This is a genomic window from Levilactobacillus tujiorum (assembly GCF_012641185.1).
Lineage (GTDB): Bacteria > Bacillota > Bacilli > Lactobacillales > Lactobacillaceae > Levilactobacillus > Levilactobacillus tujiorum.
Genome location: NZ_JAAXLK010000022.1, coordinates 1 through 46,082 on the forward strand (window position 1 = coordinate 1; position 46,082 = coordinate 46,082).

Annotated in this window: 35 protein-coding genes and 1 pseudogene; 5 read left to right on the top strand and 31 right to left on the bottom strand. The window is 45.1% G+C overall.

Annotated features, from left to right (window positions below; genetic code table 11):
- A pseudogene (locus tag HF569_RS10235) lies at window positions 1–92 on the top strand (IS5-like element ISLpl3 family transposase); the annotation flags it as partial.
- 83 nt (window positions 93–175) lie between these two features.
- On the opposite strand, the gene HF569_RS10240 reads toward HF569_RS10235, so the two are convergent.
- The 12 genes from HF569_RS10240 to HF569_RS10295 all read right to left on the bottom strand — a co-directional run bounded on the left by HF569_RS10240 (window position 176) and on the right by HF569_RS10295 (window position 17,364).
- Window positions 176–2,305 (bottom strand): L-type lectin family protein, encoded by a 2,130-nt coding sequence (locus tag HF569_RS10240; protein WP_168902344.1) that lies wholly within the window; start codon window positions 2,303–2,305, stop codon window positions 176–178.
- Window positions 2,306–2,584: 279 nt separating this feature from the next.
- Complete coding sequence (gene rlmD, locus HF569_RS10245; RefSeq protein WP_168902345.1) at window positions 2,585–3,952, bottom strand: 23S rRNA (uracil(1939)-C(5))-methyltransferase RlmD; 1,368 nt, start codon at window positions 3,950–3,952, stop codon at window positions 2,585–2,587.
- Between the two features lie 64 nt (window positions 3,953–4,016).
- Window positions 4,017–5,030, bottom strand: coding sequence for a diacylglycerol kinase (locus tag HF569_RS10250; RefSeq protein ID WP_168848789.1), 1,014 nt, complete (start codon window positions 5,028–5,030; stop codon window positions 4,017–4,019).
- Between the two features lie 17 nt (window positions 5,031–5,047).
- On the bottom strand, window positions 5,048–6,469 hold the full coding sequence (gatB, locus tag HF569_RS10255) for an Asp-tRNA(Asn)/Glu-tRNA(Gln) amidotransferase subunit GatB (RefSeq protein ID WP_168902346.1): 1,422 nt from the start codon (window positions 6,467–6,469) through the stop codon (window positions 5,048–5,050).
- Window positions 6,469–7,938, bottom strand: a complete 1,470-nt coding sequence (gatA, locus tag HF569_RS10260; RefSeq protein WP_168902347.1) for an Asp-tRNA(Asn)/Glu-tRNA(Gln) amidotransferase subunit GatA — start codon at window positions 7,936–7,938, stop codon at window positions 6,469–6,471. The genes gatB and gatA overlap by 1 nt, the downstream gene beginning before the upstream one ends.
- Window positions 7,939–7,941: 3 nt before the next feature.
- Window positions 7,942–8,250: an Asp-tRNA(Asn)/Glu-tRNA(Gln) amidotransferase subunit GatC gene (gatC, locus tag HF569_RS10265; RefSeq protein ID WP_168848786.1), complete on the bottom strand. Its 309-nt coding sequence runs from the start codon at window positions 8,248–8,250 to the stop codon at window positions 7,942–7,944.
- 374 nt (window positions 8,251–8,624) lie between these two features.
- On the bottom strand, window positions 8,625–9,794 hold the full coding sequence (locus tag HF569_RS10270; RefSeq protein ID WP_168902374.1) for a CamS family sex pheromone protein: 1,170 nt from the start codon (window positions 9,792–9,794) through the stop codon (window positions 8,625–8,627).
- Window positions 9,794–11,827 (bottom strand): NAD-dependent DNA ligase LigA, encoded by a 2,034-nt coding sequence (gene ligA, locus HF569_RS10275; RefSeq protein WP_168902348.1) that lies wholly within the window; start codon window positions 11,825–11,827, stop codon window positions 9,794–9,796. Before ligA ends, HF569_RS10270 begins: the two co-directional genes overlap by 1 nt.
- A gap of 23 nt (window positions 11,828–11,850) precedes the next feature.
- Complete coding sequence (pcrA, locus tag HF569_RS10280; protein ID WP_168848784.1) at window positions 11,851–14,103, bottom strand: DNA helicase PcrA; 2,253 nt, start codon at window positions 14,101–14,103, stop codon at window positions 11,851–11,853.
- A gap of 348 nt (window positions 14,104–14,451) precedes the next feature.
- Complete coding sequence (locus HF569_RS10285; protein ID WP_168902349.1) at window positions 14,452–15,621, bottom strand: ATP-grasp domain-containing protein; 1,170 nt, start codon at window positions 15,619–15,621, stop codon at window positions 14,452–14,454.
- A 102-nt stretch (window positions 15,622–15,723) separates the two neighbouring features.
- On the bottom strand, window positions 15,724–16,299 hold the full coding sequence (locus HF569_RS10290) for a xanthine phosphoribosyltransferase (RefSeq protein ID WP_168902350.1): 576 nt from the start codon (window positions 16,297–16,299) through the stop codon (window positions 15,724–15,726).
- A gap of 156 nt (window positions 16,300–16,455) precedes the next feature.
- Window positions 16,456–17,364, bottom strand: coding sequence for a 1,4-dihydroxy-2-naphthoate polyprenyltransferase (locus HF569_RS10295; protein WP_168902351.1), 909 nt, complete (start codon window positions 17,362–17,364; stop codon window positions 16,456–16,458).
- 105 nt (window positions 17,365–17,469) lie between these two features.
- On the opposite strand from HF569_RS10295, the gene HF569_RS10300 reads away from it, so the two are divergent.
- Entirely contained in the window at window positions 17,470–18,447 is a 978-nt protein-coding gene (locus tag HF569_RS10300; protein WP_168902352.1) for a polyprenyl synthetase family protein, read from the top strand.
- Between the two features lie 510 nt (window positions 18,448–18,957).
- Here HF569_RS10300 and cydC read toward each other — a convergent pair.
- From cydC to HF569_RS10320, 4 genes are all read right to left on the bottom strand, one after another.
- The gene (cydC, locus tag HF569_RS10305) at window positions 18,958–20,694 is read right to left on the bottom strand and encodes a thiol reductant ABC exporter subunit CydC (RefSeq protein ID WP_168902353.1); all 1,737 of its coding nucleotides are present in this window, start codon (window positions 20,692–20,694) and stop codon (window positions 18,958–18,960) included.
- Window positions 20,691–22,427, bottom strand: coding sequence for a thiol reductant ABC exporter subunit CydD (gene cydD / locus HF569_RS10310; RefSeq protein ID WP_168902354.1), 1,737 nt, complete (start codon window positions 22,425–22,427; stop codon window positions 20,691–20,693). The genes cydC and cydD overlap by 4 nt, the downstream gene beginning before the upstream one ends.
- Window positions 22,428–22,595: 168 nt before the next feature.
- Window positions 22,596–23,606: a cytochrome d ubiquinol oxidase subunit II gene (gene cydB, locus HF569_RS10315; RefSeq protein WP_168902355.1), complete on the bottom strand. Its 1,011-nt coding sequence runs from the start codon at window positions 23,604–23,606 to the stop codon at window positions 22,596–22,598.
- Window positions 23,599–25,053: a cytochrome ubiquinol oxidase subunit I gene (locus HF569_RS10320; protein ID WP_168848776.1), complete on the bottom strand. Its 1,455-nt coding sequence runs from the start codon at window positions 25,051–25,053 to the stop codon at window positions 23,599–23,601. The genes cydB and HF569_RS10320 overlap by 8 nt, the downstream gene beginning before the upstream one ends.
- A 285-nt stretch (window positions 25,054–25,338) precedes the next feature.
- Here HF569_RS10320 and HF569_RS10325 point away from each other — a divergent pair, with 285 nt between their 5' ends.
- Window positions 25,339–26,286: a phosphoglycerate dehydrogenase gene (locus tag HF569_RS10325; RefSeq protein WP_168902356.1), complete on the top strand. Its 948-nt coding sequence runs from the start codon at window positions 25,339–25,341 to the stop codon at window positions 26,284–26,286.
- 231 nt (window positions 26,287–26,517) lie between these two features.
- Window positions 26,518–27,897 (top strand): tyrosine-protein phosphatase, encoded by a 1,380-nt coding sequence (locus HF569_RS10330; protein WP_168902357.1) that lies wholly within the window; start codon window positions 26,518–26,520, stop codon window positions 27,895–27,897.
- A 102-nt stretch (window positions 27,898–27,999) separates the two neighbouring features.
- Here HF569_RS10330 and HF569_RS10335 read toward each other — a convergent pair whose 3' ends face one another.
- The 11 genes from HF569_RS10335 to HF569_RS10385 all read right to left on the bottom strand — a co-directional run bounded on the left by HF569_RS10335 (window position 28,000) and on the right by HF569_RS10385 (window position 38,758).
- The gene (locus HF569_RS10335) at window positions 28,000–29,544 is read right to left on the bottom strand and encodes a lipopolysaccharide biosynthesis protein (protein WP_168902358.1); all 1,545 of its coding nucleotides are present in this window, start codon (window positions 29,542–29,544) and stop codon (window positions 28,000–28,002) included.
- A gap of 102 nt (window positions 29,545–29,646) precedes the next feature.
- Window positions 29,647–30,651: a glycosyltransferase family 2 protein gene (locus HF569_RS10340; RefSeq protein WP_168902359.1), complete on the bottom strand. Its 1,005-nt coding sequence runs from the start codon at window positions 30,649–30,651 to the stop codon at window positions 29,647–29,649.
- Window positions 30,641–31,657 (bottom strand): glycosyltransferase family 4 protein, encoded by a 1,017-nt coding sequence (locus HF569_RS10345; protein WP_168902360.1) that lies wholly within the window; start codon window positions 31,655–31,657, stop codon window positions 30,641–30,643. Before HF569_RS10345 ends, HF569_RS10340 begins: the two co-directional genes overlap by 11 nt.
- A 1-nt stretch (window position 31,658) precedes the next feature.
- Window positions 31,659–32,687: a glycosyltransferase family 4 protein gene (locus tag HF569_RS10350; RefSeq protein WP_168902361.1), complete on the bottom strand. Its 1,029-nt coding sequence runs from the start codon at window positions 32,685–32,687 to the stop codon at window positions 31,659–31,661.
- Window positions 32,687–33,994, bottom strand: a complete 1,308-nt coding sequence (locus HF569_RS10355; RefSeq protein ID WP_168902362.1) for an O-antigen ligase family protein — start codon at window positions 33,992–33,994, stop codon at window positions 32,687–32,689. Before HF569_RS10355 ends, HF569_RS10350 begins: the two co-directional genes overlap by 1 nt.
- 27 nt (window positions 33,995–34,021) lie before the next feature.
- Window positions 34,022–34,783 carry a glycosyltransferase family 2 protein gene (locus tag HF569_RS10360; protein WP_168902363.1) on the bottom strand — a complete coding sequence of 254 codons (762 nt, stop codon included), beginning with the start codon at window positions 34,781–34,783 and terminating at the stop codon, window positions 34,022–34,024.
- Window positions 34,784–35,461 carry a sugar transferase gene (locus HF569_RS10365; protein WP_168902364.1) on the bottom strand — a complete coding sequence of 226 codons (678 nt, stop codon included), beginning with the start codon at window positions 35,459–35,461 and terminating at the stop codon, window positions 34,784–34,786.
- 5 nt (window positions 35,462–35,466) lie between these two features.
- A complete protein-coding gene (locus HF569_RS10370) occupies window positions 35,467–36,399 on the bottom strand; it encodes an NAD-dependent epimerase/dehydratase family protein (RefSeq protein WP_168902365.1) in 933 nt (310 codons plus the stop codon).
- A gap of 29 nt (window positions 36,400–36,428) precedes the next feature.
- Window positions 36,429–37,208, bottom strand: a complete 780-nt coding sequence (locus HF569_RS10375) for a tyrosine-protein phosphatase (protein ID WP_168902366.1) — start codon at window positions 37,206–37,208, stop codon at window positions 36,429–36,431.
- Window positions 37,208–37,951 carry a CpsD/CapB family tyrosine-protein kinase gene (locus HF569_RS10380; RefSeq protein ID WP_211089712.1) on the bottom strand — a complete coding sequence of 248 codons (744 nt, stop codon included), beginning with the start codon at window positions 37,949–37,951 and terminating at the stop codon, window positions 37,208–37,210. The genes HF569_RS10375 and HF569_RS10380 overlap by 1 nt, the downstream gene beginning before the upstream one ends.
- A gap of 9 nt (window positions 37,952–37,960) precedes the next feature.
- Entirely contained in the window at window positions 37,961–38,758 is a 798-nt protein-coding gene (locus tag HF569_RS10385) for a YveK family protein (protein ID WP_168902368.1), read from the bottom strand.
- A gap of 1,039 nt (window positions 38,759–39,797) precedes the next feature.
- On the opposite strand from HF569_RS10385, the gene HF569_RS10390 reads away from it, so the two are divergent.
- On the top strand, window positions 39,798–41,264 hold the full coding sequence (locus HF569_RS10390) for a glycoside hydrolase family protein (RefSeq protein WP_168902369.1): 1,467 nt from the start codon (window positions 39,798–39,800) through the stop codon (window positions 41,262–41,264).
- A 334-nt stretch (window positions 41,265–41,598) separates the two neighbouring features.
- Here HF569_RS10390 and HF569_RS10395 read toward each other — a convergent pair whose 3' ends face one another.
- Genes HF569_RS10395 through HF569_RS10410 form a run of 4 tightly spaced genes read right to left on the bottom strand, consistent with a single transcriptional unit; the run spans window position 41,599 to window position 46,032 of the window.
- Window positions 41,599–42,636 (bottom strand): LCP family protein, encoded by a 1,038-nt coding sequence (locus tag HF569_RS10395; protein WP_168902370.1) that lies wholly within the window; start codon window positions 42,634–42,636, stop codon window positions 41,599–41,601.
- Between the two features lie 39 nt (window positions 42,637–42,675).
- Entirely contained in the window at window positions 42,676–44,091 is a 1,416-nt protein-coding gene (locus tag HF569_RS10400; protein WP_168902371.1) for an oligosaccharide flippase family protein, read from the bottom strand.
- A 7-nt stretch (window positions 44,092–44,098) separates the two neighbouring features.
- Window positions 44,099–45,217, bottom strand: coding sequence for a UDP-galactopyranose mutase (gene glf / locus HF569_RS10405; RefSeq protein ID WP_168902372.1), 1,119 nt, complete (start codon window positions 45,215–45,217; stop codon window positions 44,099–44,101).
- Complete coding sequence (locus HF569_RS10410; RefSeq protein ID WP_168902373.1) at window positions 45,217–46,032, bottom strand: acyltransferase family protein; 816 nt, start codon at window positions 46,030–46,032, stop codon at window positions 45,217–45,219. The genes glf and HF569_RS10410 overlap by 1 nt, the downstream gene beginning before the upstream one ends.
- Window positions 46,033–46,082: the final 50 nt, after the last annotated feature.

A 46,082-nucleotide genomic window follows, 5' to 3' on the forward strand; every position in this document is an offset into this window, starting at 1 on the left:
ACTTTCGTAGGATTGCAACGCGTTATGATAAGCTCGCTCATGTTTATCTGGCTACGGTTTACATTGCCTCAATTTGCATCTTACTTAAGTAGTTTTCAGACGGACCCTAATAAGGTGTCAAAAAAAGACCGAAAAAATTCGGTCTCTTCGGATCTTTACGAATCTTGTGTCTTCTCTACTGGACTGAATTAGTCAGCGTCCAGTTAATTCCACTAGTATAGTTCTCCTTGGATTGCATCGCATCTGCATCTAAATCAAGCAACAGACCTTGCTTGGCGGACCAATCCCCCGTTACATCTGTCGTTGGACTACTGCTATCTGCCGCATGCGTCAGCACGGTGGCCGCGGTATTTGATAGCGTCGTAGTCTGATTGCCATTCACATAAACGAGATTTCCGGCGAGTTGATTGCCATTCTTATCCACCAATGGCGAGGCCGTAGCCGTTAAATACCACGGGTTTCCACCCGTCCGTGTATCTTCCACCACAATGGACAAGTCGCTTGACCCAGCACGCGAAACCAGCTGTTGTGCCCCTGTCAATTGCGCCTGATAATTAACATTTCCGGTAACGGTTTTGAACTTAAGTTCACCCAGCGTGATGATGACTTCGCCGACGTTCGACAGTGCCCCCGTCGTCTTGTCCTCGGCCGTGAGATCCAAAATATTGGCCCCGGACTGAAGCTTGTCGGCCGGTACCGCAACGCTGAATTTTCCTGCTGCATCGCTGGTGGATAGGTCCGTGTCATCCAGATCCGTACTGTCATTCAAGGTGCCGTGAATAACTAAATTACTATTATTCACGGCATTAGCTGTGTCAGTAACCGTCCCAGTGACATCTACCGGTTTAGTCCCATCAGCTGAAATGCTGCTCTGATCGGTCGCCAAGTGCAATGTGGAAGGGACAATGGTAAAGCTCGGTATTGTTGTCGCTTGCACAACAGCGTTCGACCCCTTGAATGAACTGAGGGTCGAACTGACGTAAGTTGACTTCGTGACATCGTTAACCGTGCCCTTAAGTGTAATCTTCGCAGTCGAATTCGACTGATCCAACCCCTTCGCCAAGGTGATTCCTTTGCCCTGATTGATATTATCAATGTCTACAGCACCCAAGGTCGTGGATTCATTGTCACCGTAATCAATGGTCCCTTTGGTGATCGTCACCCCCTTTGGAATCTTCAGATTGGCTTGGATATCCGACCACGTTTCACTTCCACTCTCGTAGTTGGCATTGTATGTCAAGGTCACCGGCGAATGCGCACTAATCTTGTCACCAGTCGTCACATCTTTACCGTTGGCCGCTAAACTAGCCGTGGCTGAGGCGTTAACCAAGCCCGGAATCTCTTCAAACGCCACCATATTGGCTTCACTGTTAGCCCCAGTGGAGCCAGTGAACCCCCAAACGGCTTGACCTGTGTTGGCAGGATCAATAATGGCAGGGTCAATATTTACAGATTGCGTCTTACCCGTCTGACTGGCCCCAGTTGTGGGATTCTTATCATTGAACGTATAACTCATCTTAGCCGAAGTTGACCCCGACTGCGGTGTATAAACTAACGTTAAATGATGCCACATCCCATCCGCAAGAAAGTTATTATTGGTTCCTTTAATAGCCCCCAAATGGTTAAGTAAAATATAGCCACTCTTCGCAGTATATGACCCTGACTGTGCCGGATAATTCGAGGCAATATGTGGTCCATACAGACCATATGCATCAAAGGAAGACGCATCGCTCCCTGTCGTTGATTGGTTCATGAATGTATCAAACTCCAAGGCCCAACTATTTTGAATAGCTGTTTTAGCAACCGCATCCGTTGTCATATTGTTCTGATTCGCCACACCCCAAACACCTAGCGTCTCCCCATACGGTTCATGCCCACCAAAGTTTGGCGTGGCCGTATACGGACTTTGCGCATTTTGCAAGACGAGTGCCATCCCATCACCAGGCGTACCTTGTCCCGTATTAACCCCCTTAGAACCAAAGTTAAGCCACATCGATGCGACTTGTTTCTCATTTAATCTAAATTTAAAACTGGGAAATGACCAAATAGATCCCACTTGGGGAGACCCCGTCGTCAGCTCCACAACCTGAGTGTCGGGTGAAGCCAGATTCGTCCCGTCCACGACGTGTGCTTGGTTATTACTCGACGTTCCTGGTTGGAAGTATTTGCTCAATTCCAACCCCTGCGGAACCGTGTTCAATCCATTCGTAAGATCAGTTCCATCCGTGGCATGAGCTGTTTGCACACCACCTAATCCCCAGACTAGTGCCAGAGCCCCTACCACTAACCATACTTTTCTACTCATCCGCAGTTCCCTCGATTCTCTTGTTGCATTTATATTGCCATTTAATTAACTTGGCGCATTCAATATTATACTACTAAACAGACACCAAGAGAACGGTTCATGGGAGAAAACATTGATTAATCATAAACTGCTGCTGCAAGGCCCTTAACACTCATACCCAGATAATATTAGGCGTAAATAATTATCCATTATAAGGATTGTGTGAGGATAAAAATTGAACCATAAAAAAAGCACATGATCATCCAAAACGGATCACCATGTGCTTAAACTTCACCCTAATTACTTCTTAACCAGTACCGTTACGCTTTCCACATGTGGTGTTTGTGGGAATTGGTCAACGGGTTGGATTGGACCATCAATGTCATAGCCTAATTCTTGGAACCGAGCAACGTCACGAACCAAGGTTGCCGGGTTACAGCTAACGTAGACAACCTTCTTAGGTGCCATCTTAGCGGTAGCGTCGATTAAGCTTTCTGCCAGTCCCTTACGTGGTGGATCAACGACCACAACATCGGGCTTCAATCCGGCTTCTTGCCACTTAGCCATCTGGGATTCCGCCTTATCAACGGTAAAGTTGACGTTAGCCAAATGATTCTTTTGGGCGTTCACCTTGGCATCTTCAATGGCTTCGGGAACAATATCCACACCATAAACTTGCTTAGCATGCTTGGCTAAAGCCAATGAAATCGTTCCGATACCGCAGTAGGCGTCAATGACGGTCTCTTCACCAGTCAGTCCCGCTTTATCAATGGCCATTTGATATAACTTTTCCGTTTGCTGTGGGTTGACTTGGTAGAAGGACCGTGCGGAAATGGCAAACGTCAGCCCCAACAGACTGTCTTCAATCGTGGGCTTGCCATACAACGTCCGGGTCACGTTTCCCATGATCACGTTCGTCTTCTTCGCGTTAACGTTCAAGACAATACTCGTCACCTCGGGCAACGCCTGATGAATTTGATCAACCAGCTGAGCTTGGCTTGGCAGCTTCTGCGTCCGACTGATCAAAACAATCATCATTTCATGACTGTAGTAGCCTCGCCGCACCATAATGTTCCGGATGACACCCTTATCGCTAATTTCGTTGTAAGCAGGGATCTCAAATTGCCGTAAAATATCGCGAACTTTAACGATGGCAGCATCGATGGCTGGGTCTTGAATATAGAAATCCGTCAGCGGAATCAGGTCATGGCTGTGTTGACGATAGAAGCCCGTCTCTAGTTGTCCCTTGATCATCCGTACTGGAACTTGTGCCTTATTCCGATACTGCGTGGGATTGTCCATGCCTAAAGTTGGGGCCACTTCAACATCTTGATGCGCTTTACTAAATAATTCTGCGATTTGATGTTGCTTGAACTTGAGTTGCGCTGGGTAAGCCAAGTGCTGTAATGGCGCAATTCCAGTCTGCCGATAAGTCTTATCAACATCCTTCACCCGGTCTGCAGATTCCTTTTGCCATTCAATCACCCGCGCAAAGCCATAGTGACTCTGGACCTTCGTCACCTGAATCGTTAATTCTTCGCCAGGTAAGGCGTTCTCGATGAACAAGGGGAAATCTTCAACCTTAGCCACCCCCAAACCTTGGTAGGTCAGGTCTGAGATGGTGACGTTGAGTCGTTCATTTTTTGCTACTGGTGCTTTAATTTTCATGTGTACTCCTTAATGAGAAAGGGATTTTGCCCCTGAAAAATCCGTGCAAAATCCCTTCAGTATCTTAATCTTCCGTTGATTGTTCGCTTTCCGGCAAATTTTCAACTTGTTTAACAAAGCGTTGCTCAGCTTCCAAGACCTCTGGCGACTCACTCGTCACCGCTGAATCTGGAATAGCGTCTAGGTTCGCATACATTTCGATGTGCTGTCCCAAATTACGGAACTTCATCGGTGCATCGCCACCATACTCGCCATCTAGATTAATCATCATTCGATCTTCGACTGGCTTAGCAATCACCTTGCTGGTCTTTTTATAAATGATATGTGGATCGTTGATATGCTTCCCACCGTTTAAAACCAGTCCCATCAAGCGGAGAATTTCCGGCATGCTGGCGGTCTTTACGATGATCATCGTAAACTTTCCATCATCTAAAGCTGCATCTGGGACAATCTGCTCGAAGCCCCCAATTGAGTTGGTCAGTGCCAATAAAAACATCGAGGCTTTACCGCGAAAATGGCCGCCGTCATAGGTCAAGTCCATATCAATTGGTTTGATCCGTGGCAGCAACTCGGCTCCCTTTAACAAGTATGCCAAGTAGCCAAAGATCGACTTCAAATTCGATGGGACGTCGTAAGTTAACTCCGTCAGCAGGCCCCCACCGGCAATGTTAATAAAGTAGGCATCGCCAGCCTGGCCAATATCCATCTTGATTGTCTGATCCTTCAATACCACTTTCGCTGCCGCCAACGGATCTTCGCGCGGGATGTGTAAAGCCCGGGCATAATCATTCGTGGTACCGGCAGGAATAATGGCCATTTTAGGACGATGTGGTAATCCAGCAATCCCGTTCACAACTTGATTGATCGTTCCATCGCCGCCAGCAGCGACAATGAGCTCGAACCCAGCCTTAGCGACCCGTGTGGCCTCGTTTTGGGCCGAATTGGGATCGGCCGTGGTTGCAAAAGCACTCGTTTCGTACCCTGCCTGTTCGAACACCGCTAGAATGTCAATCAGGTCTTTCTTCAGCGCCTCACGACCTGAAGTTGGATTATAAATGACCCGTGCCCGTTTACGCATGATGTGCCTCCATAGTTCTATTGCTGTAATGCGGTCATTAACAGCTTGTTAACAACTTGCGGGTTAGCTTGCCCGTGTGTTTGCTTCATAATTTGACCAACCAAGAACCCAACGGCCCGTTTCTTACCGTTGTTGAAGTCTTCGATGGATTGCGGATTAGCTTGCAAAACATCATCGATGATTGGTTGTAATTTAGCTGGATCTGAGAGTTGAACTAACCCATGCTTCTCAACAAAGGCCTTAGGTTCTTCCCCATTGGTGATCGCCTTGAAGACTTTCTTAGCCATCTTGCTAGAGATCGTGCCGTCAGTGATCAAATTGATCATGCCAGCCAGATTAGCTGGGGTCAACTGCGTTGCTTGTAAATCAACATGGTTGTCGTTCAAGTAGGCGTTAACGTCCCCTTGCAGGTAGTTAGCTGCCATCTTAGGATCAGCCTTTAAGGCTACCGTAGCATCAAAGAAATCAGACATTTCCTTGGTCTGCGTGATAACCATGGCATCATAATCCGTTAAGCCCAACTCGTTGACGTAACGTTCCCGCCGCTTCGTTGGCATTTCTGGCATAGCATCATTAAGTTCCTTGATCCAGTCATCACTGATGTTCAGTGCTGGTAAATCTGGTTCTGGGAAGTAACGGTAATCATCCGCACCGGCCTTAACCCGCATCAAGATGGTCTCACCCGTCTTTTCGTCGAACCGCCGCGTTTCTTGTTGAACCGCGCCACCAGACATCAAGACTTGCTGTTGCCGTTTTTCTTCATACTCCAACCCACGCTGAACGTAGTTGAAGGAGTTCAAGTTCTTTAACTCAGTCTTCGTCCCGAACTTTTCTTGACCCACTGGCCGGACAGAAATGTTAACGTCGACCCGCATGGACCCTTCTTCCATCTTCACATCAGAAATCCCGGTGAATTGAATTCGTTGACGTAAGGCTTCCAAATAAGCGTATGCTTCAGCAGGTGACGCAATATCTGGCTTCGAGACAATTTCAATCAACGGTGTCCCTTGCCGGTTTAAATCGACGTAGGAGTAATCACGTTCATGGGTGTTCTTCCCGGCATCTTCTTCGATATGCATTTCGGAAATCCCGATCTTTTTCTTCACACCATCAACGTCAATTTCAACCCAGCCATCATGCCCGATTGGCTTGTCAGATTGTGTAATCTGGTAAGCCTTAGGGTTATCGGGGTAGAAATAATTCTTCCGGTCAAAGTGCGTATGCTTTTCAACCGTGGCATGGAGTGCCAATGCGGCAATGATCCCGTCAGCAACGACACCCTTGTTCGTGGTTGGCAGCACCCCGGGGTACCCCCAATCAATCACATTGGTATTGGCGTTAGGGTCTGCCCCGTACGCAACGGGAGATGGGCTAAAGATCTTTGAATTGGTCTTTAACTCAATGTGGACTTCCAGTCCAATTGTGGTTTCAAAGTTCATTAGTTTTGACCTCCTAACGTAGGCACTTGTAAATGAAAGTCGGTATTCTGTTCAAAGACGTACCCTGCTTTGTATAAGGTACTTTCGTCAAACGGCCGGCCAATCAATTGCATACCGACTGGTAGGTTATGACTGAAACCAGCAGGTAATGAAAGTCCTGGTAACCCTGCCAAGTTCACAGGAATCGTCAAGATATCGTTCATGTACATCGTAATTGGGTCTTGCAATTCAGCGCCTAAATCAAAGGCTGGCGTTGGCGCAACGGGCCCCATAATAAAGTCATGATCCTTTAAGACAGCCTTAAAGTCATTGATAATCACAGTACGTACCTTGGCAGCCTTCAAGAAGTAGGCATCATAGAAGCCAGCGGAAAGTGAGAAGGTTCCCAACATGATCCGGCGTTTAACTTCATCACCAAATCCTTCAGAACGCGACTTCACGTAAACGTCTTCCAGATTCTTAACGTCCTGAGCACGGTAACCATAACGAATCCCATCAAAACGCTGTAAGTTAGATGACGCTTCTGAGGACGCGATAATGTAGTAAGCGGCAACCCCATATTTATTATGTGGTAATGACACTTCGTCGACTGTCGCACCCAGCTTGCGGTAAGTATCCGCAGCGGCTAAGATTGCAGCCTTAACATCTGCATCCACACCATCTGCCAGGAATTCCTTAGGCAACCCAATGCGTAAGCCTTTGACACTAGCCGCATCGTTCAGGTCACGGGCAAAGTCAGGCACAGCTTGATCAGAACTCGTTAAGTCATGATCGTCATGACCAGCAATGGCACTTAAAATGGTGGCATTGTCCTTTACGCCACGCGTCAATGGCCCAATCTGATCCAAGCTAGACCCAAATGCAATCAAGCCCCAACGGGAAACGCGGCCATAGGTTGGCTTCATCCCCACAACGCCGTTAAATGACGCTGGTTGACGAATCGAACCACCAGTATCGGTCCCTAAAGCAGCAACCACTTGTCCAGAAGCCACCGCTGCTGCGGAACCACCGGAAGACCCACCAGGAACCTTGGTTTGATCCCAGGCATTCTTCGTTTGCTTGAATGCGGAGGTCTCAGTGGACCCACCCATGGCAAACTCATCTAGGTTGGTCTTCCCAACCGTAACCATTTGTGCGTCAGCTAACTTCTGGGTCGCCGTTGCATCATAGACTGGTTTGAAATTGGCTAAAATCTTTGAAGCCGCCGTGGTCGTTAGGCCCTTCGTCACGATGTTATCCTTGATGGCTACGGGAATCCCAGCCAACGGTTGATCGTCCTTAATCCCGGCCGCATCAATCTTAGCGGCTTGCTCTAACGCGGCATCTTCATTCAACGCGAGAAAAGCGTCAATCTTAGGATCAGTGGCTTTAATGTTGTCAAAAGTTGCTTGCGTTAATTCTTGCGAACTCATCTTCTTAGCCACTAAATCAGCGTGGAGACTGGCGAGATCTTGTTTGAAATAATTCATCAGTTAGTTATCCTCGCTTTCATCAATGATGGCTGGCACCTTAATAAAGCCGCGAGCAGCATCCGGTGCATTTTTGAGTAGCGCTTGGCTCTGTCCCCAGTTATCGGCAACATCTTCACGCATGACGTTCAATTGATCAGAAACACTGCTAGTCGCTTCAACATTATCCGTATCAACTTCGCTAAGTGTTTCAAACAGACCAATAATGTCATCCAATTGAGGCGTGAACGCGTCCAATTGGGCTTCCGTAAATTCAAGTTTTGCCAAACTGGCAACGTGTTGAACTTGGTCTCGATTAATTCGATTAGCCATCAATATCCCTCTTTCTTATTTATCCACATTTACCGTTTATCCCCGTCATTCCGAAAGATAAACACACAATAACATTCTACCATATATCCACGAAGCACCAAAGATTCTATGCGGGAAATTAGGTATTTTGAGCTGTTTTTTATGCACACTTGGACCCATCTAATCGTCGACGTCCCCAATTAACCAGCTTCTGCGTTCGTCTTCATCTCATCCCGTCTGAAAATGACGGTCGAGACTGCTGAAAGCCCATAGTAACAGTTTGAATCTGGCTTGACAACTCATTTCACCCCAGCAATAACTGCCATTGGTTATAAAATTGTGGGTATCTCGCATTTACCAACGCCAGATACCCACAACTTACCGATTATTTATCTTTAATAACTGTTAAAGACGTGACTCGTAAACTTCTTTTCTCCAGTAGACCGTGACAGGAAGCTTTGGACCCCGTCCGTTGAAGAGACTGTAATATCAATAGGCACTCCAGAAGGCAAGTACTTCTGTGCCGCCGTCTGTAAGTACTGCGTAAAGTTAATAATTTCCGTTTGGCTATAGAACTGAACGGTGATGTTAACGTGCATCCCCTGCAAGTTCTTGCCATTGTAACGGGCCTGTGCAGTGACCCCACTTAAGTTAGGGAAGAAGTTCTCTACCTGTGACTTGAAGTTCTTAAACGAACTTTCATCGTTACTGTTAGGACCGCTGGATCCACTTTCAATTGGGAAGACGTAGTTTCGATCGGCCAACGCCGTCCAATCCTTAATGCTGGTTGTGCCGGCTTTATTGTTGGAGTAAGCCATGAACGTGCCACCGACTAAGCTATCATTAGATGCCTGCCGGTAAACCGCGATGACGATAGGAACGTTCTTCAAGGCTGACTTTTTGCGCAAGCGTTGCAGAACAGTATTCGCAGCCTTCTTGGCATAAGCCTCACCATCGGCCTTACTGATCTTAGTCTCATACGTTGCACCGTACTGGGTCTTTTTGTAGTAATCTACAGAATTAACGGCAATCCCAATGGTGACCCCACCCAATGATAACTTATTATCCTTTTGCGTCATGTAATCCTGTTCTTCTAAGGCTTGAATATAGACTGGATTACGCTTAGTTGGTGAAGTCGACCCATTGCTGGTGGGGTTTAACCCATCTGGATTGGACTTGGATTTACGATCCAACCAGTCTTGAACGGTCGACGTACTGAGGTACTGGCCTTCTTGGAAGACGTATTTCTTCGTTGAGAAGACTTTCTTAGAGACGCTCAACATCCCATTCTCAAAGCTCTTCAAATTATACATATTCCCAGAATCCTGACTATTCGTCACTCCCCGCGATTTACTGGTCTGATAGTGGCCACTCTTAATGACCCCTTCATAATCTCCATCCGTCGCCTGTCCCGTCAGTTGTGTTCCCCCAGTTTTACCATTTCCAGAACCGGAAGACATACTGGAACTACCTAAATTACCACACGCAGCCAAAAATAACGGAACCGCAGCCAACGCGATAAAAGTTCGTAACCGTTTCACGACTTGTTTCCTCCTAAAGGTCATCATTTATTCTCATTCATTGCCGCCATGAGCTGAGCCTCATCCCAGACGGGAACATTCAGGCTCTGTGCCTTGGTGAGTTTGCTACCGGCTGCTTCGCCAGCGATTAACAGGTCGGTCTTCTTAGACACTGACCCTGTCACCGTAGCCCCGTGTTGCTCCAACCAAGCCGTGGCCTCTGGTCGCGTCAGCTGTTGTAACTTGCCCGTTAAGACAATCCGCTGACCGGCAAACTGGCCCTCGGTATCGACCGGAGTGGCCGCACCGCTGGTATAGGTTAAATTAACGCCCAGCTCATCCAGTTCCTGAATCAAATCCAGGACCTGATCACTACTAAAGTAGGTGACCACACTATCGGCAATAATACCACCAATCGTGTCAATTGCCGCAATTGACTCACTGTCGGCCGCCATCAAGCGATCAATGGACCCAAACTCGGCAGCAATGGACCGCGCTGCCTTAGCACCCACGTGACGGATGCCTAAGCCAAATAGCAAACGTTCTAATGAATTATTGCGACTATTATCGATTGCTGTCAAGAGGTTTTGGGCTGACTTCTCCCCAAATTTATCTAAAGTTAATAATTGGTCCGCGGTTAAACGATATAGACTGGCCACATTGGTCACTAACTGACGATCAAATAATTGTGCAACAATCTGCGGCCCTAATCCAGCAATATTCATCGCGTTTCGCGAAGCAAAGTGATTCATTCCCTCAGCAAGTTGCGCTGGACAATTAGGATTAATGCACCGCAATGCCACTTCTTCGTCCAGATGAACCAACTCCGCCCCACAAGACGGGCAGACCGTAGGCACAGGATACGGTTGGGCATCGGCCGGCCGTTTAGCTGCGACGTATTGCGAAATTTCGGGGATGATATCGCCCGCTTTGTGGAGGAGAACGGTGTCGCCTAGCCGAATGTCCTTGGCTTCCAAGTAATCTGGATTATGCAGGGAGGCACGGGCTACCGTACTCCCAGCTAACGCTACCGGCTCCATCACGGCCGTTGGCGTCACAATCCCAGTTCGTCCCACGGTCCACTCAATATCGAGCACCTTCGTCTGGACCTCTTCAGGAGGAAACTTGTACGCAATCGCCCACCGCGGAACTTTCACCGTAGCACCTAACGCCCGCTGCAACGGCAAAGGATTCGCCTTGATCACGATGCCATCAATACCATAAGGCAAATCTGATCGCTTATCCTGATACTGTTCGATGTAATTGCCGACCTCAGTCATATCATGTGCAACTTGATAACTGGGGTTGGTCGTAAAGCCCAGTTCCGCCAATTCATCAAGCAAGCCACTCTGTGTTCTGGTGTTTAACGGCTCGTAATCAGCGATGTTGTACATAAAGGTGGCTAGTTTCCGGTCAGCGGTTACTTGAACATCCAACTGACGTAGCGATCCAGCAGCAGCGTTGCGTGGGTTAGCAAATGGCGCCTTCCCCGCAGCCTCTCGTCGCTCGTTTAACGCTAGAAAAGCGGCTTTCGGCATGTAGCATTCTCCCCGAACGTCGATTGTTAACGGTCGACTCAACGTCTGTGGAATTGAAGGGATGGTTTTCAGATTGGCCGTAATGTCTTCACCAATCTGACCATTGCCCCGAGTGGACCCCTGCACAAATTCACCATTTTCATATCGCAGGGAGATGGCCAAGCCATCAATCTTCAGTTCACAATTATAGTCAAAATTCTCGTCCACGTTGGCACGCAGCCGGTCATCAAATTCACTGAGTTCCTCTAGTGAGAACACATCACCCAGCGATAGCATTGGAATATCATGGGTTACTTTAGGCAAGTCGCCCCGAGTGACCCCACCGACCCGCTGCGTGGGTGAATCCGCGGTGACAATCTCCGGAAAGGCGGTCTCTAAAGCAACTAGCCGCGCATAGGTCCGATCATACACATCATCTTCCACGGTCGGTGCATCAGCATCATAATATTCTTTCCCCCACTGAATGAGCTGGGGGCGCAATTCGGCTGCTTCAGTAGCAGCTTGCTTCTTAGTTAAAGTGTTAATGGGCTTATCCGTCATGTTATCCTCCCACGTTAACTTAATTAATCGACTCGTTTAATCGGTGCAAAGGCAGCTAATAGTCGCTTAACACCTTGTTCCGGAAAGGCAATGTCGAGCTCCGCGTCTTCGCCAGTTCCACTGACCTTGACGACGGTTCCCACACCCCATTTTTTGTGACTCGCCTTATCGCCAATGGTCCAGGCTACCTTACCAGCACCAGTACCCGTTGGTTCACTAATCCGGCCAGTCTTACCGTGGTAGGGTTTAGCCACCGCGCTTGCCGTGCGTCGTGCGAATGGCACATCACGGCGACTTGGCGTTAAGCCAGACTGACTCTCGCTATAATCCAAGTGCAGTAATTCTGGCGCAATTTCGGTAATGAATCGTGATTCCGGATTGTTTTGTCGCCGTCCATACAGCATTCGTGAATAGGCATTCGTTAAGTAAAGTTTCTGCTGTGCACGTGTGATGCCCACGTAAGCCAACCGGCGTTCTTCTTCCAGCTGGTCATCTTCAAGAAGTGCCCGGGATAATGGGAAGATGCCTTCTTCTAATCCCATCAAGAAGATAACTGGGAATTCCAGTCCCTTAGCCGCATGCAACGTCATCAAGGTGACCTCTGCCGGTTCTTCTTCCACATCATCTTGTGCAGACACTAAGGCAAGATCTGCTAAGAATTCGACCAGCCGATCGTCATTTTCATCATGATCTTCATTATCCCAAGAGTCATCAAACTTCTGAGTCACTGATAGAAATTCCTCAATGTTTTCAATCCGGGTTTCGGCTTCCAACGACTTAGAGGCCTTGAGGGCCGCCATATATCCCGTCTTATCCAACAATTGACTGGTAATATCTGAAACCGTGGCCGTCGCCGCCATGTCTTGAACCGCCTTAATAGTCAGTCCAAACTTCTCCATCGCATTGCGAATCCGAGCCCCCAGATTAGTGGCCAGGCTCACATTTTGCGTAGCTTCTAATTCAGTCCAGCCGTTAAAGTCCGCAAAGTCTCTTAGCTTGGTCAGACTGGTTGCCCCAATTCCACGTTTAGGTTCATTAATAATCCGCTCTAAACTCATTGAATCGGCTGGATTAGCGATCAGCGTTAAGTACGCCAAGACATCCCGAATTTCTTTACGATCGTAGAACTTGTGACCCCCCACCATCGTATAAGGAATGTTGGCCTTAACTAACGTTTCTTCAATGACCCGTGATTGAGCATTCGTCCGATATAGAATGGCAAAGTCCCCATAATCATGGTGGTTCTTTTCCCGTTCCTCTTGGATTTTGGCAACCACATAATGGGCTTCATCGTTTTCGTTCTGTCCCCGATAATAAGAAATCGGTTCTCCCTCAGCATTCTCAGTCCAAAGGTCCTTCTTCTTCCGGTTAACATTACGCTGAATGACATCATTGGCTGCCCGCAGAATGGTCTTCGTTGACCGATAGTTCTGCTCCAATAAGGTGACGTGCGCATCGGGATAGTCGTGCTCAAAGTTCAGAATATTTTCCATATTGGCACCACGCCACCCGTAAATACTCTGGTCACCATCCCCAACGACACATAGATTGTGGTACTTTTTAGCCAGCATATTAACCAGCATGTATTGCGCATCGTTAGTATCCTGGTATTCATCGACGTGAATGTACTGGAATTTATCTTGATAATGGGCTAAGACGTCCGCATTATCCTTAAATAATTTGATCGTCAGCATAATCAGATCATCAAAATCCATTGCCTGATTAGCCTGTAATTGTCGCTGATAACTTTCGTATACATCGGCAACCGTTGTCTCAAAGGGGTTACCCGCCGCCTCGCGCATCATCGCAGGTGTTTGCAAGGCGTTCTTGGCGTTCGAGATGGCCCCCAACACGGAACGGGGATCGAACTTCTTTACATCCAGATTTTGTTCCTGTAAAACCCGCTTGATTAACGTCCGTTGTTCTCCCGTGTCGGCAATCGTAAAGGCGCGGTTGTAGCCTAATTTATCCGCATCCCGACGCAACACCCGGACACATAACGCATGGAACGTAGAGACCCAAACATCATTACCATCCGGGCCCAACAACTTTGCCACTCGCTCCCGCATTTCCTTAGCGGCCTTGTTCGTAAAGGTAATGGCTAGGATCCGCCACGGCATGACATTATTATGCTCAATTAAGTAAGCCACCCGATGCGTTAGCACCCGCGTCTTACCACTACCGGCACCCGCCAATACTAGGAGTGGTCCCTCTGTCTGAAGGACGGCCTCCGTCTGCTTATCATTCATGCCAGTTAACAATTCTTCTCCTGCCACCGTGAACACAATCCTCTCTGTAGTTAGTCCTGACTATTATAGCAAAATTATAAAGGTTACGACACCGGTCATAACCAAAAACACCGCTAATCCGCAACGGTGCGTTGCTGCTTAACGCCCATTGAATTAGCCTAATAACGACGATTAAGCTAGCCTTTTAGTCGTACACATGTTCCCCTGATTATCTCTTTCTCATTCTAACAAAAGTTAAGGCCTGGGCCTACCCTTTTCCCTCAGTTTTCGAAAACTCTTATGACTTTCGTTATACCGGATCAAAATCCGCCCACAATAAAACTGCATCATCCCCAAAATTCGTTTCAAAGGGATAATGCAGTTGTCTAATCTGTTTTATGAAGCCGAGGTTGGCCCCTGTTCTTCCGGTACCGCAGCATCGTTGGACCAGATCCCCGTATCATCTAATTGATCAAGAATTGGGCGGATGTTATCGCCCTGCACGGAAATATGCCCCATAATATCGTCGGCTTCTTGGTGCTTCAAGTGATAGAAGGTAAACTGCCAGTTAGGCTTCAACTGCCACTGTGTCCGCATTGCTGGCAACTGTGCCGTGGTAAATGCAGCCGTCACAGCCGGTGTCAAAATCTTGGCAGACGCTAACGGCAAGCCCGCGATTGCCCGCAGGTGCTGATCGAATTCAGTCACATTGGCAGCAGCGTTGAAGACATAGCCGGTCTCACTCGGTGCTGGCACGATCTTCTTCACATAGATAGCGCCACTACTGGTTAGGTAGAATGATACCTCAAACACCCCAACATAGTTGACGTGCTTTGCCACTTCAGTAGCAATGCGTTGAATTTCACTGGCTACGGCATCATCAACCTGCGCAGGAACCCACGTGCGGACAGGCCGGTCGTCCACCGATTGGGTCTCCGTAATCGGAAAGGCCTGGCCGTTGCCATCTTGATCACGCGCAACCACGATGGCGTATTCCCGGTCATAGGCAATCTGTGATTCCAAAATGTAGGTTCCCCAGTCGAGCAACCCTGCCGCCTTGGCAATGTCCGTTTGTGTTTTAATGACCAATTCCCTTCCCCGTGACCATTCTTTTTGAATGGGCTTCAAGACACAGGGATAGCCAATTGAATTAATAGACTGGTAGACGTCATCTAAGTTGATGATCGTGGCGTAAGGGGCAATATTGACGTTTAACTGTTCAAAGAAAGCCCGTTCTAACAGTCGATCTTGCATCATTTCTAGCATATCAGAACCTTGTGGAATACGCGTGTATTGGGCTAGAAATTTTACAACGCTGGTGCTGACTTGATCGGAATCATACACAACTGCTGCACAGCTCTCAGCAAAATGCTGTAATTTATCACTATCTTTATTACTACCGACTGCTTTAAAGTCTGCGAGTTGCAATGCCTCGCTAGTCTCATCCGCGCCATACGCGCCAACTCGCAAGCCCATTTTGCGAGCCGTTGTTACCAGCATCGCAGCATTTGCACTGTTGCCAATCACCCCAATAGTATCTCCAGGATATAAGACCGTGTTCGCCAATTTGCTCCCTACTTTCTAACTCAATTTTAAATGAATAACGTTCAGTACATCTCAACACTTATTTTAAAGTTTGCGTGGTGAATAAACAAGCCAGGTGTTTAGTTAATCCGCGGCAAATTTGACCGTGTTATTCTCAAAGGCAGTGATGCTGGCCAAAGCCTCAAGCTGAATGCCGGCATCCGTGACCAATTTGTGTCCCTTTTGGAAACGTTTCTCAATCACCACACCAACACCGGCCACTTCAATCTGGGCCGTCCGGGCAATGTCCAGCAGGCCTTGAACGGCTTGACCATTTGCCAAGAAGTCATCAATAATTAAGACCCGGTCAGTATCATCAAGGAAGCGCCGATCAATTGAGATATCATTATTGACCTGCTTGGTGTACGAAAAGACCTTGGCCGTGTATAAATGATCCGTCAGTGTCAGGCTCTTATGCTTCCGTGCAAAGATTACCGGTACATTCAAGTGTAAGCCGGTTAAAACGGCTGGTGCAATCCCCGAAGACTCTACCGTCAAGATTTTGGTGATACCAGCGTCAGCAAACCGCCGCGCAAATTCAGCACCTAACTGGTCCATTAATTGTGGATCCACTTGGTGATTCAAAAAGTTATCGACCTTTAAGACGTTCCCAGGTAATACCGTCCCGTCTTGCCGGATTCGATCTTCTAAAAGTTTCATGTCAACGCGGCCTCCATTAAATTATTTGTCACGAAATTAATCTGTAGCCGGTTATCATCTAACCACTGTTAATGATCAACTCCGCGATAGGTTTGTTTACATTCTACCTGATTAAACCTTAAAATAACAACGCCCTACGCCGACATTTACCAACCCTTAACCTATCCACAATCCCAGCAGTTCCGCCAATACCGTCGTCAATGCTAAGATTGCTAGGTTTTTAACGGCCAAGATAAACGTCTGTTTTTTAACCTGGATCTTAAAAAAGGCCGCCACATTTTTGTAAATTAGTGGGATACTGATTAAGGACAGTAGTGACCAGCGGGGTAAGTCACCCAACATGACACTCGCTATCAATGCCAGGTAACCCACGACATAGAAGCTGGCAAACAGCCACAATGCCTTCCGCTTGCCCAAGTAATAAACGATGGTCTTCCGGTTTAGGTCAAGATCCTCCTGGGCGTCACAGATGTTATTAGCCAAGAGCAATGCCGCAATTGCGGCAACCGCGATTCCGGAGGCCAGCAACACACGGAGTAATAATAAGCCGGTGAACTGTCCCGTTTGATATAAGTTCAAGTAAACGGTAATCAACATGATGAGGTACCCCATCGTAAACCCGGCAAAAAACTCACCAGTTGGTGTCCCAGATAACGGTTGTGGGCCCCCAGCATACAGGTAGCCGACTAGAAAACAGAGGATTCCCATCACGAGTAGTGGCCACCCCGTCACCCAGACCAGATATAAGCCGATGCCCCCCGCAATCACCGCGAAACTAGCCATCAACACAAATACCTGCCGAATTCGCAGATGCTGGACACCAATGATATTCGTTTTCTTCTTCCATTCGGCAGCCTGATTGCCAGCTTTAGTGTAGTCCTGATAATTATCGTTGATGTCGACCGCCATGTTGAATAGCAGCATGGCAACAAAGAATAGCCCCGTTACTGACCAATTCACGTGCTGGAAGTTAGCCTGAACAAAGATCAGGCCTAACAAAAATGGCCATACGGAGGCAATCTTAGCTTTAATCTCTACAAGCTCTAAAAAAACACTGAGTGTCAATTTGATTCCCCCAATAATGAATTCTAGTTCGATGATAACCTTTATTTGACAACGTTTCCACATGTCGGTAAGATAAATTTTAACGTACATATAGTGAGGTGCAGTATGGATCGACAACTTTGGCGGCAATTTCCCCAGGTAGAACCGCAACTCGTCGCGCTACAAGATTATTTATTAGCCGCGATTCAGTTAGATAACCAACCCATCCACAATAAAATTTTAGCTTTATTAAACGCCGGCGGTAAGCTCTTGCGCCCCGGTTATTTTTACTTATTTGCCGCTTTTGGCAACCAAGCGTCCGCTGAACAGCTACAAGCAGGCGCCGCAGCTCTTGAAATTCTTCACGTCGGTACGCTCATTCACGATGACGTCATCGATGAATCGCCTACCCGTCGCGGGATTCGCACGATCCAAATGAAGTATGGCCAACGCAACGCCATTTACGCCGGTGATTTCATGTTCACCGCCTACTTCAACCAAGTGCTCAAATCCACGGCCAATCGAGCGCTGATTCAAGCCCATATTGATGCCATGCACCGTATTCTTCAGGGTGAATTACATCAAATGGCGCTCAACTACCAAGAAAATGTCAGCATTGACGCTTACCTCCAGGAAATTGCGGGTAAAACGGCTGAACTCTTCGCGCTGAGCTGCGAGCAAGGTGCACAACTCGCCGCAGCTCCCGCCGTCGTTACAGCGAATGCCCGTGCCATCGGCATTGCCATCGGGAGTGCCTACCAAATTCTTGACGATATTTTAGATTATGCTGGGGACCCCAAGAAGACGAAAAAGCCCGTTCTGGAAGACCTACGCTCTGGTGTTTACTCATTGCCGCTAATTCTGGCAATTCCACAGGCACCACACGACTTCCACCGCTTGTTGAAGAAGAAGCAGGCCATGACTACTGCCGATATAGCAGCCGTTCAAGCGCTGGTTGATCAACACGGTGGTGTGCCAGCTGCGCAACAATTGGCTCAGAAACTGACGGATCAGGCCTTGGCCTTGATCGCCCAGCTCCCTGCGAGCCAATCCCGCGATGATCTTAGCAAATTAACGACGATGCTGTTACGGCGTGACCACTAACGGTGACTTCACTATACCGGAGTTTTTGCCAAAAAGCGTGTCATATCTCCGACAACCGTAGATATCCTGCAAATTAACAATCATAGCAACTGTTCAGTAGACATCACAGTCCGATTGCTCAATCAATTAATGGCTAAAGACGATTGCGGACAGCTTTGCTTGCGATTCAGGGGGTCATTTCGTACCATGACAGTTGAGCCCAGCACTTAAATAAAGCATCACTTTCAACAATCGATGAAGCAAGCATCCGATCGCCAATCTATTTAAAATCGTCATCCAACCATATCCAATAAGTTTATCAGACAGTCTACTAGCTTAAACGACACATCCTTGTAGTACCAACAGATTTGAGCACACGATACTCAGTCCCGAAGTTCCCCTGCTTACGGGCTAAAACGCTGGACTCAACAAGCTACAAGTAACACAAAATCCTCTGGAAAACCCACCAGAGGATTTTTAAAGCAGTTTAGTCGAACGTACGTTTGATGTCAGCTTTAATCAGCCAGTCGTCTAGCGCCCCCGATCAAGGTCATATAGCGATCTGAAGCGCGCATTTTCTTGGTATAACTTCTCTGGTGTCCCTTGCATATCGAAGTGGCCATTTTCGATGAACCGGACTTGATCGACATGGTTGATTCCGGCCAGATGATGCGTCACCCAAATAATCGTCTTGTCATGCAAAACGGAAAAAACGGTGTCCAACAAGTGTTGCTCAGTAATTGGATCTAGACTGACCGTTGGTTCATCTAGGATAATAATGGGTGCATCTTGTAAGAGAATCCGCGCTAGCGACAATCGCTGCCGCTCACCACCTGAAAATCGGCTACCGGCCTCTTGAACCTGCGTCTGATACCCTGCCGGCAATCGGGCAATTAAGTCGTCCAATTCCACGGCTTTGACAGCGTCCATAACCTCTTCATCAGTCGCATTCAAATTCCCCAAGCGCACGTTGTTCATGACCGTCGTATTAAACAGATACGGCTGCTGATCCAACACACCAAAGAGCGTTGCACGCTGATCTTGTAGTCGGGAGACTGGTTCGCCATTTATCGTGATCTGCCCACTAGTAGGCGTTTCATCCCCCAAAATGAGCTTCAACAACGTACTCTTCCCGGTTCCACTAGGTCCCAACAAGGCGAGTTTCTCACCCGGATGTAAGGTCAACGACAGATCATCGATGACCTCACGTTGAGCGCCTGCATACGTAAACTTAACGTGATCCAACGTCAGGTTTTCAAAGGCCTCAACCCTAGTTTGATCAACTTGCTGTGGTTCATTCTCATCTAGTGCATTGACCCGTCTGATCGAGTCTTGATAGACCGGCCATTCGCTAACACCCTGGCTCATATCAGCGAAGGGTTCCACCGTAGGAAATAGTGCAAGGCCAAACGCGGCCACCCAGTTGGCTTGTGCCTGATTGTGAGTAAACATCACACCTGCCCACCAAACCAGTAAGACCACTGCAGCGCCAAAAATCACTTGAATGGCGAAGTTACGCCACCACTGAAAATGGTGATCCTTGCGTCGCAGTGCTGCAATCTGGTCAATTGGGGCATCCTGCTGTGCTAAGAAATCTTGCCGCCGACCAGAAATTAACCAGTCACCTAAGCCTAATACAGCATCCGTTAGTTGGGTATAAAAGGTCCGTTGAACCCGGCGTGCTTGAAACTCACGACGGCCATTAACGGTAACCGACAATAACGGCATTAAAATCACAATCACACCCAATAATAACAACATGAGTAGACCAAAGGCCCAATTGAAGTAGCCAATCCCAATGACCACAAATAAGTATAGCAACCACCCAATGACTAGTGGAAAGACCGTCCGTAAGTATAGGTTTTCAATATGGTCAATGTCTTCTGCCAGAATGCTCAAGACATCCCCCGTTTGATGCGTTTGCCGAATTGCTACGGCTTGTTTCTCAACCGCTTCGTACAATCGCTTACGAAAATCTGATACGATCCGCAATACCCAATTGTGACTAGTTAGCCGTTCCGCATAGCGAAAAGCCGGTCGACCAATCCCAAATGCTCGGGCTAAAACAATGGGGACGTAAATCATGAGAATGTTATAGGGATGTGTCGCTGCTCGACTGATCAGATAACCAGAGTTAAACATCAACGCACCACCACAAAAGAACGTCATAAATCCCAGAAACAGGACTAATGCCAGCAGTTTTTTATAGCGACGTAGGTAAGGCATTACCCAATGGTCATGTTTAAATGTTGCAAAGAATCCTTTCATTTGACCGTCGCCCCTTCCATTTCAGATCGTAACCGGACATAAGTGCCGCCCTGTTGTTCAAGCTCCGCTGGTGTCCCCTGTTGAACAATCTTGCCATGATCCATTACCAAAATATAATCCATTTCATTCATCCAATGAAGACGGTGCGTTGCAAAAAAGACTAAGTGGTGATCAAACACTGGTAACATCGCGCGTTTTAATTCTACTTCAGTCTCAATGTCCAGGTGCGCCGTGGGTTCATCGAATAGTAGGACGCGCCGAGAATCATCCAAAAATGCTCGGGCCAATGCGATCCGCTGTGCTTGACCGCCACTAACACCACGTGCGCCTTCACCAATCTGCGTCGCCAATCCATCTGGCAACGTGGCGATCCAGTCTGTCAGTCCCGCCTTAGCTGCCGCCTGCATCACAGCTTCTTCGCTAGCTCCCGGCGCATAAAACGCGAGATTATCCCGCAAACTCGCGTGAAACAGATAGGGTGCCTGCGGAATATAGACAAAGCTTCGCTGCCAAGCCTGCTTATCTAAATGTGGCACCGCCGTGTCTCGTACGTTAATCTGGCCATCCTGCGGGCTCAGAAAGCCCCCTAGCGTGTTGATTAAGGTTGATTTACCAGAACCAGAGGCCCCAATAATACCGACCTTCTGAAAGCCGTGCACGCTGAAGGTAATATCCTTTAATGTTGGTGTCTGACTCTCTCCATAGCTGACGTTGACTTTGTTCAATGCCAACGTATCATCCGCTTGCCACGTTGGCTGCCGAACCGGCAAAAGATCCCGATCGGTTGGCGTGGGGCGTTGTAAAATATCCAACACCGCCGTCAGCGTATTTTTACCGTTTAGCGTGGCATGATAGTCATTCGCAAAGTTACGAATAGGCGCAAAATAGTCTGGAGCTAACGTCAGAATAATCAGTGCCGGAAGGAGTTGAATCGTATTATTCATTAGTCCAAATCCTAAGAATACGGCAATAATGGCAATTGACAAGGTCGTGAAGAAATCCAAGGCAAACGTTGACGTCATGGCGATCGTCAGCGTGGACATCGTCTTCTTTCGGTAATCTTCACTCACCTGATAGACATTGTCAGCATAAGTCTTATTGAGTCCCAATTGTTTCAGCGTTGGCAACCCCCGTAGCGTATCGACAAAGTGATTTGAGAGTCGTTGATAGCCGGCATATTGCCGATCGGCCTTTGCTTGGGCGGCTAACCCGAGAATAATCATAAAGAAGATAATCAACGGATAAATGGCCAGTAAGAATAAGGCCTCTTTCCACTGAATAAATGCGATGTAAATCAAAACAATCCATGGCGTCAAAGACAGATCCAATACTTTGCCAATAATCAGCATCAAGTAAGTCTGAATCTTATCGATCCCTTCCAAGCCCATGGTAACCACATTACCAGTTCCCTTCTGTGCGACCACACTAGGTCCCAAGTCAAAGAGCTTGGCCATAAACTGTTTGCGCAACGTCTTGGTCGTCTTTTCGACGAACGGGTAAAGCAACCAGTTATTGGACAACGTTAACAAGTGTCGGGCTAAAAAGGCCCCCGCAAATAGTAATAATGGCAGAACAATGGTCCGTACTGATTTAAGCTGCCATAAGTTAACAATCGCAACTGATAAGTACTTCGCCTGAAAAATAATCATGAAGGCTTGCACAAATGTCAAAACCGCCATAATCGCCGCGGCTGGCTTGACACCCGGAAATTTAAACACCCGTTTATCAATCAATTTAATGCCCCCTCTAACAAGTAAGTCTTACTGCTATAATACAGCTTTCACAGCAATTTTTCGAGCGCTTACATTCTAGTCACAACGGGTCTCTACGCACGCCACACACCCGCTGCCATAAAAAAAGATGCCGCCCGAAGACGACATCCCCGAATTCATTTCAATCAACTAGGCACTTTGCTTAGGTGAAGCCAAGCGCTTGTAGAAGACCCAGTAACTCCAGATGAAGTAGATCAACACGATTGGCAAAATGCTAAACGTGAGAATCGTCATCAGGTGTAACGTGTACGGCGAGTTAGAGGAGTTCTTAATCAATAGTGAGTTAGCTGGATTGTTCGCAATCATCACGCGTGGGAATAATCCATTAAAGATCAGGACAACCACGCTAATCAAAGATAACCCGCTACCAATAAAGGAGAGCCATTCATGATTTCCTAAGACTCCCCAGTAAGCCAATACGGTGAAGATGACCAAGGCTACCACGATTGCCGTTGTCGTCATTGGCTTCTTAGCGAAGAAATCGGTCGAGAAGAACAGCAAGATTGCGAAGACAACCTCCCCAGCAAAGAGCACTGGGTAGAGAATCTTGTTCCATGCTAATGCGCGGTCACGCAAACTACCAGTGGTCTTTAACCGCATGAAGTTCAAGCCATGGACTAAGCAAAGTACCGTCACGGCCACCCCACCAACAATCGAGAAGAGGTTGACGTAATCACCGAAGTGCGCGGTCATATCTCCGTTCTTATCAATTGGCATTCCCGCAATCATCGCAGTGAACAACATCCCAAACAGGAAGGCCGCACAGAAACTACCAATCGTCGCTGCCCACTCCCAGAAGTTCCGCCAAGTATCCGTCTTCATGTTGGCACGGAATTCAAAGGAAACACCCCGAAAGATCAAGGCAGCCAGAATCAGAAATAGAACCAGATAGAAACCAGAGAATAGGGTTGCGTACCACATTGGGAAGGACGCAAACATCGCCCCACCGGCTGTGATCAACCATACTTCGTTGCCGTCCCAGTGCGGTCCAATGGTCTTGATGACCACGTCCCGCTCATCACTAGTTTTGGCGAAGCTCTTCACCAACATGCCGACACCAAAGTCGAACCCTTCAAGGAAGAAGAAACCACTAAACAACACACCAATGAGAATGAACCACAGAAGTTGTAGGCTAGTCATGGTTGAACGCCCCCTTCGAGTAAGGATCTAACTCTTTCGTATCACCAGCTGAGTAACCGTCGGTGTTTTCGGCGTCTGGACCAGCCTTTAACGTCCGGTGACAAAGGATAATCATGATGAGCCCCATGATGGCAAACATCGCAAAGTAAACGATATTAGTCGTCAGTAACGAGGCTACGGAAACGTTTGGCGAAACCGCATCGGCAATGGTCAATAGGCCATAAACAATCCATGGGTAACGACCAAACTCAGTGACAAACCAGCCGGCAGTATTGACAACAAATGGTAGCCACAGGCATAAGCCCAGAATGTACAGGAACCAACGCTGCTTCATAATTAGTTGCGACCGCTTACGGTTGAAGATCAAGCCCACGATAGCCAATAGTGCGAACAGAGCCCCAGCACCTGCCATGATTCGGAAGCTCCAGAACAGTGTCTTCGTTGGCACGTAATAGTTCATGTCGCTACCAAATTTCTTATCGTACTTCGCGTGCATGTCCTTGTTAACCTGATTCATTCCTTTAACTGTCCCCGTTGTCTTATGGAAGCTCAACAGGTTCAAGACATACGGTACATCGACGGACCAAGTCGTCTTATGTTGCTTCGTATCAAAACCAGAAACCGCTGCCCATTCACCTTTGTTGGTTGAGTTCTTGTAGAGCCCTTCCATAGCGGCAAACTTCATCGGTTGATTATTGATCAAGTAACGGGTTTGTAAATCCCCACTAGCGATGGAGCCCAGTGAGAAGATCAAACCAATAACTAACGCGACGTTCAGTGACTTCCGATAGAACGTGACGTGGTCTTTCTTAAGTAACCGCCAAGCAGAACATCCTGCGATCACAAAGGCAGCGGTTACAAAAGCGCCGAAAATAACATGTGGAAATTCATTCCAGAGTTGCGGGTTACCCACGACCTTACCGAAGCTGACCATTTGAACGTGACCAGTCTTCTGGTTGATGATGTATCCCAATGGGTTTTGCATGAAACTATTCGCTGCCAGAATCCATAAGGCAGATAGTGAAGAACCAAACATAACCAGCCAAATAAAGAGTGTGTGAACCCACTTGTTAAAGCGATCCCAAGTGAACATCCACATCCCAATAAAGGTTGATTCCAAGAAGAATGCAGCCAAGGCTTCGATGGCTAATGGCGCCCCGAAGATGTCCCCCATAAACCGGGAGTATTCTGACCAGTTCATTCCGAATTGGAATTCTTGAATAATACCAGTAACCACACCGACGGCGAAACTATACAGGAACATTTTGCCCCAGAATTGCGCCATCTTTTTGTAATCCTTATCACCCTTGATGGCGTACATGGTTTCCATGACCGCCACCACAAAGGCTAACCCGATAGAAAATGGAACGAAGAAGAAGTGAAAGACAGTGGTCATTCCAAATTGGAATCGCGCTAGGCCTAGGATATCCAGACCAAGATTTAGCATTTTTCTAACCTCCCCAAACGTTATTAGTGTAAATAAATAATTGCTGTCTTGAGTTCATTATATCGAGTGATAAGTCAATTTTCAATGCCTGGGCCTCAATCTCACCAAAGATAATGGATTTTATTCGATTTTTATGTGCAAAATGTTCGTTGACTTTAGTAACACATTTTCAAAAGTGTGTCATCCAAGCGAAAGCCAATGCATCCGCTTACAAATTCATCGGCTAAAATACGCAAACTCGTGATAAAATAGAAGTAAGCAATTGGTATGAGGAGGCTTTTCATCATGACAGAACGCGTACTTGCGCTACAGGCATTAGCACCAGAACAACGGGCTCAACTTGAACAGGCCGGTGTCGAAATTGTCGACGCCAACAACTGGGAGAGCCAGTCCCCTATCACCATCATTTTCGGCTGGGATAAGAAGATTGGCCCAGCCGCCTTGATGGCCCCCAGCAATCAAGTTAAATGGATTCAAACGGTCAGTGCAGGAATTGACTACCTGCCACTAGATTGGATTAAGGCCCACGATGTTCAGGTCACTAACGCTAGCGGCGTTTATTCACCGGCGATTGCCGAATCCACTATCGGCTACTTGCTTTACTTTATTCGTGGGTTCAATGAAGCTATCAAGAACCAAGCTGGTCATTTCTGGGAGCAACCTGCCCGCGACGACTTACGACTACTGGCAAGCCAAAACGTTGTCATTTACGGGACCGGCAGTATCGGCCAAGCGATCGCTAAATTATTACATGGCTTTGGCAACGAACCGGCTGGCGTTAACCGTTCCGGTCATCCCGTGGACGGCTTCAAACAGACGGTTAGTTTGGAAAATGATCATGACTTGCTGAAGGATGCGGATGTGGTCATCAATGCTATGCCCGCAACCAGTACCACCGTCCACTATTTTGATGAACAGTTCTTCAAACAACTAGATGGGCTCAACATCTTTATCAACGTGGGCCGTGGGAAATCGGTTGACCAACAGGCATTAATGAATGCCCTACTCTACCAGAACATTTTGCACGCTGCCCTCGATGTCTTTGAAGAAGAACCTTTGGCTAAGGATTCACGGCTGTGGGATTACCCCAACGTTCTGATCACGCCGCATCAAACTGGTTTTGCCCAGGAAAATACGAAACCAATTTTGAACATTTTTGAAAAGAACCTGCAAAGTTGGCTGAACGATGGCAGTCTGAGTGTTAATTTAACCGACGTTTCTCAAGGATACTAATTCATCACTAAAAAAGGTGTTACCATGCGATCTTCGAATTCGCTGGTAACACCTTTTCAATCTGCTTGATTCTCTAGCAACATCCCTCAAAGCTTTGAACATTAAACAATTTATGAAACCACTCTTTTGCGGTTTTACAAAATCAATACATAAAATCTACATGCTTACTACATTCTCTTGTTACGCTGTTGTAAGTAATCAATCTACTAACTGAATCTTAGGAGGAGTAACATGCATCGATCAACTATTGTCAAATCACTAAGCCTCGCCGGCGTCGTTCTTTCATTAATGAGCGTTGGAGTCCCCAGTGCAAGTGCTGCGGTAGACGCCCAAGCACCACAAACTACTGAAACGGCTACCACGGGAAAACGGACTTCCAATAGCAAGACCGGCCAAGCAACTGCTGCACCAGCTATTCAATCACGAATGACCGCTGATGAATTGGCTGAACAAATCGCTACATATGGTGACGTTAAAGACACCTTGATTAAAATGTACGGGACGAAAAACACTCGGGATATTGGCGGATACAAAACGGCAGATGGAAAATGGCAAATTCGTAAGAATCGCCTGCTTCGCTCTGATAATCTAAATAAAATCAATAACAACGACAAAAACATTCTTACTGCCGGTCATCACGTTACGTCTATCGTCGACTTCCGAACGGATGGTCAGATCAGCGGTCTTCCCGACCAAGGGCTTGCTGGCGTTGATAATACTAGTATTTCAATCTTAGGTGAAAAAGCCTATACCGACAGTTCTGCCCTCAGCCCAGAATTTTCTGGCGATGGTGGGTTCTATGTCCAACAATTAGAATTCAGTCAATCAGCTGTTCAAGGATACAGCCGTTTCCTAAACATGTTACTTCAAAATAACTTTGCAACTCTCTATCACTGCTCATCAGGAAAAGATCGAACTGGAATCGCAACCGTTTTGATCATGTCCATTCTAGGCATGGATGACAAAACAATTATGAATGATTTCATGCAGTCCTACCAAACTGGGCGTACCGTCAAGGCCACTTGGCTCAACGAATACTTCCGTGAGATCAAGTCACGCTACGTAACCATGAACCGATACATCACCAACGTACTAGGATTCTCTCGACCACAACAGGAGAAACTACGTTCAATGTATCTGGTATCAACTGATGGTAAAAATACCCCTTACACAGATAAGATCAATGTGACCGCGCCTACACCATCTACTCCAAAACCAACTCCTTCGACACCAGTACCAGCACCAGCTCCTAGCCAACCAGCTACCCCAGTAGCAACGGTGACTCCAATTGAATCAGGTGCAGCAGACAAACCCCATAAGGCTAAGAAAGCCAAAGGGAAAATCATCTCCAGCAAGAAGCTCCACACCAAGTACGTTTACCACTTGAAGAGTCATAAAAAGTGGTTCAAGGATGCCCATTTACAAAAATCACTAGGCCACACCACGAAGAAACACAAGAAGACGACCTGGAAACTTACGAATGTTGAACGCATCAAGATTAAAGGTAAAACTTACACTTACTACAAGATTAAAGATCATGCCGGCCATAAGGCCTGGATTTTAAAGGCTTACGTCGTTAAGATCAAGGCACATATGACCAACCATCACTAAACTAACGTCACAAAGAAGCTTCTCGGCTACCGGGAAGCTTCTTTGTTTCCTGACCATCGCCATTTACGTCCCATACGGCCGAATGATCCTATTAGAATCCAACTACTTTTTTAAATAACCAACCACCAAACGCCAAAAATAATTAAATTCCTTAGTCCTAAAAGTTAGAGCAAAAAACAAGAACAAAGCCGCACATTCTACTATTATTGCGCTCATAATTAACTCGGCAAGGCCCAATTCAAAGTTAGCCGCAAACATCACCAGTCCAATAATCACAAAAATTATTGGGACTTCGTATATCAGGTACCTAACGATATAATTTCCCATCGATTCATGGAACCCATCATGAAAGACGATGTAGGGTTCCCACAGCAGATTAATCATCAAATTACTGCCCAACGTACCAGCCACAACGCCTAGCACGCCCATGTGGGCAGCCCCAATAAACGTCAAAGACAACACCAAATTAACGATTGCTTCAATGACGGACTTCCATCTCAAAGACCAGTAAAGGCCCATTCCGGAAATAAAGTTCTGAATACCAAAGCGAGACTGGTTAATCGAATAATTAACCACGATTCCAATTGTGACTGTCGTCGATAATAAATAGTTATGTCCTGCCCAAATGTTGATGAAACTGTGAAAAGCAAAGGCTAATCCCACTGAAACGAACAGATTAATGAGCGCATTCAAATAAATCACGCGATATAAAACGACCTTCTGCCTAGAAACTGATGTCGTCACATGTAAATTGCCGATGCTCCCCACCAAGGACGCCAATACCTGTGAAAATAAACTACTGATGCTTTGTACGATCAACATGTAATTCGAATACTTCGCCACGGCGACTAAGCCGCTAAACATCGATAACAGAATATTATCAGTCCCAAACACCACAATCTCACCGATTTTACTTGAAATTGCGCCCACAACATTCTTCCTAATCGACGTCTGCGTGCGATGATCTATTTTCAAACTCAAATGGTGACTTTGGTGTTCAAAAACTTCGGGATAACGCCGACCAGCCATTCTTGATAATTGAAAATTACTGATAACTGCCATTCCCGCCTGAACGACCAAAAACCAAAGATAAGAATGAAAGAAAACCAGAATCACGATTTGAAGTACCTGCTGGGCTCCTTTGAAAAGAAAATCATTAAGCGAATTCAGATATCCACGTTGCACCGCCATCAAGAATGACCGCTTGTGCGCACTAAAATATGTGGCAACCGTACTGCACAAATACAGTAAGAACCACCATAGAATTTCCATTTCACTAAAATTCGTGTTTTTTATAAAGAGATGAATAAACGGTGCGGTTAGTACTCCCAAAGTTGTGATCAAAACGATGATCCCAGCATAGGCTTTCTTATACAATCCGATTAAAGCTCTTAATTTATCAATATCATTCTCAGCAATTGGTTTGTACAAGGCGACGGTGATGGCCGTGCCAATCCCTAAATCTGCAAAATTTAACAGACTCACGATATTCGCGAATAAGCCATTTAGACCAACAAAGTCTTGCGCCAGCTCATGAATCAAAGCTGTTTGAACGCCAAACTTCAAGAATAACCCTACGAGCTGGGTAATCAGCATGGTGACTGCGTTCACTGAAGCAGCCTTCGTTCTATTCAGTTTGTTATTCATCCTGCTTCCCCATTTCACCAGGCTAAAATAATTTCAGTTGCGTTCGTTCTCACTGTGTTAGTGATGTCATAACACTGTAATTTCATCAGAATTTAGACGCCTTTAAATAATAAAGCGCGCGGATTCTTTTTTACGATTAGCCCGGTGCCGCAAAAGCCAGATCAATATAGGCAGCACTAGTGGCATCTGATGAGCTAACTTCAAAACGGTGCGTTGCGTCCACGTGAATGCCTGTTTTGAAGGCAACGACTGCAGCTCAGATTGCCCTAAACGACTTTGCTTTAGCAAGCGGACGCATTCCATCACTGAAGATTCCGACTTAGCCAGTTTTACCAACAACATCAAAAACTGCTTGTATACAAATTGGGTTACCAACTGGTCACTTACCCCCGCCACCAATAACCGCTCACGCACCACCGCCGCCATCAATCTATTCGTATCCGCAACTAGCTGGGCCCCGTATAGACTATGCGTGATTGACGTCGCAGAATTATTAACTTGATAAACGCCACCACTTACCAACCGAACGTCCCGTGCCTGACTTAAGACGTCCAAATTAAACACCAAGTCTTCGCCAATCTTAACCTCGCTCAAGAAGCGGATATTATGCTCAACAATAAAGCGCCGATTATACAGCTTGGAGACCGGCCCCGAATCAAAAACGCCATTTAAGTTTAACCCTAAGTTATCAGCAATTAACTCATCCCGTGTTCGCTTTTGATTTGCTTGGATTGCTTTCGAAAAAACAATCACTTCGGCGGTTTCTTGCCGAATTTCCCTCTCAATCTTTTCACAATTAATCACACAATCATCAGCATCCACAAACATAAGGTACTTTCCCTTGGCATTTTCGATGCCCATGTTACGAGCTGCTCCGGCCCCCGCATGAGCTTCCTGTAAGACTCGAATGGAAGGGCCTGGCTTATTTGCCAGTAAGACCGAGTTAATCCGCCGAATCGTGTCATCCGTCGAGCCATCATCGACAATGATGATTTCAGAAGTCACATTGCGTAACTTTAACAAACTGCTAACTGCAGCGACGATGGTTGCTTGTGAATTAAACGTCGGAATTATAAATGATAGTTCAATTTTATCGTCACTTTTCATTTTTCAATATTTCCTTCACTGTCCGATCATACGAAAATACTTTCGGATCATACTGGTCACTAAAGCATTTAAAAGAGGCCTGCAGCCCCTTTTCTATTGCCCGCGTAACCTCCTGCTTATCCATCACATTAACCAAACTGACGCGTTCTGGAAACTGACGTAAGAGTTCGACTTGACCACCCACGTTGGGGGCGATAATAAAATCATTCGCCAGTAAGGCCTCAAGGTAGGTTATGCCAAAGGGCTCCGTTGGATTCAGTGAAATAAACACCTTGGCTCGTTTATAGTCATCCGCAATCACCCGATGATCCTTGGCCCCTTCGAAGATGACATCAGCACACTCCTGAGCGCTGGCCTGCAGCGCGCCTTGCTCCGGACCGTACCCGACAATGTGCAACTGGCAAGACGCCGACTTAATCGCCCCACTATAGGCTTCAATGATCCGATCCACGTTCTTCGCTTTGACCAACCGTCCAACGTACAAGACTTCATCCCTTTTTGCTGATTGAGAAGCGTTCTCTACCAATGAGGCTATTTCGCTGTCCAATAAACCAATTCTAAAAACACCATCTATTTTTTGACCGTAAATCTCTTCATTAATTAAGCGGGTAAATTCAGAATTGGCTAGGAACTCCTGAAAACTTCTTCTTAACACCCTGTCAACCATGATCATTAACGCAAATTTAATCTTGGTGTAGCTGCGCAGATTGGTGAAGCCGTGGACTAAATGTATTTTGTGAACATGCTTAAATCCCACAAAAAACAAAGAATACCACAGCGAAGAGATGATCACATCGGGCTGCATTGTTCTAACAAAATGCCGGGCACGATGGATATCATGGGCTTCAAGGCCCTGATCGTTACAGGCCCTAAGACTCTTCCTATCCGTAAAAACTCGAACATCGTAGCCTAATGCGGTTAACTTTTTTGCTAAGTTCAGGGTAAAGACCGCCACACCCCCACTCTCCATACTCGTGGGAAGTGGTCCCGCTAAAAAGATTTTCATGTCATATGCCCTCTAAATAGTCTGAATATTTCTTCGCGGCAAGTCCCCAATCGTACTCCGCAATGACTTGCGAATTATCAAATAACGAGAACTTTAAGCCCTGCTCTACTATCTGCGTTAAAACGGCCGCCAACGCTTGATCCTTTTTGACCGTCACGAGCACCCCTAAGTTCTCCGTTACCACTTCTGCCAAGGCCCCCACCTGAAACCCGATCACCGGTAGGCCACTCTCAATCGCCTCAACAACCGCAATTGATAAGTTCTCCATGACTGAGGTCGTTAAGAAGAAATCGTACGCCCCATACCTAATGTCATTTTTGAAGCCCTGCAGATGCACGTTGGAAAACGAACGTAATTTTTCGCATAGCGCTTGATCATGGGCAGCACCGTAAACGTCAATGGATAGCCGATTGACTAATCCCGGTGGCATCAGCTGCAAGACCTTTAGTAGATGGCCAAACTTTCGCTGATCAATTCCACCCACCATCAGCACGTGATACTGCGCCTTATTCTTTTCGATACCACCCGTAATCGCATGTTTTTCTTTTAACTCGACACCGTTTCGAATCACATAACTCTGGGCATTAAACTTTTGGGTCACGTGCTTCATCCAGTCAGAAATACTAATTGTTACGGCACTATTGTAGATTGTGACCGCATACTGTGGCATAAACCAGGCCGCTTTCACGATTCCTAGACGACCGGTATAAAATGCCCCCACTGGCCAAAAGCTGTGATAAGTATGCAAATACCGGAGGGGTACCAACCTGAAGAAAAAGCCCAGATGATCGTCTGAATAACCGACATACGCCGACGACCCTGCAGTTTTCGCACGTATTTTCCTGATCATTTCCGTTTTCCCTGAACACTGATGAACAGTCGCCGCTGAATTCACCGCGCCCACCACATGCAGTGTGTACACGTCCACCGCAATGCCCCTGTTCGTCCATTCATTGATCAGCGAGAAGGTTGCCGAGGCCGCGCCGGTATACCCATCTCCATAATTTTTGGTCAGTACGATGATCTTCATCAAATCTCCCCCTTCTCAAAACGGTCATTTTTCATCGCTAACGACCACATCACAAAGATCAGTCTAAAGTTCGCTAAATCGAGGAAAAACATTGGAATAACCACCAACGACACCACCACCCAACCAGGGACTCGTTTAATCACACCATTAAAGATCCCTATGGTGTAGAGCACCAGGCCAACTATCCCCGTATCTAATAACAGTTGGACAACTGAATTATGCGTTGGAATCGGGAGCAAATGTAACTCGCTTGCTAGGCCATTACCAAGTATTGGACGCTGTTCAATGTAGCTCAATGCCGATCGCCAAACTAATACGCGACTATCACTCGTCACATTAGAATCAATCGTCAGCGTGCGATCTCTTCCAAATAAGGCCAGCACGCCATCAAATACATCATTGATGGCACTTACAAAGGTCGTCTTAAACAATAAGCCGACTGCCGCAAACACCACTAATAGAAGCAACATGACGCTGGTCCCTAGGAGGTGTTCCTTCTTAAATACCTTTTCATAAAAGACATAAAATAATAAGAACATCGCGACCACAATGACTGACGTTCTGGATAACGAGATGAGCGCCCCCAGCAAATAGAGCCAATACTGCCAATGCCAGGTAAAGGCGCGTTTATCTTTGAACTCTATCAAAATTCTGATGACGAGCACCAGTAGAAAGAATGCCATCATCTTATTGGGATCTGAAAAAAAAGCACTGATCCGCGACTCGGTTGTGTCACTGAAGACGCTAACGGCGAGTAACCGGCCGCTGTCGACATTGGTGATAGTGGTCTTGGTTTGAACCAGATACATCACTAACGCCTGCAAACTCACCAACCCACAGAATTTATCAAGCCATTTAATTAGGCTCCCTCGGTTAACCCGCAACTGATAGAAGAACAGTCCGGTTAACAAAGCCAAAGCGTACCGACTAAGTTCAAGCAGCATATTCGATAAGTAGCTATCTCTGGCTAAGTAAAAATAGCCCATTTGCAAAAAGAGATATAGAAAAAATGGGATGATCAGTAGCATTTTTGAATTAACGACTAGTTTCCCTTTACGCATGATCAAAAGCATACACGACACAATCAACACGACATCGGATAGCTTCAAGCCACCAATCGAAACGCCAAAAAAGGCAAATGACCAGATATATAATTTGAACAACCAAGTATCCAGATTATTTGATTTTTGAATGGTCAAAATAATCGAAAAAAACATGACGGCAGCAAATAGTCCAATTGATTTTGCATACATTATTGGTAACGCAACGTAAGCCAAGCTTCCTAAGAAAAACATCGTCTTATTCAAAATAATCTCAATCCCTTGAAAAACGCCCTAAACCACGTTTTGATGTTTAGCCAATCCGCTAATTGCGTAATAAACCATATTTTTACACGTTTGCATAATGGTTAACTTTTCTTGTCGTCTCAGCAATTGCCAAGTCCACATTGCCGATTTCACCTTATTACCACTAATAGAATGTTTGTGAACCCGGTAAACCGCCGTCACTTCCGGCAAGAGCGTTGCCATAATCTTTCTTGAACGCAGGAGGTCTAACCACAGTGCGTAATCTTCATGATGGACCTGTTTAAACTGCCTGCCTCGTAGGACCTCGGTCTTAACGATCGACGTCAACATGGGAATCGAATTGGACCTTAATAAGTCGCTGTAGCCAACCCTGGAAGGAAGCCCGGTGATTGCCCTTAAAACATCCCCCTCTTCGTTAGCAATCCGATAATAACTATAAACTAAGGGGAGGTGTTCCCGTTCCATAAGGGTGACCTCTCGCTCCAGCTTGTCGCGATACCAGATATCGTCAGCGTCAATAAAGGCAATATATTTTCCCTGGACCACCTTCAACCCGGCGTTTCTAGCGGCGCTGACGCCTAAATTCGTTCGCTGGTTAATAACTTTCAACCTGCGATCGTGCCGAAATTTTTCGATGACTTGTAAGGAATCATCGGTTGACCCATCGTTTACAACCACCAACTCCCAATGCTGATACGTTTGTTGCAACACCGACGCTATCGCTGACGCAACAAAGCGTGAGTCATTGAAAGTCGGCATAATCACACTAACTAGCGGTTCTGTCATCATTTAACGTGCCCCATCCCCGGTAAAAATAACCCTGATCGTGCCAATTAGAATTTCAATCTCCAACTTAGCTGACATATGGGTGATATAAAAATTATCGAGTCTTGCCTTTTCCCCCGGATCGAGATCATACCCACCATGAATCTGCGCATAACCCGTAATTCCCGGTTTGACCCGTAGTCGCTGCGGAAATTCCGCAAACTCATGACTGAATTTTTCGGTAAATTCGGGTCTTTCTGGACGCGGCCCGATCAAACTCATATCGCCCACAATGACGTTCCACAACTGCGGTAACTCGTCGATCCTCGTTCTGCGCATAAACCGACCAACCGCCGTCACTCTTGAATCAGTCGCAGATGCCCAAACCGCCCCCGTTACTTTCTCGGCATCTTGTCTCATCGATCGCAATTTAATTAAGCAAAAGTCTTGTCCCAAGAACCCCACTCGCTGTTGAATATAAAAGATGGGCCCCTTCGACGTCGCCTTAATCAGAATCGCAAATAGTAAGATAATCGGCGAACTCATTAGCAAACCGAAAACACCAAAGAAGAGATCCATTCCGCGCTTCAACGGCTGATACCAGGGCACTACCGGCTCACCAATCTTGCTGGTGAAGGTACAGCCGACCTCTACGCCTGTCGTCAGCTGATTGGTTTTACTACCATACGCCGCATTTCTCATGTACCTCATTCACTCCTAACTGAATTCCAGTATGCTTCTAGCCCTGCTTCTAGGGTCCACCGACTCTTAAACCCTAAGTCATTCAAGCGGGATACATCGGCCACGGACCGTTTAATATCGCCTGCTCGAGGCGCAAGATAGTCAATTTTTAGCGTTCGCCGTGCAATCTTTTCGTACACCTGAATAACCTCTGCTAAGGAATTTTCCTGCCCATTAGCCACGTTAAATACCGTACTTACGGTTGATTTTTCAACGATCATGATCATGGCGCGAACGACATCCTCGACGAAAATGAAGTCTCTGGTCTGCGTCCCATCCCCATACAGCTTAAATTGGCGGCCTTCCACCAAACAATTGGTGATGATTGACAGTACTCCAGAATATGGCGATTGCGGATTTTGTTTGGGCCCGTATACATTGAAAAACCGAACACAGACCGTCGGCAAATGGTACAGTTTTCCATAAGCAGCCATGTACCGATCCGCTAGAAACTTATCAATTGCGTAGGGACTCAGTGGCCGAATGGCTGAGCCTTCACCTTTCGGGACCTGGATGTCATCCCCATAAACAGCGGCCGATGAGGAAAATAAAATACGCTTTACTTTAATATGTTCCCTGCGAATAAACTCTAACGAATTTAGGATGGCTTCTGAATTGACTTGATGCGTTTCCCAAGGACGTTTAATCGAATCAGCAACACTCGCGATTGCCGCTAGAAAGTAGATATAATCAAATTTGCCGCGCTTCAGGAGTCCATGCATGAACTCATAATCGCAGACGCTTCGTTGATAAAATGTGACCTGCGCCATATCGGCAATATTGCTGAGCCGCCCCATCGACAAATCATCAACAATGGTGACCTCGGCGCCCCGCTTGACCAAGCTATGGGCTAGATGAGAGCCAATAAAGCCTGCTCCGCCGGTAATTAACACTTTCATGACAAATCCCTTCTAATCGTATTAGCTGGTTAAAATAACCAGAACTTTCTCCTCTTTGCAGCCGAAATCTCCCTTAATTCTGGCATTGCGACATTTTCCCCATTAATCATCGCTTTGGCATTTTCATTGAATTGCCGGGCCATGTTCTCACCAAACTGCCGCGCTAACTTGTCAAAGGCAGCTGCCATCAAAAAGCGGCGTCCTGCAAAATTGTGCGCATCGGAGGCGAGAACAAAGCCGAGATTAGAACGAATAATTTTTTCCGTTAACCGCTCGACGTCACCGCCGAAAACTCCGAGGTAACTGCTACTAGTCAGTTGTGTTAAGCAGCCCATTTTAACCAAATCGTACAGGCGTGCTGGATTTCTTTGAATGTCGTGATTTCTTTCGGGGTGCGCAATGACCGGGGTAATGTTTCGCAATTTTAGCTCAAAGATGACGTTTTCCGTATATTCTGGAATCCCACTGTGCGGCAACTCCAGTAATAAGTAACGGTTGCCTTCATCCATAAACAGAATGTCATCCGCAGCCACTGCTTTTAATAAATCACCGGTTAAATGCACTTCCTGTCCAGGAAACACCGTCAATGGAATTTCCGCATCATCTATTGCTGACTGGAGGGTCGTTGTTCTAGCAATGACGTCTTGCTTATGATTCAAATACCGACCATCCATATGATGCGGCGTGACTAAGATGTGCGAGATCCCCTGTTTGACGGCTACCCGAACCATGGTCAAAGACATCCCCAGGTCTTTGGAGCCATCGTCGACTCCCGGTAGGATATGACAATGTAGATCAATTAATCCCATTACTTCTCATCAACTCCATAATGACCACCATAATAGTCGTCACCGTAATATCCCTTTGATTTCCGAACGGCTACTCGGTTCAAAATTGCCCCTAAAATGTTGGCATGCACGTTTTCCAGCAATCCTTTGGCCCGTCTAACCCCATTCTTATCAGCAATCCCCTGCGGTACCACCAAAATTGTGCCATCGGTTCTCGCTGCCAATAATTGGGCATCCGTTACGGTATTGACTGGCGGCGCATCAAAAATAATCAGGTCATACCGGTCACTCAGATCGTTGATTAATTGTAAGATCCGGTCACTCCCTAGCAGATCGGCGGGATTTGGCGGCATGGGTCCGCTACTAATGACGTCCAGGTTATTCACAATCGTCGGTTGAATCACTTCAGAAAGCGCGATTGACTGTGCCAGATACGTCGTCAACCCCCTATGATTGCCAACATTAAAAGATTTGTGCACCGTGGGGCGGCGTAAATCTGCATCGACCAGAATCACCTTTGTTCCCTGATCAGCCCACGTAATGGCCATGTTATTACTAATCGTGGACTTCCCCTCCGAGGGTTCAGAAGAAGTAAACAAGATTGACTTCAGCTGCTTACCTACAGAAGAAAATTGAATGTTGGTCCGAATCGTTTTAAATTGTTCCGCGGTCTGTCCTGTAGGATCGGTAAAGGCAACCAGACCAACGCCATACTTTAGACTCGTGTTGTCTAATTTTTTCTTACGTCGCTTAAACCATGCCATAGTCGTCACCTATACCCTTCTGCGATGATTACGAGGTTCAACGGCGCCCCGTCCATCCGTAATTAATACCTCAGACTCTGACCGATGGACTTGCCCCAGTTGCTTTTTAACGTCAGCCTGACTAATCTCATTGACGACGCCTAAGCTGGTCAGCCCCAATTCATCCCTTAACAGGTCTTCCGAGGTCACCGTTCGATCCGTGACTTCTCGAATGAACGCCAGCATGACGCCAAACAACACGCCGACTAGCAAACCAAGTAATAAGTTTAATGTCTTTCTAGGACTCACGACCTGATCACTGGGAACTGCTTGGGAGACAATGGAAACGTTATTGCCGCTCATGATTTTAACCACTCTGGCTTTGAAGACTTCGGCTGTTTCATTAGCTATATCCGCTGCTGTGTTGGCATTTGTTGCCGTTGCAGTTAAGGAAAAGACCTGTGAATTAGCCTTGTTACTGATGCTCAGCGCCCCTTTAATCGCCGCCATAGATCCCGGATATCCTGGTTCATCCCTAACTGTCTGATTCACGGTTGATAATACAGTTGGGCTGGTAATAATATCTTTATACGTGCTAATCATCTGGACATCTGCTTGCACCTGTTGGAGCTGTGCGCCCTGATTCTCCGGTGACAACTTACGATTGACCAGAATCTCCGTCGTTGCTTCATACTTTGGCGTCATCACGAAGAAGGTCACGCAAGCAGCGGCTAACAAGAATAGGACTGCTGAAACGGCAATCATCTTCAAATGTTTGCGCAAAATACTCATAATCTGGATCAAGCTAATTGTCTGTTCTGACCCCATATTCTCTTCAACCTCACAATTCATTTTCAAGCTCGTCAAGATATTTCAAAATAGCGGTAATCTAAATACTATCGCCACAATTAATTGATGCAGTATCGGCAGTTCTTCAGTAGAATCTAGCTAACTTGTTAGATATGGCGAATGGTAACTCTCTGGTTTTAAAGTACCTTTCTCCTGAACTGATTCGCTACGAGCGTTAATGGTATACAGCAAGAACGATATCGCCACTTATTATCTAACACTGGTAAAGAGTGGATTACTAGATAATTGATCGATTTCTTGTCGTGTTGTCTGCGGTGGCGACGATCGGTTAAGATGATGACCGTTGTTCCTCGTTACAGCAGATAGTTTGGACTTGTGAACTTACAGTTTTCGGTGACTCTGAAGCTCTTATATTTAGAAAGTCTTGTATTTACGGCCCTTCCCTCTGGTTTAATTGCCCCTAAAAGTACTCCAAATGCTGACTTTTTGGCATCTTTTTAACCTAATATTTTAATCCACTTAACAAAAGTTACACATCCCGCAGTAACTTAGTACGCAATAATTCATAATACTGTTCCACGGCTATATCCCTTCATCTTTATTACGAACTCAGATACTGCGAACTTCAGCATTATCCTACCAAAGCCACGTCACTAAGCAAGAAACGAGTTGATTCCTATATGTTCAAAGTACCCTACTGTGCGATAAAAAGAGGTCTAATTCGAAAGTGAATTAGGCCTCTTAGTTAAGACTACGAGTAAAAATTACACTCACTGTAAGGCTGGGTATTGTGTCAGCTATAAGGCTTGGATTTAAAGGGGGCGCGTCGTTAAGATCACGACACATGTGCATTAAAAGCCCATGAAGAAGCACGAGTATAGCCTTTCATGGGCTTTCCCCTGCTTTTCTTCTAAATTCATCAACTTAACTTATATACAAAAGAAGAGCTCTTTAATAGCAAAAATTGACTATTCATGCGATAATCATTACGAGAAGTTAATCTTCCCATCTTTGTAATACTGTAACTGTTGAAGTTTTAAAAATTGGAGGGGATTTTTTGAACTTTTGGGGAAGTTTCAAATTATTTTTTGCAGTTGCTGTGGGAACAACCATTTTGGGGCTTAATGGTTCACCGTTAGTATCACGATCAAACCAAATTGTGGCTCAAGCCGATACAATAGTTAATGTTCAAGAGCAAGGTATGACTGGCGATGATAAGACTGCTAATAATAGTGCTTTACAAAATATTATAAACCAACATACTGACGATGATCTGATCATTCACGTTCCTAAAGGAACCTACCTGTTCAACTCCGGTGCTATCAAACTACACTCAAATATTACATTTGAATTTGATAAGGGGGCTATTTTCCGAATTACCTCTGGTCATATGCTATGCTTTGTCTACCCAAGCCCTAAAGCAGGATATAATGGTGGCATCAAGAATGTCAAATGGGAAGGGGCCACATTTCAGGGAGACACTACGACTTCTGGACAAAGCTCATTTACACAGAGCGTTCACCATGCAACAAACATAACATTTGACAAATGCCATTTTTTCAATGCCGAGGTTCCAATCGGGCATTATATCGATTTAGATGGTAGTCGACACATAAATATTAAAAATTCTACATTCACTGGCTTCAATGGGATTCAGGACTTTAAAGAAGCTATTCAAATTGATTATTCAAATTCTATTGCCGTATCATATCACAATCCCGGAGACCAATATGACAACTTACCAACTTATGATGTAACCGTCAACAACAACAAATTTTTACCAATTTACAACGATTATAACCGTATTAGTTCATACGCACCGAACCCAATTGGTGAACATGCTATTTACAATAATGGGAAATCCGGAATTATCCACGACATTCACTTTACAAATAACACAGTCATCGATCCTAAGCCTTTGACGGCCAAAGGTGAAGGTAATATTCGTTTCATAGATGTTTCTAACCTTTGGATTACTAACAACAAATTTATCAACAAAAAAGTATCAAAATCTGGAAACTACATTTACCTAAATAACATTGAACCAAACTTAAAAATGACCAATTTAAACATTAAAAACAATACTTTCAACGATATCAATCCAAGTACTCAATACATCTTCTTGAATAATATCAATTCTAAAAATCCAATAACTCACATCAACATCACTGGTAATAAAATTGTAAGTCAGAAAAAAGCACCATTCGTTAAGGGGAATTTTTCTCTAAAGTCAGACACTATTAAAATTTCAAAAAACAACAACATAAGTGAAAAATATTATACCGATCTAATCAGTCATCATGCACAACTAGCCAAGGGGCATCAAAGATACGCACTATATAACCATATTCGTGGTCACAAAAACTGGAAGATCATAAAGTTTAATTGGAAGAAAAATAAAAATAACTATGTATTTCTCGACATGCGTGCCACATCAACCACCGGTCAATGGTACCGAATCCGATTTAATCAGAATCCAAGTGCGAAGAAATACTGGATTCGAAAAGGTGCTCTCAATCTTTGATTGTCTAAGTCTAAGATCTCATGCTACCTCTAGCGTCGGACAAGCGCATCGTTTCTATGCATATGTACCTAATAATTGACCGTCTAATGATTAGTAGCCAATCCACGATATGATCTCCACCAACCCCGGTTGACAAAGAGTCGTCATTAGGTCTTACCTTCAGATTAGCAAATTTAACCAACGTAAAAGTCTCACCTAAGTAATCTAAAGTTACTTAGGTGAGACTTTTACGTATTCAACAAATTATGATGAGAATCTTACTAATGGTTCTGAAATTAGCCTTCATGGTCCATGCTACCAATCAAACATGAACACTCCCTAATTATATCATCGATTAATAACCATTACCAGTAACCAACGTTGACTCACTTTCTTTTGACGTACTACTTTCAGATGAATCACTCGTGCTAGTAAATACTGCAGCTGATCCGGTTGCCTCATGAGAAATCCCCAAACCACTCCGAATATAATTAGTAACCCGTTGAAGTTCTTGTTTATGCATAACTTCCATATCTTGATCATTCAATTCTTTTCCATGACCTTGAAGATGAGTTTCTTTCACCGTTTTACCAGCTGAACGATAATTCTTTGCTAACCCAGTCAAGTTATCAAAGCTCAGATCAGTTTGTACCTGACTGGACAATGAATTTAAAAATGATTGATTCAACAAGGTTGAAATAGAACCACTTTTCTTCACCAAAGCCATTAATACTGACCGTTGACGAGTTTGTCGACCATAATCATTATTTGGATCATCGTACCGCATACGGGAATAAGCTAAGGCTTTTGCTCCATCCATATGTGTTTTAACACCCTTTTTAAAAGTATAGCCTTCATACTTAAATGACAGCGTTGGAACAACATCCACTCCATCAACTTCATTGATCACTTTTTTCATTCCACCCATATTAATCAAAGCATAAAAGTCAATTGGGATGTTCAACATCTCTTGAACGGTCTTAATAGTGGTTTTAGAACTTCCCCAAGCATAGGCTGCATTAATCTTCGAGGGTGCTCTACCCTCAAAACCCGGAATCGTCACGGCTGTATCACGAGGAATACTTGTAACTGTTGTCTTATTTTTAATAGGATTCAAAGTCACAACCATCATACTATCGGTTCGTCCCTTATACGTACGGCTCAAAGCCCCCGTATCTGTTCCCAACAAAAGAATGGATACTGGTTTCTTTTCCTTAATTTGCTTGCTTACATCTCTTTGTTTAGTTACTCCTGACGCTTTAAAGGAACTATTAACTGTTGATTTAACACTACGGTAGCGTTCCATTCCATAAGCTACTCCACCAACAATTAAAGCTAGTAGCACAATTAAAATAATATTTCTAAGCGTATGTTTCCTCTTAGCATGTTGCATCTATATACCCCCATCTACTTAATCTCGCAAATTGTTTTATTAACGTTTTACTAAATGTATAGCTTTCTGGATTATTTCAGCACGTAAAATGACTAGCATGAAACCATATACAATCATACCAACGATTACTTCTAACACCAACACCATCCAAGAGGTAGCCAATTGCCAATCCATGATTTTTACAACCACAAACATTAACAATCCCGCCAGTAGATACTTACCAGTATCAACAAAAAGTTTATTTACCGAAATTTGCTTACGAATAACCCACAACTGATAACCAGTAACCATTACTTCTGAAAAGACAGTTGCCACCATAGCACCTACTGCTCCCCACGACATAATCAAAGGAATGTTTATTATGATATTAGTAATAGCACCAAATGTAACAGACATTGTATAAGCCTTAGTTTGCTGGGTAGGCAACAAATATTGTCTTCCAATCGCATTACTCCAGGCAATCAGCAAAATAACACTTGCTTCTATTGTCATAAGCGGGATTACTGCTCTGAAGCGATTCGTAAAGAAGAGTGGAACAAATTTTGAGGCTACTGCTATTAATCCAAAAAACATAGGAAAAGCCACTGCAGAAACAAAGGAAAAACTACCGTATAAATAGTCACGAGTCTTATCCCGTTCCCCATTGGCAAATGCATTAGCTACATGAGGGAGCATAACAGTCCCAGTAGCAGTCACAATAGCTAAAACCATTTTGATAATCTTATCAGATTGATCAAAATACCCCGCTGCTTGAACTGACATCATAGATCCCAACATTGTCTTATTCACTACCAAGTAAACTTGAGTCGCTATTTGTGGAATAAAAAGGGCCAACGAAGGTACTAAATGACGTTTAATATTCAATTGATGCAAGGAGAGTCGTCCAATATACCTTCTCAAACTAGGAAACAATGTCAAATTTCCAAATAATAGTGATAGCGACAAGATCAAAATATATAGCCCTAAATCTGATTCACTCTTTATAAATACAAAAATACTTATAAGTGTCACAATTTTCACAGTTAAATTTCGTAACACTGTCACCGCAAAATTTTCAACCCCCATAAAGAACCAGGAAATATCAAAAGCAGCCGCAACCAGCGAAACAAATTGCGCTAGATAATACACATGGTATCGGCTTGTCAATAGGAAAAATATGAGAAAAGCCAATGAGGATAACAAAATAGTTAAAAACCTCATGAAAAAGATCTCATAAAAACTTTTCGTTAACTCTTGACGACTCTCACGGACATACGCAATTTGCCGATTTCCATACAAATTAACTCCAATACTTCCAAACAAAATGAAATATTGAATGACCGAGTTCGTATACGCATTTATACCTACCCCTGTTGGTCCCAAGACACGAGATAGATATGGCGTCGTAACTAAAGGAACTAGAAGTATGAAGATTTGATAAAATGCATTGTAAAGATAATTCTTAACAACCCTCATGAATTAGTTAATCTCCAAATTCCCGATGAACAACCTGCAATGCTGCCATGATTGTCTGATCCATATTATAATAACGATATTGTCCTAAGCGACCACCGAAGACTACATTGGGTGCTTCTTCACTAGCCAGCTCTGTGTACTCCTTATACAACTTCTTATTTCGCTGATTGTTTACCGGATAATACGGATCATCTCCACGATGCCAAGCCTGTGGATATTCATGGGTGATTACTGTCTTCCCGCTATTTCCCTTTCCAAATTCGAAATGCTTATGTTCAATAACCCGCGTAAATGGATGCTCAGCGTCTGTGTAATTGACCACCGCATTTCCTTGGTAGTTATCAACATCCTTAATCTCCGTCTCAAACTTAAGACTTCGGTACTCCAATGCTCCTAATTCGTAATCAAAGAACTGATCGATCATTCCAGTATAAATAATCTTTGTATCTGGATCATTCTCCACCTCTCGATGACCTAGATAATCTTCATTAAGCTTAACTTCAATAAGTTCGTTATCCAATAGCTTATCAATAATCTGAGTATATCCGCCTATGGGAATTCCTTGAAATGGATCATTGAAGTAATTATTGTCATATGTGAAACGAACCGGTAAACGCCGAATAATAAATGCAGGTAACTCTGTCGCTGACTGTCCCCATTGCTTTTCAGTATAACCTTTCACCAATTTTTGATAAACATCCGGACCAACTAAAGAAATTGCTTGTTCTTCAAGATTAGTCGGTTTTCCAGACAACGAAGTTGCTTGTTTTTGCTCTTCAATCTTAGCTTTGGCCTCCTCTGGAGTAATAACACCCCAGAGCCTATTAAATGTATTCATATTAAATGGCAAATTGTAAATCTCACCATGATAATTTGCAATCGGACTATTAACATAGTGGTTAAAATCAGCAAATTGCTGTATATATTCCCAGATGTTTTTCATCTTCGTGTGGAAAATATGGGCACCATACATATGTACTTGAATTCCCTCAATTTCCTTAGTATAGATATTTCCACCAACATGATCTCGCTTTTCTAATACCTTAACATGATGTCCACGCAATGCTGCTTCATGTGCAAAAACGGAACCAAATAGGCCAGAACCGACCACTAAGTAATTTGACATTAGTCTACCTCCTTAAATACTTTAAAGCTTGCGATTTTTTCAACTACTCTTTTCTCAACACCACTTAATAGGAATTGACGAATTATGTCAATTAAGCTACAAATGACAAAGATTATCACAGCTGCCACTACTGCATACATTAAAACAAACCAACTATTCTGGAATCTAGAGCCTAATATTACTCTATTCCACAGCCATTCACTAACAAGCCCATTGTCATGTATCAAATACACTGCAAACATCGTAGATGCGATCTTATTTATCCGTCTATTTACAAATGGCTTCGCTCTAATAAATACCAAGAATAAACAAAATGCTGCTATAAGTTGAACAGGACTAAAGCCACTCAAAAGCCTTTTATACAAGTTATTACCCGCATCTAATCCAAATTTGCTTTGAATATAAAACAAACCAAAAGTTGAGAAAATTAGGAACATCATACACCCAAAAAAGATTCGAAGATATACTGTACTGGAAATATTTTCTAAATCTTCTTTAAACAAACGAACATATGCACCAAAAAAATAAACGATAATAAGCCAAACACTATCATCACCAGTCGTACCCACTGAAGGATTATGAAAAACCGTTAATGATAGAGATAACATAAGAAATATTACAAGTAACATCTGAAATTGTTTTCTTGATAACCTCAAAATCAGAATATTAAGGAATGGGGAAAGTATATACATTATTATGTATGCCGTTACAAACCAGTTTAGATACCCAGAACTAGCAAAAAAAATAGTTTCTACTAGGGACTGTCTGAAAACTAAAAATTCAGGTATAATCTGAGGAAAAACGAATCGAGGCATTCCGATGACAACACCTAAACGATACGAACTGGAAGATGCTCAGTGGGACC

Bases quoted from the DNA above. Each gene is read 5' to 3' on its own strand.
- HF569_RS10240 (WP_168902344.1), bottom strand. From the start codon at position 2,305: ATGAGTAGAAAAGTATGGTTAGTGGTAGGGGCTCTGGCACTAGTCTGG.
- rlmD (WP_168902345.1), bottom strand. From the start codon at position 3,952: ATGAAAATTAAAGCACCAGTAGCAAAAAATGAACGACTCAACGTCACC.
- HF569_RS10250 (WP_168848789.1), bottom strand. From the start codon at position 5,030: ATGCGTAAACGGGCACGGGTCATTTATAATCCAACTTCAGGTCGTGAG.
- gatB (WP_168902346.1), bottom strand. From the start codon at position 6,469: ATGAACTTTGAAACCACAATTGGACTGGAAGTCCACATTGAGTTAAAG.
- gatA (WP_168902347.1), bottom strand. From the start codon at position 7,938: ATGAATTATTTCAAACAAGATCTCGCCAGTCTCCACGCTGATTTAGTG.
- gatC (WP_168848786.1), bottom strand. From the start codon at position 8,250: ATGGCTAATCGAATTAATCGAGACCAAGTTCAACACGTTGCCAGTTTG.
- HF569_RS10270 (WP_168902374.1), bottom strand. From the start codon at position 9,794: ATGACCTTTAGGAGGAAACAAGTCGTGAAACGGTTACGAACTTTTATC.
- ligA (WP_168902348.1), bottom strand. From the start codon at position 11,827: ATGACGGATAAGCCCATTAACACTTTAACTAAGAAGCAAGCTGCTACT.
- HF569_RS10290 (WP_168902350.1), bottom strand. From the start codon at position 16,299: ATGAAACTTTTAGAAGATCGAATCCGGCAAGACGGGACGGTATTACCT.
- HF569_RS10300 (WP_168902352.1), top strand. From the start codon at position 17,470: ATGGATCGACAACTTTGGCGGCAATTTCCCCAGGTAGAACCGCAACTC.
- cydC (WP_168902353.1), bottom strand. From the start codon at position 20,694: ATGAAAGGATTCTTTGCAACATTTAAACATGACCATTGGGTAATGCCT.
- cydB (WP_168902355.1), bottom strand. From the start codon at position 23,606: ATGACTAGCCTACAACTTCTGTGGTTCATTCTCATTGGTGTGTTGTTT.
- HF569_RS10320 (WP_168848776.1), bottom strand. From the start codon at position 25,053: ATGCTAAATCTTGGTCTGGATATCCTAGGCCTAGCGCGATTCCAATTT.
- HF569_RS10325 (WP_168902356.1), top strand. From the start codon at position 25,339: ATGACAGAACGCGTACTTGCGCTACAGGCATTAGCACCAGAACAACGG.
- HF569_RS10330 (WP_168902357.1), top strand. From the start codon at position 26,518: ATGCATCGATCAACTATTGTCAAATCACTAAGCCTCGCCGGCGTCGTT.
- HF569_RS10335 (WP_168902358.1), bottom strand. From the start codon at position 29,544: ATGAATAACAAACTGAATAGAACGAAGGCTGCTTCAGTGAACGCAGTC.
- HF569_RS10340 (WP_168902359.1), bottom strand. From the start codon at position 30,651: ATGAAAAGTGACGATAAAATTGAACTATCATTTATAATTCCGACGTTT.
- HF569_RS10345 (WP_168902360.1), bottom strand. From the start codon at position 31,657: ATGAAAATCTTTTTAGCGGGACCACTTCCCACGAGTATGGAGAGTGGG.
- HF569_RS10350 (WP_168902361.1), bottom strand. From the start codon at position 32,687: ATGAAGATCATCGTACTGACCAAAAATTATGGAGATGGGTATACCGGC.
- HF569_RS10360 (WP_168902363.1), bottom strand. From the start codon at position 34,783: ATGATGACAGAACCGCTAGTTAGTGTGATTATGCCGACTTTCAATGAC.
- HF569_RS10365 (WP_168902364.1), bottom strand. From the start codon at position 35,461: ATGAGAAATGCGGCGTATGGTAGTAAAACCAATCAGCTGACGACAGGC.
- HF569_RS10370 (WP_168902365.1), bottom strand. From the start codon at position 36,399: ATGAAAGTGTTAATTACCGGCGGAGCAGGCTTTATTGGCTCTCATCTA.
- HF569_RS10375 (WP_168902366.1), bottom strand. From the start codon at position 37,208: ATGGGATTAATTGATCTACATTGTCATATCCTACCGGGAGTCGACGAT.
- HF569_RS10380 (WP_211089712.1), bottom strand. From the start codon at position 37,951: ATGGCATGGTTTAAGCGACGTAAGAAAAAATTAGACAACACGAGTCTA.
- HF569_RS10385 (WP_168902368.1), bottom strand. From the start codon at position 38,758: ATGGGGTCAGAACAGACAATTAGCTTGATCCAGATTATGAGTATTTTG.
- HF569_RS10395 (WP_168902370.1), bottom strand. From the start codon at position 42,636: ATGCAACATGCTAAGAGGAAACATACGCTTAGAAATATTATTTTAATT.
- HF569_RS10400 (WP_168902371.1), bottom strand. From the start codon at position 44,091: ATGAGGGTTGTTAAGAATTATCTTTACAATGCATTTTATCAAATCTTC.
- glf (WP_168902372.1), bottom strand. From the start codon at position 45,217: ATGTCAAATTACTTAGTGGTCGGTTCTGGCCTATTTGGTTCCGTTTTT.
- HF569_RS10410 (WP_168902373.1), bottom strand. From the start codon at position 46,032: ATGCCTCGATTCGTTTTTCCTCAGATTATACCTGAATTTTTAGTTTTC.